The organism is Curtobacterium sp. MCLR17_043, assembly GCF_003224215.1.
Classification (GTDB): Bacteria; Actinomycetota; Actinomycetes; order Actinomycetales; family Microbacteriaceae; genus Curtobacterium; species Curtobacterium flaccumfaciens.
The window spans coordinates 56,611-114,281 of the sequence record NZ_QKLH01000005.1 but is presented as its reverse complement, the minus strand read 5'-3'; the positions used below and the strand labels follow the sequence as shown (position 1 = coordinate 114,281).

Genomic DNA, 57,671 nt, shown 5'->3' with positions numbered 1-57,671 from the left:
GGGGACGACGAGCACGACCTACCGCTTCAGCTACGACCTCGACGCGGACGCGCCGAACACCGTGCAGTCCTCCGAGTCGGGCACCACCTTCGTGTGGGAAGCGCAGACCGACTGACCTCGTCCACCCGACCGACCCGACCGAACCGAGGAGCAGCCGATGTCCACCGCCACCCACCGACACGTCCGGTGCACCGGCGACGTGCCACGGCTGCTCCTCGCGGTCGCGTCCCGCACGGTCCTGTGGTCCGTGCTGCTGCTCGCCGTCTGGGCCGCACTGCCGGCGAGCCTCGGCTGGCACGTCACGACGGTGGTCTCGGATTCGATGGCCCCGGGCATCCGGACCGGTGACGTCGTCGCCGCCATGCCCGCCGGTCCCGATGCCGTCGATCCCGGCCGCGTGCTGCTCGTCGACGACCCCGATCACGCCGAGCGGCTCCGGCTCCACCGGCTGGAGCGCATCGAGCAGGACGGCCGCCTGCGGCTCCGGGGTGACGCGAACCCGACCGCGGACCGGACGGCGGTCATGCCCGAGGCCGTCCTCGGCGTCGGCGTGCTGCGCTTCCCCGGCATCGGGCTCCCGACCGTGTGGTCACGGCAGCAGTCCTGGGGGCCGATCGGCGTCGCCGTCGTGGCGGCGCTCGCGCTCGTGCGGGCGGCACGGGCCGATCGCGACATCACCGCTGGCCGACCCTGTCGACGGTGTGGGACGCCGCGTTGGGACCTCGGCACGGCAGCCCTGACGCCCGGCACCGGAGCACCCGTGTCCGGAGCAGGGGGTACCGGCGCTCCGGACGTCGCGGCGGGCCTGTCGCTGTCCGTCGTCGCCGCGGTCACCGTCCTGACCATCGCACTCGCCGCCGGCTCTGCAGGGGCGGGGTTCAGCGGCACCACGGCGACCGCCACGACCCTCGGCACCGGTACGTTCCCGTGCTTCCACGAACCCGCTCCCGCCGGCAGCCAGCTGGCGTGGGACTTCGCCGAGAAACAGGGCGACATCGTGCGGGACAGCAGCGGACACGGCGCGGACGGACGCTTCGTCGGCGACGCGTCACGTGTCGACGGAAGCTGCGCGGCGAACCCGTGGAGCACCTACCCGGGCGCGGGCACCGACGACTACGCCGTCACCGACCGGCCCACCACCGGACCGCAGGTCTTCTCACTCGAGGTGTGGTTCCGGTCCGCCGATCCCGCGGGCGGCCGCGTGTTCGGCTTCACGTCCGACACCGCCCCCGCGTCGACCTACCGCGACCGGCACCTGTACATCGACGCCGGCGGCGGCCTGCGCTTCGGCGTGCAGGGCGCCGGCAACCTCTTCAACTTCACGGTCGGCGGCGGTGACGTCGCGGACGGCGAGTGGCACCACGCCGTGGCGACGTTCGAGTCACGATCGATGACCCTCTACGTCGACGGCCAGCGCAAGGAGCGACGAACCGATGCCGTCGCCGCTCGGCAGTACGACGGACACTGGCGCACCGGCCGCGGAACCCTGGTCGGCTGGCCCGACTCGGGGAACTTCGGGTTCACGGGCGACATCGACTCGGCAACCGTCTACGACCGTGTCCTCGACGCCGAGACCGTCGCAGCCCGGTTCACCGCCGGCCGCTGACACCGGTCAGTGCGTGGCCTGCTCCACCCGGATGCGCGCCAGGATCTCGCTGCGCAGCTGATCGGGAGCGGTCTCCTTGCAGGCGCGGCGCACGGTCTCCATGAGCACCACGCCGACGCGGTGCTCGGTCTGGCAGTCCTCGCAGCCGTCCATGTGCTCGCGGATGTCCGCGGCGTCCTCGTGGCGGAGCTCGTCGTGCAGGAACTCCTCGAGCTCGGCCTTCGCCTTCGAGCAGTCGCAGCCGCTCATCGCGCGTCCTTCCGTCCGGTGCGACCCGTGGCCGCAGTTGCCTTCGTCGTCTGTGCCGCGCCTCGTCCCCGTCCACGCATCGTCGCCGTCGACGCTGCGTCCGGGACGATGCCGGTCTCACGGGCGTGGTCCGCCAGGAGCCCACGGAGGAGCCGCCGGCCACGGTGGAGGCGGCTCATGACCGTCCCCACGGGGGTCTTCATGATGTCCGCGATCTCCTGGTACGAGAATCCTTCGACATCGGCGAAGTACACGGCCATCCGGAAGTCCTCCGGGATGGCCTGCAGTGCGTCCTTCACGGCGGAGGACGGCAGGTGGTCGATCGCGTCGGCCTCGGCGGACCGGGCGGAGATCGACTGGGTGACGCTCTCCGCGCCGCCGAGCTGCCAGTCCTCGAGCTCGTCGATGGTGCCCTGGTACGGGTTCCGCTGGTTCTTGCGGTACGTGTTGATGAACGTGTTCGTGAGGATCCGGTACAGCCAGGCCTTCAGGTTCGTGCCCTGCTTGAACTGGCGGAACGCGGCGAAGGCCTTGACGAACGTCTCCTGCACCAGGTCCGACGCGTCGGCCGGGTTGCGGGTCATCCGCATCGCCGCACCGTAGAGCTGGTCCATGAAGGGCAGCGCCTGGTCCTCGAACAGGGACCGCAGCTCACCCTCGGAGACGGTCTTCGCGTCCACCGGCTCGTCTGCGGCGTCGTCGAGGGCTTCGTGCTCCTCCTCGACGGCGTCGAGCTGCACCTCGGTCTCGTCGACCAGGTGGTGCGGAGCTGCCTGCGGTTCGTCGGTCGTCATCGCCGCCAAGTCTAGGCCGAGCGTGCCGAGCGTCGTCGGCACCGCGGTCAGCACGGTTGCCGTGCCGGTCCGCTCTCGTGCGAGTGTTGCTGTCGCCACTGATCCTCCCGGTGCGTTCAGTACCCTGGTGAACCGATGGCAGACACGACGCATTCCCACAGCGGGGCCCAGCCCGCCGACCCCTGGATCGCCCCGGTCGCAGGGGGTCCGCTTCGCGGTGACGTCGCGCTGCCCGGGTCGAAGTCGCTGACGAACCGGGAGCTCGTGCTCGCGTCCCTCGCGGACGGCCCCTCGACGATCCGGCTCCCGCTGCACTCCCGCGACTCGGCGCTGATGATCGCGGGGCTCCGTGCGCTCGGCGTCGGCATCGAGGAGCTCGAGCCGGCGGCCGGCACCGCCCCGAACCCTTACGGTCCGGACCTCCGGATCACGCCAGCCCCGATGCACGGCGACGTCCGCCTGGACTGCGGGCTGGCCGGCACCGTGATGCGCTTCCTGCCGCCGCTCGCCGCCCTGGCCGTCGGGCCCGTCACGGTCGACGGCGACCCCTACGCCCGCAAGCGGCCGATGCACGCCATCGTGCAGGGACTCGTGGACCTCGGTGTCGACGTCACGGACGACGGCGGCGGGTCGATGCCGTTCTCGTTCACCGGCACCGGCTCGGTCCGCGGTGGGGCCCTGACGATCGACGCGTCGGCGTCCTCGCAGTTCGTCTCCGGGCTGCTGCTGTCGGCGCCCCGCTTCGACGAGGGCCTGCACCTCACCCACGTGGGCGAACGCCTGCCGAGCATGCCGCACATCGAGATGACCGTCGCGGCGCTCCGAGCCCGCGGCGTCCGCGTCGACGAGCCGTCGGTCGGCGAGTGGGTCGTGCACCCGGGCCCGATCGGCGCGCGTGACGTCACGATCGAGCCCGACCTGTCGAACGCGGCGCCGTTCGCCGTCGCCGCGCTCGTCGCCGGCGGCATGGTCCGCATCCGCACCTGGCCCACCGAGACGACGCAGGTCGGTGCCGACCTCGAGACGCTCCTGCCCCTGTGGGGGGCGAGCGTGGTCCGTGACGGTGACGACCTGGTCGTCGACGGCGGCGTCGGGATCCGGGGTGGGGCCTCCTTGCCGGGTCTCGAACTCGACCTGAGCCGCGGCGGCGAACTCGCCCCGGCGCTCGTCGCGCTGGCCGCGCTGGCGGACGGCCCGAGCGAGATCACCGGCATCGGTCACCTGCGGGGGCACGAGACGGACCGCCTGGCCGCGCTGGCGGCGGACCTCAACCGGTCTGGAGGCGCGGTGCACGAACTCGACGACGGCCTGCGGATCGAGCCGGCGCCGCTCCACGGCAGCGCCTGGGGCGCGTACGACGACCACCGGATGGCGACCGCGGGGGCGATCGTGGGCCTCGTCGTCGAGGGCGTCGCCGTCGACGACATCGGGTCGACCGCGAAGACGCTGCCGCAGTTCCCGGAGCTGTGGGCCGCGCTCGTGGCGTCCTCGGTGACCGCTGCACCGGTGAGTGGGGACTGACGCATGAGCTGGTGGGACGACGCCGACGGTGACGACTCCGACGCGGACGAGCCGTACGGGCAGTACGACGAGTCGAGCGTCCGGGTGCGCCCGAACCCGAAGGGCAACCGACCGCGCACGAAGACCCGTCCGACGTACGACGACGCCCCCGTCGGGTGGGTGACGAACGTCGACCGCGGGCGGTTCGGCGTGCTGATCGACGACCACGTCATCACCGCGACGAAGGCCCGCGAGCTCGGCAAGAAGTCCGTCGTCACGGGCGACCACGTGTCACTCGTCGGGGACGTCTCGGGCGACCCCGGCTCGCTCGCGCGCATCGTGAAGGTCGCCGAGCGCACCACACTGCTGCGACGGAGTGCCGACGACTCCGACGAGGTCGAGCGCGTCATCGTGGCGAACGCCGACCAGATGCTCATCGTGGTGGCCGCCGCCGACCCCGAGCCACGCACCCGCCTGATCGACCGGTACCTGGTGGCCGCGTTCGACGCCGGCCTCGACCCGATCCTCTGCATCACGAAGACCGACCTCGCCGACCCGGCTGCGTTCCTGGCGCACTTCGCGTGCCTCGACCTACGCATCGTGACGAGCCGATCGGACGACGTCCCGTTCGAGGCGCTGCACGAACTGCTCGACGACAAGGTGACCGTGACCGTCGGGCACTCTGGTGTGGGCAAGTCGACCCTGGTGAACGCCCTGACCGGATCGACGCGCGCGATCGGCGTCGTGAACTCCGTGACCGGTCGCGGGCGGCACACGTCGTCGTCGTCGATCGCACTGCGGGTCCGCGACGGCGGGTGGATCATCGACACGCCGGGTGTGCGGTCGTTCGGCCTGGGGCACGTCGACCCCGCGAACGTGTTCCGGGCGTTCGCGTCGCACGCCGTGCCGGTGCTGCCCGCGCGGGACGGCATCCCGCTGGCGCAGGCGCACGACTGGGAGATCGTCGACCGGGTGCAGGACGGGGAGCTCGGGCCGACCGGCGTCGAGCGGCTCGACTCGTTCCGGGCGCTGCTGACCGGGATGGGTGCGTCCGACCCCGGTTCCGAGTAACGCGGCGGGGTGGTGCCGGTCGGCTGGTCGGCGGCTGGTCACGACACCCCGCGGTGTGTGCGTCGAGCGGTCACGAACTGTCGACTGGCGACGCGGCACCCGACAGTTCGTGACCACTCGAGCGCCGGCGCGCGGTGAGTCGTGACCACTCCGGTTCCCGCGCCCCCTCCGCACCGTGCAGACCTCGCACCGTGCGAGGGGCGCACGAACGGTGCGAGGTTGCGCACTCCGTGCGGGCTCGCGCGCCTCGCACGGAGTGGGCAACCTCGCACCGGACGACGCCTCGACACCGGGCCGGCATCGACAAGCGCGCATCGGGGTTGTACAGTTGCGGACGTGTCTGAAGTTGCAAAGTACAACTTTGCGCCGACCCCCGCTGTCGACGCCCCGTCCCCGAGCACGACGACGACGTCGCACGCGCACCACTCCCCCACCCACAATTCCCCACGAGCCCCGAAGCCGCAGCGGTCCGACAGCGTCCTGCGCCCCGCCGACCTCGGTCGCGTGCTGCGGACGTTCGCCTCGCACATCCTCGTGCCGCTGTTCCTGGCCGCCGGCATGGGCCTGGCCTACCTCGGCGCCTTCCACGCCCCGGCCCCGCAGGAACTGCCCGTCGGCATCGTCGGCCAGGGCGCGGCCACCCAGGTGTTCGCCCAGACCGTGACCGACCAGTCCGACGGCGCCCTCGTGGCCCACGTCGTCGCATCGACGAAGGCGGCCGAGCAGCAGGTGCGCGACCGCGACCTCGCCGCCGTGTACGCGCCGACGGCGACGGGTGCCACGCTCTACGTCTCGACCGCCGCGTCGGAGACCACCGCGAGCGCCGCGCAGAAGGTGTTCCTGCCGATCGCCTACGACCAGCACGTGCCGTTCCGGGTCGTCGACGTCGTGCCCACGGGCGACCAGGACACCACCGGCCAGGGGCTGTTCTTCCTGCTCGTGGCCCTGAGCGTCGGCGGGTACGCGTCCGCGATCGCCGTGGCGTCGGTCGCGACGAAGCTCCGTGCCGTGTGGACCGCGGTCATCGGGCTCGCCACCGCGGGGGTCGTCGCCGGCATCGGCGTGATCGTCGCCGGACCGATCTACGGCGTCATCACCACCCACCACTGGCAGGTGTTCCTGTTCGCCTGGCTCTACGACGCGATCATCGTCGCACTCGGCGTCGGGCTGCACCCCGTCCTCGGACGGTGGACCACCCCGATCCTCACGATGCTGTTCGTGATGCTGAACTTCACGTCGTCCGGCGGGATCTTCCAGCCGGCGTTCCAGCCCGGGTTCTTCGCCGCCCTGCACACCTTCTGGAGCGGTGCCGCATGGCTGCAGGCCGCTCAGGACCTGCAGTACTTCCCGGACGCCTCGCTCGGCCGGTCGTCGCTCGTGCTCGCCCTCTGGCTGGCCGCCGCGCTCCTGCTCTGCGTCGTGGTGCACGGGCTCGTCGCCCGCCGGACCCGCATCGCCCGCGAGCGCGAGGTCACCCGGCTCGAGGAGGAAGAGGTCGTCGCCGCGTAGCGACGGTAGGTTGGGCGACGTGGACCTCAGCGCCGACCTGGACTTCGCCCGCTCCCTCGCCGACACCGCCGACGCGATCAGCCTCGAGCGCTTCCGTGCCGCTGACCTGCACGTGACGAAGAAGGCCGACAGCACGCACGTCACCGACGCGGACCAGGCCGTCGAACGGGCCCTGCGCGAGCGACTCGCCGCCGAGCGACCGGACGACGCGTTCCTCGGCGAGGAGACGACGGCGGACACCGGGGCCGAGGCCGTCAGCGAAGGACACCGCCAGTGGGTGGTCGACCCGATCGACGGCACCGCCAACTACCTGCGCGGCGTGCCGGTGTGGGCGACCCTCATCGCGCTCGCGGTCGACGGCCGCCCGGTGCTCGGCGTCGTGAGCGCTCCCGCCCTCGGCAAGCGCTGGTGGGCGGCCGAGGGCTCCGGCGCGTTCTCGCTGGACGGACCGCTCCGGGTCTCCGGGGTGTCCGAGCTCGCCGATGTGAGCCTGAGCTACAACAGCATCCAGCAGTGGGACGACGACGACCGCCTCGAGCCGCTCGTCGACCTGTCGCGCCGGGTCTGGCGCACCCGAGCCTACGGCGACATGTGGTCGTACATGATGGTGGCCGAGGGCGTCCTCGACGTCGCCGGCGAACCGGACCTGAAGCCGTGGGACATCGCAGCCCTCGTCCCCATCGTCGAAGAGGCCGGCGGCCGCTTCACCTCGCTCGACGGCGATCCCGGGCCGTGGCACGGCAGCGCCCTCGCCTCGAACGGCCTGGTGCACGACGCCGTCGTCGAGGTCATCCGCCGCGACTCCTAGGCACGGTCGGCGGGCAGGTCAGCCCCGCTCGGTGGACCCCGGTGCCTCGGTCCGCTCGGCGGATCCGTTCGCCCCGGTGCGCTCGGACCCCGCGGCCGCGCCAGCGTGCTCGGAGTCCCCGTCCGACCGCCGCGCCGCCCGCCGACGCGTCACCAGGTCCGCACCGGCCAGCACGAGCGCCAGCGCCATCAGCGACACCGTGAACGTCGTGCCGCTGCGGAACGCGTCGTGGTACGCATCAAGACGGCTTCCGGACCCGCCAGATCCCGACCCCGCCGCCTCGCTCCGCACGATCCCGTAGAAGATGCTCGTCGCGACCGCGGTGCCGATCGCGGTACCGACACGCTGCCCGAGCTGCTGCATCGACCCCGCCACCCCGGACTGCTCGACGGGGATCTCGGCCAGGGTCAGGGTCTGGTTCGGCGACACCACGAACCCGCCACCGAGTCCGCCGACCAGGAACGCGCCCGCCATCGCCCACGGGGTGACCTCCGGCGGGGTGGCGACGGCGGCGACCATGAGCAGCAGGAAGCCGACGACGACCATCCCGAGCCCGGCGACGACCAGCGCCCGCCCGACCCGGTCGACGATCCGTCCGCCGATGTACGAGCCGACGGCACTCGTCGCGGCGAAGGGGATGCTCACCATGCCCGCGAACAGGGGCGAGAGCCCGAGGCCCTCCTGCAGGTACAGCGTCACCATGAGGAACGACGCCGGCAGCGCCGCGAAGTAGACCGCCACGATCGACAGACCGTTGCGGTACGACGACAGCCGGAAGAGCTCGAAGTGCACCACGGGCGACTTGCCCTGCCGCTTGAACCGCTGCTCCCAGAGCACGAACAGCACGAGGAACACCGCGAAGCCGACGAGCCAGAACCAGCGGGTGGCGGAACCACCGCCGCCGCTGGTCAGCACGAACGGCAGCATCAGGGTGATGATCGCCGCACCGAGCAGCAGGATGCCGACGACGTCCAGTTCACGGTCCTGCGCTTTCCCCTGGGCACCCTTCGGCAGCAGGCGGACGGCGAAGAGCAGTGCGGCGATCCCGAGGGGCACGTTCATCCAGAACAGCAGCCGCCAGCCGGACTCCTCGCCGCCGATCGCGATGAGGCCACCGCCGATGGTCGGCCCGAGGGCGGTGGAGATGCCGATCATCGCCCCGAACAGCCCGAACGCGCGACCCCGCTCCGGTCCGCGGAACAGCTGCTGCACCAGTCCGATGACCTGGGGCATCTGGATCCCGGCGGCGAAGCCCTGCAGGATCCGCGTGACGATCAGGACCTCGATGTTCGGTGCGACGGCGCACAGCAGGCTCGATCCGGTGAACGCACTGAGCCCCACGATGAACATGACGCGCCGGCTCTTCAGGTCCCCGAGCCGACCCGCGGGCACCAGGGCGAGGCCGAACGCCAGCGCGTACCCCGCCACGATGAGCTGGAGCGACGAGCTGGTGGCTCCGAGGGACTGCTCGATCGAGGGCAGCCCGACGTTCACCTTGGACAGGTCGAGGATCGTCAGGGCCGCCACCGCGACGCACACGGCGAAGGCGCGCCACCGGGTGCGGTCATCGAGGCGGGCGTCGGTCGGTTCAGCGTTGGACATCCCGTCCTGGCTACACCTGCGACGACGAACGAGGTCCGGACAGAGCTGTACCCCGGTTCCGTCAGACGGACCCTGATCGGGGTGCAGAGGGCGGGTGCCACACCCCCCTCGTGGCCCCCCGTACTGGGGGCACCGTTCTGGACATCTGCGAGCCGGAGTCCGCTCGGCGGGCCGGTACCTGAGTTATCGTGCTCCAGACGGCAGGTCACGTGACGCTCTCGGATTCCCTAGATCCGGACGGCGGAACAGACCGGTCGTGTTCGTCCGAAGACCCTAACCCGAGGGGTGATACAGACGATGACATCATCGTTCCCGAGCGGAACCGAGTGCACCCACACTCGTCGACCGCATCCAATCCACGACAGTTCCGGCGCGCGCTCAGTCGCCGCCGCTCGTCCGCACTCCGCCACGGTCACCCGCCGTGCAGCAGTCCGGTCCGCCTCCGTGCGCCCCGTCGCAGCGACCCCCGTGTTCGCCGACGCCCTCCTCGCAGCATCCGCCTCCGGACCCGGAGGCCGGTGAGTCATGGCACTCACCGGTCGACGTCTCGAGGTCGACCGGATCGCGACCCTCGCAGTGCTCCCACGGGAGTCCGCGATGGTCGTGGTCGGCGACCCTGGTTCCGGACGCAGCAGCGTCCTCGACGCGGTCTCGAACCGCGTTTCCCTCCCCGTCGTCCGGGTCGGTGTCAACGGGAGTGAATCCCGCTGGCCTCTGGCCGGGGTGACCTCCCTGTTCACCGCGCTCGACGACCCTCGAGCGACCGCACACATCGCCCACCTGCTGCAGGCAGGCGGGACCGCGGCCGCCGTGACGGCCGGGCTGGCGGCGGCGCACGACTTCCTCGACGCCGTGCACGCCCTGACCCTCCCGCCGACGCTCGTCCTGATCGACGACCTCGACCGGATGGACTCGGAGAGCCAGGAACTCATCGCGTTCCTCGCCGGACGACTCGCGGGCACCGCCCTGCGTGTCGTGGCGACGGTCCGCTCGGTGCCGTCGGACGGGCCGCTCGCGGCCCTGCCGACCCTGCGCATCGAACCACTGCCCTCGGACGAGGCCCTGGTCCTCGCCCGGGCCATGGCACCCGCCGAGGCGAACGACGGCGTCCTCGCCGTCCTCGCCGAGGAGACCGGTGGCAACCCCGGCGCGCTCCGCGAACAGCTCGCGGTGCTCACCCGGGAGCAGCTCACCGGCGCGGAGCCGATCGTGCTCCCGCTCCGACCCACTCCGACGACCGAGGCCATCGCGGCACTCGCACTCGGGCCCGCCGCGGGACGCGATCTGGACGTCCTCGCGAAGCTCGCCCTGGTGCCCGTCGCGAAGACCACGGCGTGGGACCGGGACGAGCTGGACGACCTGGTCGGGGCCGGTCTCGCGACCGTCCGCGGGCAGAGCGTCACCGTCCGGCACCCGCTCGTGCGTTCCGCGCTCTACTGGCGGATGCCCGCCCGTGACCGTCGCGCGGCACACGCCGAGCTGGCCACGGCGAGCGCGGAGAACGACCCGCGGTCGGCCGCGTGGCACCGGAGCTTCGTCGACGACGTCCCCGACGTGGTCGCGCTGCTCCGGGCCGCACGGTCGTACGTCGTGGACGGCAACGTGCACGCCGCGATCGCACTGACCGAACGTGCCCTGCACATCGGTGGCGGGACCGAGGACGAGCACGTCGCGCTCCTCGGGGTCGCGGAGGCCATGCTCGGCAAGCGCCTGCTCGGCTTCGCCGCGCGGTACCTCGCGGCGCTCCGTCCGTTCCGGACGACGCCGAACGAGGTCCGCCGGCTCCGGCTGCAGTACTCGGCCGAGTACCTCAGCGGTGACGCCGTGCACGCGGACGAGCTGCTCGTCCCCGTCGACGCGACCGACCCGGCCGAGGTGGACGCCGTCGCCGGGCTGATGGCCATGGTGGCCTGCTTCCGTGCCGAGGCGTGGGAGCTCGACCAGGCCAAGGACCTGCTGCACCGGATCGAACCGCTCGAGGGGTCGGCGTCCGCGCACACCCTCGAGATCGCGACGACCGCGCGGGAGCTCATCGCCGCCGTGGACGGCGTGCTGCCGCCCGACACCGAGCTGCACGACGGGCTCGCGACGTCGGAGCTCGTGGCGATGTCCGACCCGGCCCTGCTGCTCCTCGCCCACGCGCTGAGCATCGGCGAGCGCTACCGGAGCGCGCGACGGGTGTTCGCACTCGTGCTCGCCCGGGGGCAGGAGACCGCGGCGGTGTGGACCGAGGCGGCCCGCTACCTGACGTCCGAGAACGAGGTGCGCTCCGGCAACTTCCGGCAGGCGCTCCGCGCGATCGACGTGTGGGAGTCCGGTTCGTCCGTCGCCGAGCGGTTGCGTGAGCCCTCCCGGGCGATCGCCGTCGCGTGGCGGCACTTCGCCGAGGGCCGTTCCGCCGAGGCGCTCGACGTCGTGGACCGGTGCCTCGAGCACCGTTCGACGAGTCGGCTCTGGGGTGCGACGGCGAAGCTGCACGCGCTCCGCGGCAAGGTCCTGCTGCTCGACGGTCGACTCGACGAGGCAGCCACCGCGCTCGAGGCCGCCGACGCCATCGGTCGGTCGCTCCGGAACCCCGCGGTGCTCCGGCACCTCGGCGACCTGGTCGAGGCGTACGTGCGCCTCGGACGGATCGACGACGCGCGGACGATCACGGCCCGCCTGGCGGCGGACCACCACGCCCGTCCGGGGCGCTGGGGTGCCCTGGTGCTGGCGCGGAGCCTCGCGCTCGTCGCCGACGACACCACCCGCGAGCCGGCCCGGCGCCGTGCGCTGGAACTGTTCCAGCCGCACGACTCGCAGTACGAGCGGGCTCGCACGTTCGCGGCGCTGGCCGCCGTCGGCAACCCGGCGGAACGGCCGCGTCTCGGAGCGGCGGCCGCAGCGGCGTACGAGGCGGCCGGCCTGCGTCGACCGCTCGTGACCCCGGCGCCGGCTGCGGCGATGCCGCAGTTCGGCACGGGCTCGTCGTCGATCCGGTCCGCACCGGTGCTCTCGCCGGCGTTCCCCGGGACGCCGCGCAGCGCCCCCGACGCATCGGCGGTGCTCACGTCGCTGACCGCCGAGGAGCGCGCGGTGGTGCAGAAGGTCACCGAGGGCTACCGCAACCGCGAGATCGCGTCATCGCTGTTCATGTCGCAGCGCACGGTGGAGCTGCGGCTCACGCAGATCTACCGCAAGGTCGGCGCGCGGTCGCGGTCACACCTGGTCGCGCTCCTCACGTAGGAGACGCACCACAGGACGGACGGGAGGCCCGGTACCAGCTGGTGCCGGGCCTCCCGTCCGTCGTCCCTCGCTTGGTGCGACGGCGATTGCGGGAGTCCGCACGCGACCGCAGCACGGTGTGCCCCCGCACGCGGGGAACCGCAAGAGCGTCCGACGGGTGTTGCCGTGTGGTCGGCGGCGGGTGAGGCTTCTCCTGCACCGACCGCCGTGCCCCTCCCCCGGGGGCCAGCCCGCGGTACCTGAGTCCGGTACCCGAACCCCTCGGCCCAACGACACCGACGTCCGTCCTCGCCTGATCCGAGGACGGGCGTCGGTTCCCGGGCCGGGAGGCCCCGGACGCGCGGCAGACCCGACGGCGGTCGGTGCCGCACCAGTCCCACCTCCCCGTTCCACCCACTCTCGTTCCCCCGAAGGGACAGCCGATGTGCGGCATCATCGCGGCCCGCGTGTCTGACGACGCGACCCCCTACCTGCTCGACGGACTCGAACGACTCGAGTACCGCGGGTACGACTCCGCTGGCATCGCCGTCCGGACGGCCGTCGGCCGCACCGAGACGATCCGCTCGGTCTCCCGCGTCGGCGACCTGCGCACCCTCGTCGCTGCACGCTCCGGTGACGCGTTCACCGGCGTCGGCATCGGCCACACCCGCTGGGCCACGCACGGTGCCGTGCGCGAGGCGAACGCGCACCCGCACGCCGACTGCACCGGCCGGATCTCGATCGTGCACAACGGCATCATCGAGAACGTGGACCGGCTGCGGCAGACGCTCGAGGCGCAGGGCCACCGCTTCCGGTCGGACGTCGACTCCGAGGTCATCGCGCACCTGGTCGAGCGGGCCCTGGCGGTCGACCCGGACCTGATGCTCGCGGTGCAGATCGCGACGGCGCAGCTCGAGGGCTCGTGGGCGATCGTGGTCCTGGACGCCCGGGACGGCCGGATGGTCGTGGCGGCCGACCGTTCGCCGCTCGTCGTCGCCCGCTCCGGCCGCGGTGACTTCGTGGCGAGCGACATCGGCGCGATCGCCGAGTGGTGCGAGACGTTCGTGGCGCTGCGCGACGGCGACGTCGTCGAGCTCGGTGAGGCATGGACCTGGTCGTCCGACGGCATCACGGTGCCCGTGCCGTTCCCCACGCCGTCCCCGTTCGCCGCCGCAGCACTCGACCTCGGCGACCACACCGACCACATGGCGAAGGAGATCGACGAGCAGGCCGACGTCGTCGCGACGATCCTGGACCGGGTGACCCGCCGCACCGCCGACGGCAGCATGTGGGTGGGCCTCGGCCTGGCCGGCTTCCACCGGCTGGCGATCGTCGCCTGCGGCACGTCGCTGAACGCGGGCCAGGTGATCGCGACCGCACTGCGCGGGATCGGTGGTGTGCCGACCGACATCGTCGTCGCGAGCGAGGCCGACCAGGCCGTGCTCGGTCCGGGCACCCTGGTCGTCGCGATCAGCCAGTCCGGTGAGACCGCGGACGTGCTCCGCGCCCTGGACCGGTTCGAGGACCGCCACCCGGTGCTCGCGCTGACGAACAACATGCACTCCTCGCTCGCTCGACGGGCCGACGCCGTGCTCGACTGCCACGCCGGCCCGGAGATCGGGGTCGCCGCCACCAAGACGTTCACGGCGCAGGTCGTCGTCGGGGTCGCGGCGATGATCTCCGCGATGGTGGCCTCCGGCCGCATCGAACCGTCCCGCGCGCAGGTGCTCGTCGACGAACTGCTCGACCTGCCGGCACGGATCGAGCACGCCGCGCGGGTGTCCGCCGAGCGGATGCCGCTGCTGGTGTCGAGCGTCAAGGAGGCGACCGGCTTCCTGTTCCTCGGCCGCGGTGCCGGACTGCCGTACGCCGCCGAGGGCGCCCTGAAGCTCAAGGAGCTCAGCTACCGCTGGGCCGAGGCCTACCCCGCCGGCGAACTCAAGCACGGGCCGCTCGCGCTGGTGGACGACGGCACCCCGGTGGTTGTCATCGACCACGGTGAGCCGAAGATCCAGTCGGCGATCGCCGAGGTCCGGGCACGCGGTGGCTTCGTCATCACGATCGGCGGCGAGTCAGCGGACATCCCCGCGCTCGGCCGCCGTGGCACCGGGGACCTGGCCTGGGGTGCGATGACCGCGCCGTGGGGTCCGCTCGAGGCCGTCGTGCCGCTGCAGATGCTCGCGCGGGAACTGGCCCTGCAGCTCGGGTGCGACGTCGACAAACCCCGGAACCTGGCGAAGTCGGTGACGGTCGAATAGCCGGGCGCCGACGCGTGAACCGCCTGACGGTGTTCCTCGCCGTCCTCACCGCCCTGGCGATCGCCGGCACCGTGGTCCTGGTCACGGTGGTGCTGACGACGCCCGGGCTCTCCTGACGCCGATCCCGCAGGGTCTTCCTGGGCGGGGCTGCGATGCTGGTCACTTGACCACCGCAGCCCCGCCCCTCGTCTTCGTCGCGCTCCTCGTCGGCGCCGTCCTGCCGTTCGTGCCGTTCGTCGGCCGCGTGGCCCGCATCGCCGCGACCATCGCGCACGAGGTCGGGCACGCGATCGTCGTCGTGCCGTTCGGCGGGCGGATCCAGCGGATCGAGCTGCACCCGGACGGGTCCGGCGAGGCCTGGGTCCAGCTCGGCCGGGTGCCCGGCGGCATCCGGTGGCTCGTCCGGATCCTGAACCTGTACGCCGGGTACAGCGCACCCCTCTGGGCGGGGGTGCTCCTGGTGACCGGGGTGCTGCACGGCTCCCGCTGGCTGCCCGTGGTGGTGCTCGCGGTCATCGGGCTCGTGGCGCTGGCGTTCGTCCGGAACTGGTTCGGCCTGCTCGTCGTGCTCGGCTTCGACGCGCTCGCCCTGTGGGTGGCCGTCCGCCCGTCCGAGGCGACCGTCCTCGTCGTCGCCGCCGTCGGGGCGTTCTTCGTCGTCGACGGCCTACGCTCGGTGGTGCAGGTCGGTCGCTGGCTGGTCACCGGCGCGCGGGTGCAGACCGACTTCCACATCGCCGCGGCCGAGATCCGGGTGCCGGCGTCCCTGTGGTTCGTGCTGTTCGTCGCCGTGAACGCCGTCGCCGTGTGGCTGGCGCGCGAGCCGCTGCTCCAGGTCTGGGACACCGTCGTCGCCGGGGTCCGCGCGCTCGTCTGAGGCTGCGCTCGCGTAACCGGGGGCCGCAATCGCCTGTCCGCGCCGAGCGGCTGCGAGGCTACCGCCAGACGACCCCCGGAGGTGTCCCATGGCGACCGACGACCACGGCTTCGCGACCGAGCAGGTACACGGCGGCTTCGTGCCCGACGCCGGGCACGGCGCCCGGGTCCCCGCGATCCACATGTCCTCCGGGTTCCTGTTCGACGACTTCGACCAGGCCCGCGACCGCTTCGCCGACACCGACGACGGCTACACCTACACGCGCCTCGGCAACCCCACGAACGCCGACGTCGAGCGTCGCGTGGCGCTGCTCGAACGCGGTGTCCAGGCGATCCTGGTCGGCAGCGGTCAGGCGGCGGCGACCGTGGCGTTCCTCGGCCTGCTGCAGGCCGGCGACCACGTCGTCAGCGCCCGGAGCATCTACGAGGGCACGCGCGGGCTGCTGCTGCAGAACCTCGGCCGGCTCGGCATCGAGGTCGACTTCGTCACCGATGCCCGCGACCTCGACGCCTGGGCCGCCGCGGTCCGACCGAACACGAAGGCGTTCTTCGCCGAGACGATCCCGAACCCGAAGAACGACGTCCTCGACATCACCGGCGTCGCCGAGACCGCACACCGCGCCGGCGTCCCGCTGATCGTCGACAACACCCTCGCCACGCCGTACCTGGTGCGCCCGGTCGAGCACGGTGCGGACATCATCGTGCACTCGGCGTCGAAGTTCCTGTCCGGGCACGGTGCCGGACTCGGCGGCGTGGTCGTCGACGGCGGCCGGTTCGACTGGTCCGCGGCCCCCGAGCGCTGGACCCACCTGACCAGCCCCGAGCGGTCCCTCGGCGGCGAGAGCTACGTCGACCGGTACGGCAACCGGGCCTTCGCCGTGTTCGCCCGCGACGTCGTCGCCGCACGCATCGGCCCGGCGCCGTCGCCGTTCAACGCGTTCCTGCTCCGCCAGGGCATCGAGACGCTGTCACTGCGGGTGGAACGCCACTGCGCGAACGCGCTGGCCGTCGCGTCCTGGCTGGACCAGCAGCCGGAGGTGACGAGCGTCGACCACGCGGGCCTGGCCTCCAGTCCGTTCCACGACCTCGCCCAGCGCTACCTGCCCCGCGGGGCCGGGTCCGTCTTCGCCTTCACGCTCGCCGGTGGCGAAGCAACCGCGCGGGCGTTCATCGACGCCGTGCAGCTGTTCAGCCGGATGACCCACCTGGGCGACGTCCGCTCGCTGATCCTGCACCCGGCGACCACCACGCACGCCGGCCGCACGCCGGAGGAGCGAGCCGAGCAGGGCATCGACGACGGCCTGATCCGGCTGTCGGTCGGCATCGAGGACGTCGCGGACCTGCTCCGCGACCTGGAACGCGGGCTCGTCGCGGTGCGGTCCGCAGACGCCGCCGCCGGCCTGGAGGCACGTGGAGCGTCCGACGCGCAACGCACGGCAGTCGGTCGGCCGGCCCTCGACCGGCAGGAGCGCTGAATGGCCGAGCTGCAGCACTTCGGGTACTTCTTCTCGCGCGGCTTCGGCCCGCAGGCGTGGGGACGGTCCGACTGGGACTGGGGCCACGACTGGACGAAGCCGGAGCTGTACCAGCAGTCCGTCCGGACGCTCGAGCAGGCCGGCATGGACCTGGTCATCGCCGAGGACGCCGTCTCGCTCGGCTCCCCCGCCACCCTCGACCTGCGCATCCGGCAGGCGTACGGCGGCCCGAAGCACGACCCGCTGCTGCTCGCCCCGTACCTGTTCGCCGCGACCTCGCACATCGGCATCGCGCCGACCGTCAACGCGGGCATCACCCCGCCGTACCTGGCGGCACGGCAGTTCGCGACCCTGGCGCACCTGTCCTCGGACCGTCTCGGCATCAACGTCGTCACCGACGTCGGCAGCGCACGCCACGCCGGCCTGCCGCCGCTGCCGCACGACCAGGCGTACGACCGCGCCGAGGAGTGGATCACGCTGCTCCGCCGGCTCTGGCACTCGTGGGGCGACGCGTACGTCGGCGCACCGGACTCGTGGCACTTCGCGGACGGCGACGCGCTCGACGCGTTCCACCACGAGGGCGCCCACTTCACCGCCGACGGTCCGCTCAACGCGCTGCCGCTGGCGTCGGACCCCGTGGTCGTCTCACCCGGTGGCTCGGGCCGAGGGCTCGCGTTCGCCGGCACCCACTCGGACGTGCAGCTCGCACTCGCGCCGCTGTCCGCCGTCGCGGTGACGGAGTACCGAGCCCGGGTGATCGCGGCAGCCGAGGCCGCAGGGCGGTCCACCGCGGACCTGCGGATCCTGTTCGTGCTGAAGCCCGTGATCGTGTCCTCACCGGAAGAGGCCGACCGCATCGTCGCGGCGTCCGAGCACCCCTCCGACGACGCGCTGCGTGCGGCGGCGATCGCGTGGTCGAGCGACTCCGAGACCGACCTGCTCGCGCTCGACCTGGGTGCCCCGGTGCCCGACGGGACCTTCGGTGAGCACGTCTCGGCCGGCACGATCCGCGGGCTGCTCGGGGACACCCCGGACGCACCGTTGCGGGAGCTGCTCACCCGCAAGGCGCGGCAGGGGCGGATCGCGTCACGCTCGGGGTTCGTGGGGACCGCCGACGAGTTCGCGGACTTCATCGAGGAGCTCGGCAGCGACGCCGACAACGACGGGATCATCTTCTCGGGCGACCTGCACCCGGCGCAGATCCACCGGATGTTCGGCGACCTGGTGCCGGTGCTCCGGCGCCGAGGGCTCCTGCGACGGGAGTACGGCGCCGGAGGGATCCGGGCGAACCTGTTCGACTTCTAGCGGGGGCGGCTGCGAGCTACTTCTTCTTCTTGGACTTCTTCTTCGCGTCGTCGTCCTTCTTCGACTTCTTCTTGCCGTCGTCGTCCTTCTTCGACTTCTTCTTGCCGTCGTCGTCCTTCTTCGACTTCTTCTTCGCGTCGTCGTCCTTCTTCGACTTCTTCTTGCCGTCGTCGTCCTTCTTGGACTTCTTCTTGCCGTCGTCCTTCTTCGACTTCGCCTTGCTCGCACCCGTCGGCAGCGGCAGGACGGCCGACACGGCCCCCGGCTCCGCCTGCGAGGCGTCGGCGTCGTCGGACGCAGCCTCGGTCTCCGGCGACTCCACCCCGTCGATCGGCTCGACGACCACGGCCGAGCCGGTGTCCAGCTCGACGTCGACCGCGTGCTCCTCGAGCACCGGTGCCAGGGCGTCGGCGACCCGCTCCACCGTCAGGACCGCGTCCGCCTCGGCGAGTCGGAGCAGCGCCTGCGCGGTCCGGACCCGGGTGGTCGTCTTGCGCTCGAGGACGTCGGACCGTGCCCCCTCGAGGAACGTGCGCAGGGCGCGTTCCACGGCGGAGCGTCCGCGCGGGGCAGCGCGGTCGAGCCGATCGAGTTCCCCGGCGACCCCGGAGACGTCGTCGGCGACGTGCTCGTGGCGGACCGACTCGATGAGCGCGGCGATGGCTGCGGCGGCACGTTCGACCCCGGCGGAGCGCTGGTCGAGCACGACGAGCATCTCGACCACCGAGCCGTAGGTGACGGTCTCGAGGCGAACCGGCTCCGCGCCGCGGCCGCGAACGACCAGACGGGTGTCGGGGTTCGGCAGCCATGCGGCGAGAGCGGCGACCGTGGCGACGGAGCCCACGATCCGCTCGTACTCGCTGAGCACCACTCGTTCTTGCTCCCGCAGACGGACACGGATCGCGATCTCCTGCACCACGTGCTGACCTCTCGTTCGGGTTCGACGCGAGCGTGTTCTGCGCGCCTGCTCCGGAGCGTAGTCCTCGGACGTGGCGGAACAGCGAACGCCCCGGCACTGTCCAGGGGACGGTGTCGGGGCGTTCAGGTGGCGCAGCGTGACAGCGGTCGTCGTTCGGCGAATGGTGGAGATGGGGGGAATCGAACCCCCGTCCATCGCTGCAATTCGACGTCTTCTACGGGCGTATCCGGATAGTTCGTTCTGCTCGGCCCCGTCCTTTGCTACCGGCTTCTAGGACGACGGGCCCAGTCTCAGTGCAAGTCCCGCACGGCCCTGAGGCGCAACCGTGCAGCAAGTCCTCTGGATGACGTCGGGATCAGGTTAGAAGACGGTCACCTGGCCGACGGACTTCATGTGCTGGGCTGCTTACGCAGCGAGAGCGAAGTCAGTGCGCTTGGAATTGGCACTTGTTGTTTTCCACGGATCGTTTACGAGATAACCGTGGGTCCTCGGCCCGCTTCCCGTCGGCACACAGGCAATGTCGAAACCGATCATCCCCATGCGGGCCGGACGTGCGAGCCGCTGTCACGCTGTTGAGTTGCCAATGCTCCTGTCGGAGCAGTCCCTCAGTCTAGCCGAGGAGGTGCGTCGGCGCTACTCGCCGACGCGGTTCCGGGTGCGCATGGCCCGCTCGGCCTCACGCTTGTCGGTCTTCTCGCGCAGGGCCTGGCGCTTGTCGAACTCGCGCTTGCCCTTCGCGACGGCGATCTCGATCTTGGCCCGACCGTCGTGGAAGTAGATCTGCAGCGGCACGAGGGTGTAGCCGCCCTGCGCCGTCTTGTGCGAGATCTTCACGATCTGCTGCTTGTGCAGGAGCAGCTTGCGCTTCCGCCGCGGCGAGTGGTTGTTCCAGGTGCCCTCGGTGTACTCCGGGATGTGCACGGCGTCGATCCACGCTTCGCCACCGTCGATGTAGGCGTACCCGTCGACCAGGGACGCGCGCCCCATCCGCAGGGACTTCACCTCGGTGCCGGACAGGACCATGCCCGCTTCGTACGTGTCCTCGATGAGGTAGTCGTGCCGTGCGCGACGGTTCGTCGCGACGATCTTCTCCCCGCGTTCCTTCGCCATGACGACTCCTCTCGATGGTGACCGGTGCAGTGCGCTGCGTGGGTGGTTCCGCGCAGCCCTACAGACTACTCAACACGAAGCGGGCGGCGCACCTTCCCGGCGCGCCGCCCGCTCGCGGATGCTGTGCTGCGTCAGACCTTGAGGTACCGGCGGATGGCGATCGACGCCGACGCCGCGGCGAGGAGCACCCCGATCACGATCACCGCGGGGACCACGATGGCCGCGTCCCCCATGCCGATGAACGCCGTGCCGGTGAAGCGCTCCGCCAGGAAGTTCCGGACGAAGAACCAGACCACGGCGGTGATGGCGCCACCGGCCAGGACGGCTCCGATGGCGGCGGCGATCACCCCCTCGAGCACGAACGGTGTCTGGATGAACCGGTTCGACGCACCGACGAGCCGCATGATGCCGAGCTCTCGCCGTCGACTGAACGCCGACAGGCGGATCGTCGTCGCGATGAGCAGCACCGCGGCCACGAGCATGAGCGCCGCGATGCCGATCGCCGTGTACGACGAGGCGTTGAGCAGGTTGAAGATCGGCTGCAGGTACCCGCGTTGATCGACGACGCTCTGCACGCCGGCGACCTTCGACAGGCTCTCGACCAGGACGTCTGCCTGCGACGGGTTCTTCAGGTTCACCCAGAAGGTCTCGTTCAGGTACTCCGGCTTGACGAACTCCGTCGCGGCCGAGTCCTTGAACTGCTCCTTGAACCGGGTGAAGGCCTGGTCCTGGTTCTCGTAGTAGGTCTTCTCGATGTACGGCTTGAGCGTCGACGAGTCGAGCTGCGCCTGGACCTGCTCGCGCTGGTCGGCGGTGGCCTTCGCGCCGGTGCAGTTGCCCGTGGTGTCGGTGTCGGTGCACAGGTAGACGGCGACCTGCGCCCGGTCGTACCAGTACCCCTTCATCTGGTTGATCTGCATCTGGAGCAGGATCGCCGTGCCGACGAAGGTCAGGGAGATGAAGGTCACGAGGACGACGGAGACGACCATCGACGCATTGCGCCGCAGGCCCGAGCCGACCTCGGACATGACGAGCCCGAGCCTCATCGGATGAGCCCCGGGATCGTCTGGATGCCGGTGGTGTTGGACACGGTGCCTCGCTGGATCGGGACGGCCTGGGTCTGGTAGCCGCCGGACTGTTCGTCGCGCAGGACGGTGCCGTTCGAGAGCTCGATGACCCGACGCTGCATCTGGTTCACGATGCTGGCGTCGTGCGTCGCCATCAGCACGGTGGTGCCTCCCTGGTTGATGCGTTCGAGGAGCGCCATGATGCCGGCGGACGTCGTGGGGTCCAGGTTTCCGGTGGGCTCGTCGGCCAGCAGGATCGCCGGCTTGTTCACGACGGCGCGGGCGATGGCCACACGCTGCTGCTCACCACCGGAGAGTTCGTGCGGCATGCGAGTGGCCTTGCCGGCGAGCCCGACGAGCTTCAGCACGTCGGTCACGGCCTCGCTGATGAAGCCCTTGCTCTTGCCGATGACCTGCAGCGAGAACGCGACGTTGTCGAACACGTTCTTGTTCGGGAGCAGACGGAAGTCCTGGAAGACCACGCCGAGGTTGCGGCGGAAGTACGGGACCTTCCGCGATGCCAGGGACCCGAGGCGCTGCCCGAGCACGTGGATCTGCCCGCTCGTGGGCTTCTCCTCCTTGAGCACGAGGCGCAGGAAGCTGGACTTGCCGGAACCGGACGCGCCCACGAGGAACACGAACTCGCCCTTGAGGATCTCGAGGGTGAGGTTGTCGAGCGCCGGACTCGGGTTGCCCGAGTAGACCTTGGTGACCTGGTCGAATTTGATCATGACCGGATCAGGGTAGGTCGCCCCGCTTGGAAAGCAAGCGAGGCGCGCGGCTCAGGAACCCCTACTCGGCAGCGGATTGCTTGCGCCAGCGGATGCCCGCGTTGATGAAGCCGTCCAGATCGCCGTCGAACACGGCTGAGGGGTTGTTCACCTCGTGCTCCGTCCGGAGGTCCTTGACCATCTGGTACGGCGCCAGGACGTAGGAGCGGATCTGGTCGCCCCAGCTCGCCGTGATGTTGCCGGCGAGTTCCTTCTTCTTCGCGTTCTCCTCTTCCTTCTTCAGGAGGAGCAGGCGCGACTGCAGCACGCGCATGGCGGCCGCACGGTTCTGGATCTGCGACTTCTCGTTCTGCATCGAGACGACGGTGCCGGTCGGGATGTGCGTCAGGCGCACCGCGGAGTCGGTCGTGTTGACGGACTGGCCGCCGGGGCCCGACGAGCGGAACACGTCGACGCGGATGTCGTTCTCGGGGATGTCGATGACGGCGGTCTCCGGCATGAGCGGGATGACCTCGACCGCGGCGAAGGAGGTCTGGCGCTTGCCGGCGGCACCGAACGGCGACATCCGCACCAGGCGGTGGGTGCCGGCCTCGACCGACAGTGTGCCGAACGCGTGCGGGGCGTCGATCTCGAACGTCGCGGACTTGATGCCCGCTTCTTCGGCGTACGAGGTGTCCATCACGGTGGTCTTGTAGTTGTGCTGCTCGGCGTACCGGAGGTACATGCGGAGGAGCATCTCGGCGAAGTCCGCCGCGTCGACGCCACCCGCACCGGCGCGGATCGTGATGACCGCCGGACGGTCGTCGTACTCGCCGTCGAGGAGCGTCTGCACCTCGAAGTCGCCGATCATCTTCTGGATCGCCTTGAGCTCGGCGAGGGCTTCGTCGGCGGACTCCTGGTCGTCGCCCTCGTTCGCCATCTCGACCAGCACCTCGAGGTCGTCGATGCGCTGCTCGGTGTCGGTGATCTTCTTCAGCTCCGACTGGCGGTGCGAGAGCGCGCTCGTCACCTGCTGCGCGTGGTCGACGTCGTCCCAGAGGTCCTGGGCCCCGGCCTGCTCGCTGAGGTCGGCGATCTCACGCTGCAGGCGGTCGACGTCGACCACCGAGCGGATGTTGCCGAAGGTCTCGCGAAGGGCGGAGAGCTGCTCGGTGAAGTCCAGTTCGACCATGGTCATCGATCCTACCGGCGCGAGTCCGACTCGGCCGACCGGGAGGCCCGGTGCGGGTCCGCCTCGCTGGTCGCGGTCTTCCTCCGAACGCCTCGCACCCCCGCCCCGGCCCCGTCATCCGGGCCTCCGGTGCGATCTGGCGATCGCGTACCGTCGCAGCCGCACGCCACCGCGGCGCTCGGTCGACAGCAGGACGGCGTCGTAGTGCTCCAGCACCCCGATGGAGCCGTCGTTGTCGTCATGGCAGACGGCGATCACCGGGTCGATCCCGACGCGCGACGCGTGCGCGAGCACCTGGCCCAGCGCCCAGGTCGCCACGCCTCGGCCCCTCGCCGACGGGCGGATCCCGTACCCGACGTGGCCGAACCGCTGCACGCCGGCCGCGTCTCCCGGCGCCCGGAGTGCGATCCCGCCCAGGACGCGGCCGTCCTCGACGATCCACCAGAGGGCCCCGGGTCTGGCGTGCAGTCGGCCGACCCAGGTGCGGAACCCGTCCTCGTCGCCGACGTCGTCGTGCGCGGTGATCCCGAATCCGTCCTCGTGCACACCCGGCCCCCACTCGGCATGCGCTTCGGCCCACGCCTCGTACAACGCCGTCTGCGGTCTCACCAACTCGAGCATGTCCAAGTATCACAACGAAGCGGGTCGGTGGCGATCCCCTCCTGCGGATCCGACGCCAGTCGCTTCCGGGGTCGCGCGCGCGACCCGCACCGACCGTGACCCGTAGAGTCGAGAGACTCTCGACGTCAGGACCCGAACGATGACCAGCCCCGCAACCGACCCAGCCGGAGCCGAGCGTTGGGCAGCCGCCGCCCGGCTCGCCGACGGCCAGAGCGACGACGGGCTCCACCGTCGCAGGACGCGCGTGTTCGTGTGGGTGGGGGCACTCGTCCTGGTCTCGTGGGCGGTCGGGGTGGTCCTGGCGCTGGTACTGGTGCCGGCCACCGGGAGCAACCACGCGAGTGGCGGCGGTGGCGTGCAGCTGCTCCTCCAGCTCCTGCTGTTGCTGCTCGGGCTGGTCGTCGGCATCGTCGGTTTCGTGTGGGCATACCGCTCCGGTCACTACGTCACTCGCTGGCGATCGGTGAGCAGCCCGCTCTCGCGCGCTGAGCAGCGGTCGGTGCGGCGTCAGATCGCCGGCAAGGAGCCGATCGACGACGAGCACGCGGACATCGTCACCGCGGTCGCCGTGCAGAACCGTCGAGCCACGCTCGGGATCCTGCCGATCGTCGGCGCTCTGATGCTGTTCGCCGCGTCGACAGCGGTGAGCACGGACAGTCTGCCCATCAAGCTGCTCGAGCTCGTCGCGTCGCTCGCGTTCGTGGTCGGGCTCGTGCAACTCGCCTTCCAGTACCGACGAGCCGGGCGGTTCCTCTCGGAGCGCCCCGTCAGCTGACGTCGTCCGGCTGGCCGTCCGCACCGCTCGACCGTTGGCGACGTCGGTTCCTCATGACCAGCAGGAGACCGACCAACGACGCGGCGCTCCCGAGGAACACCCCCGCTCCGACCCACGTCGTGACGGACGTGCTGTGTCCGAAGAGCGCGTTGATGGGCATGCCGAGTCCGACGGCAACGCCGGTGAGCAACACCGCGCAGGTCGGTTCGAGCCACGGAGGCGACAGGATCGACCGTCGGTCGACCGGGAGGCCGCGGTCCAGTCGAGCACGCGCAGCTCGCTCGCGGTCCTGGATCGTGATCCCGATCATCGGCCCCCAGAACGCCACCGTGGCCTGGCTGCCGCCGGGATCGACCACGATCAGGATCGCCATCGTCGCAACCGCACCGCCGAGGTACCACCAGGGGAAGACCCGACGGATCGGGACGGCCCAGCGGCTTTCCCGCCGGGTGCCGTTCCGCGGGTGGCGCTCGCCGCCACTCGTGACCACGGTCAGCGCTCCCGGCGCAGATCGGCGCTGACCTGCGGTTTCGGAGAGGTCACGAGCTCAGGCTACTGGCGGACGTCCGTCCACCTCGCCGCTCCCGGTGAGCACGTCCGAAGTACCGTCACCTGCTCGAGACCGCGCAACCGCCAGTGCCTGCTCAGCCGACGCGAGGAGCACCGGATCACTGGCCCGTCTGAGCGCGACGGCGAGTGTGAAGTCCTCGACGGCACGGTCGACGCTCCCGGCTGCGAGGAGCGCCTTGCCCCGGTGTTGCCGCATCACGGCCTCGCGAGTCGTCCCGATGCACTCGGCGACGAGGAGGTCGTACTCGCGCACAGCGGTGCGGGTGTCGCCGAGGTCAAGGTGGCAGTCGGCCCGCAGTGCTCGGACACGCTGCGTCGAGGCGACCCGTTCGAGACGACGAAGCGCATCGCCCGCCTTGCCGGTCCACAGCAACTCGATCTCCTCACGGAGTGGGTCGTCTGCCGATCCTGCGCGGAACGCAGCGAGGTCGGTGATGACCGGACGGAGATCGGCGGACCGGATCCGCCATCCGGGGCCGCCCTCGACGTCATGCGTGGCGCCCGTCCCCCGGGTGTGCGGCGTTCGAGGTTCCGGGATGCACGCCGTCACGGTCGTCCCTTGCGGAACGGAAACCGGAACGACCGTCGCCGAACCGCCACGGGCCGAAGCCCTTCTGCCAATCGCGTCAGCTCCACACGCAGATCCGCATCAACGGTCGGCACCCCGACACCCGGGTGCCGAGGGAACGGGTTGCCCTCGATCCCGAGCACGGTCAGTGCGGCGTGGGCGTGCCCGGATGCCGATTCCGGGTCTCCGAGCCGGCTCGCGACGCGGGCGCGCGCAGTCAGGTACCGGACGACGCGGTCGCGGAAGAACGCCGTCCTCCGGATCGAGTCCTCGGCGCCGGCGAGCAGTGCGTCCGCCTCGGCGAGCGACGAGGGATCGCCGAGCTGCAGGAGCACCTCGGCCAGGAGGACCTCCGACATGCCGGTGGTGAACGAGTCGGAGCCGCACTCGGCGATGCGCCGGAGGACGCTCCAGTACTCGTCAGCGGCGTCACGCAGACGTCCCGACAACGCCAGTGACATCGCGAGCACCTCCCCGCCGCCGTTCACGCGCGCCTGCGACCCGCCGACGGCCTCGATCTCCGCCATGAACCGGACGAGCAGCCCCCGACCGACCTCGCGGACGCCCTCGTCTGCGGCGCCCTGCAGGGCGAGGGTCACCCCCTGGATGCGGATGTACTCGAGCCTGGACGATCTCGCACGTGCGAGCTTCGCTTCGAACGCCGCAGCGATCTCGTCGTCCCACTCGGTCGAGCGGTACCAGTTGTCGTCCCGCGGCGGTCGGACTCGCGCTGGACGGCGGACGTCCCCTGCGTCGTGTACGTCGTCCGGCCTCGGCACCACGAGCAGCAGTATGCCCTGGAAGGGGACCGGCGTCAGCGTCGCAGCCGAGATCGCCGGTGTCCCACCCAGGCGCAAGCCGAATTGACTGCGCCGGAGTCAACCACTACCGCCCGAGCATCGGCTCCCGCGACGCCATCCCAGCTGCACCGGCCCGAGCGACCGCATCGGGCAGCGCCGTCAGGAACGCGTCGACGTCGGCATCGGTCGTCGTGTGGCCGAGCGTGATCCGGAGCGCACCACGGGCGTCCTGCTCCGACAGCCCCATCGCGAGCAGCACGTGCGACGCCTCGGGCACGCCGGCCTGGCACGCCGACCCGGTCGACACCGCGACCCCGGCGGCGTCGAGCAGGAACAGGAGCGAATCGCCCTCGCAGCCGGGGAACGTGAAGTGCGCGTTGCCCGGCAGCCGGTCGACCGGGTCCCCCATCAGCACCGCAGACGGCACGGCCGCACGGACCCCGGCGACCAGGCGGTCCCGCAGGGCGACGAGCGACGGGTGCGGCATCGGCTCGGCGACGACCGCGCTGGCCGCGACACCGAAGGCCGCAGCCGCCGGGGCGTCCTGCGTGCCGCTCCGCACCTGCCGCTGCTGCCCCCCGCCGTGGATGAGGGGTTCGACGGTGGCCTTCCGCCCGAGCACGAGTGCACCGATGCCGACGGGCCCGCCGATCTTGTGCGCGGAGACGCTGAGGGCGTCGAGGCCGGACCCGGCGAACGACACCGGCACCTGCCCGTAGGCGGCGACCGCGTCGCTGTGCACCGGGACGCCGGCGGCGTGCGCGAGCTCGACGATCCGTGACACGGGCTGGATGGTGCCCACCTCGTTGTTCGCCCACAGGAACGTGACCAGGGCGACGTCCGAGGCGTCGGCGAGTCGCGCCTCCAGTCCGGCGAGGTCGACGCGACCCTGCGCGTCCAACGGGACCACGTCGATGACGGCGCCCTCGTGCGTCTCCAGCCAGGTCAGGGTGTCGACGGTGGCGTGGTGCTCGCCGCCCGGGACGACGATGCGGGGCCGCTGGCGGTCGCGCTGGCGAGCCCAGAACAGGCCCTTCACGGCGAGGTTGATGCTCTCGGTGCCGCCGGAGGTGAACACGACCTCCACCGGGTCGGCGTCGAGCGAGCGGGCGACGGCGGCGCGGCCGTCCTCGAGCAGCATCTTGGCACGCTGACCGGCGCTGTGGATGGACGACGGGTTGCCGACGGTGCCCAGGGCATCGGTGAAGGCGGCGAGCGCCTCCGGCAGGATCGGCGTCGTCGCGGCGTGGTCGAGGTAGACCGACAAATGCACCCCCTGGATCGAGCAGTGTCCAGGATACGCGCCGGTCCTCGTACCCTTGTCGCGTGCACGAGACAGCGATCGACCTGACGCCGGGGTTCTCCCTGGGCGGGACCGTCCCCCGGTTCACCCTGCGGTCCGCGACGGCGACGGACGTCGTCCTGGTCGTGGCGAGCGCGGGGAGCGCCGACGGAGCCGACCCCTCCGACGTGCGGCCGACGCGGTACGCGCTCGAGCGGGTGCCGGACACGGACGTGTGGACCGGCGAGGTCCCCGGGGTCGTGCCCGGCGACCGCTACCACCTGCTCGTCGACGGGCCGGTCGGGCCGCGGCACGAGTTCGACCCGACGCGTCCGCTGCTCGACCCGTACGCGCGGGGCATCCTGCCGACCGGCGACGACGAGGCGGCCGGCCCCCGCTGGACCAGCGTGGTCGTCGACGACGCGTTCGACTGGGGCGGCGTCGTGAAGCCGCAGGTCCCGCTCGACCGTGCCGTCGTCTACGAGGCGAACGTCCGCACCCTGACGGCCGCGAACCCGCACCTGCCGGACCACCTGCGCGGCACGTACGCCGGGGTCGCCCACGAGAGCACGATCGCGCACCTGCACCGCATCGGCGTCACGACGCTCGAGCTGCTGCCCGTGCAGGCGTTCGACACCGAGCGGTGGCTCCGCGATGCCGGCCGGCAGAACGCCTGGGGCTACAACACGCTCGGGTTCTTCGCCCCGCACGCCGCGCACGCCTCGGCACCGGCGCAGCAGGAGGGCGCCGACGCCGTCCTGCGCGAGTTCAAGGGCATGGTCCGGCTGCTGCACGAGGCCGGCATCCAGGTCGTCCTGGACGTCGTCTACAACCACACCGCGGAAGAGGGCCTGGGCGGTCCGACGACGAGCCTGCGCGGCATCGACGGCGCGAACCGCTACCGCTGGGCGCAGACCGACCCGCCCCGCCGGGACACCTACTACGACACCACCGGGTGCGGGAACACGCTCGACACCTCGGTCGAGGCGACGGCGGACCTCATCCTCGACAGCCTGGTGTACTGGGCGCGCGAGGTGCAGGTCGACGGGTTCCGCTTCGACCTGATGGCTGCCCTGGCCCGCGACGGCGAGCACCGGTTCGACCCGTCGCACCCGCTGCTCGAGCGCATCCGGAACCACCCGGACCTGCAGGACACCCTGGTGATCGCCGAGCCGTGGGACGTCGGCCCGGACGGCTGGAAGACCGGGGAGTTCGGCGCAGCCGGGCACCGCACGAGCGAGTGGAACGACGGGTTCCGCAACACGGTCCGCCAGTTCTGGCTCACCGACATCGCCGAGGAGCGCCGCACCGGCCTGCCGCAGACCGGGATCGGTGCGCTCGCCGGAGCCCTGACCGGGTCGCGTCACGTCTTCGGCGCCGATCGCGGCCCGCTGGCGAGCGTCAACTTCGTCACCGCGCACGACGGCTTCACCCTGCTCGACCTGGTGTCGTACGACGGCAAGCACAACGAGGCCAACGGCGAGGACAACCGCGACGGCTCGAACGACAACCGCTCGTTCAACCACGGCATCGAGGGTGACACCGCCGAGCGCGGGGTCCGCGCCGCGCGCGGCCGGTCGATGCGCAACCTGGTGGCGACCCTGATGCTCTCCGCCGGGGTGCCGATGCTCACCGCCGGCGACGAGCGGAGCCGCACGCAGCACGGCAACAACAACGCCTACGTGGTGTCCGACGACCTGACCCCGGTGGACTGGTCCGACGACGAGGACGCCGAGACGATGACCGAGGCCGTCGCCGCGCTGGCCCGGTTCCGGCAGGCGCACCCGTCGCTCCGCCCCACCCGCTTCGGCGTCGAGGGGCAGGAGACCCCCGGAGCTTCGCGGATGTCCTGGTACGGGCCGGACGGGCACCCGATGACGATCGAGGGCTGGGACCAGCCCGTGCACCGCGCCCTGCAGTACTTCGTCGAGTCGACGCCGGAGCACGAGCCCTTCGACCGCGTCCTGGTGGTCGTGCACGGCAGCGGCCGCACCCGCGACCTGACCCTGCCGGTGCGCGAGGACGTCCTCGGGTACCGCCTGGCCTGGTCGAGCGAGAAGCACCGCGACCACGAGCGCCTCCGTCCCGCCGGGCAGGTCTTCACCGCCTACGGCCCCGGCATCCACCTGTTCGAGGTCGCGTAGCGCCGAGCAGGCGGTTGCGGCCCGGCGTCGTGACCGGGTGGCGGACGGGAGGCCCGTGGCGGCCCCGCCACGGGCCTCCCGTCCGGTCCTCAACAGGCTCCACGGCGCGCCCGGCCCTCCACAGCGGGCCGATTCCGGGGAACGCGGAGCCGCTCGCCGGGTAGCGTCGCTTCCGTGGCCACCGCAGACCGACCCCGCCGCCCGAAGATCGGGCGCATCCCGATCACCGAGCTCGCCCCGAGGACGCCGAACGGCTTCCCCGGCAAGGCATTCGACGGCGAGGTGATCACGTTCGGTGCAACCGTCTTCCGAGAAGGACACGGCATCATCGGCGCCGACCTCGTCCTCGAACGCCCAGACGGTGGAACCCGCACCGTCCCCATGACCCTCGGTGCCCCCGGCACCGACCGCTACGAAGCCACGGTGCAGGTCGACCACGTCGGCGTCTGGACGTGGCACGTCGAGTCGTACTCCGACGACTGGGCGAGCTGGCTGCACGGCGCACGCCTGAAGATCGCGGCCGGCGTCGACACCGAGGCGACCCTGCTCGACGGTGCCGTGCTGCTCGACCGGCTGGCCGAGGAGACCGACTCCCCCGCCGCCACCCGTGCCGCCGCACGCGTCCGCGACACCGACCTCGACCCGGCCGAACGCCTGGCCGCCGTCGACGACCCGCGGATCGTCGCCGAGGTCGAGGAAGCCCCGCTCACCGCGCTCCGGACCCACTCCGCCACCCAGCTGCTCGACGTCGAACGCACCCGCGCCGGCGTCGGTGCCTGGTACGAGTTCTTCCCCCGCTCGGAAGGCGCGAAGAAGAACCCCGACGGCTCCTGGAAGAGCGGCGACTTCCGCACCGCGGCCCGCCGGCTGCCCGCCGTCGCCCGGATGGGCTTCGACGTCATCTACCTGCCGCCGATCCACCCCATCGGAACCACCGCCCGCAAGGGGCCGAACAACACGCTCACGCCCGGGCCGAACGACCCCGGCAGCCCCTGGGCGATCGGCTCCCCCGAGGGCGGGCACGACGCGATCCACCCCGACCTCGGCACCGAGGACGACTTCCGCGACTTCGTCGAGACGGCGAAGAACACCGGCATGGAGGTCGCGCTCGACTTCGCGCTGCAGTGCTCCCCCGACCACCCCTGGGTCACCCAGCACCCGGAGTGGTTCACGCAGCGTGCCGATGGCTCCATCGCGACCGCCGAGAACCCGCCGAAGCGCTACCAGGACATCTACCCGATCCAGTTCGACACCGACCCCGAGGGCCTGGTCACCGAGGTCGAGCGCGTCCTGCGCCACTGGATCGACTTCGGCATCCGCATCTTCCGCGTCGACAACCCGCACACCAAGCCGCTCTGGTTCTGGGAACGCGTCATCCGTGAGATCCGCGACGAGCACCCCGACACCGTGTTCCTCGCCGAGGCGTTCACCCGCCCGGCGATGATGCGCGCGCTCGCCGAGGCCGGGTTCCAGCAGTCGTACTCGTACTTCACCTGGCGCAACACGAAGGACGAGATCGAGGACTACTTCACGGAGCTCTCGCACGAGACGAGCGACTACCTGCGCCCGAACCTCTTCGTGAACACGCCCGACATCCTCACCGAGTACCTGCAGTTCGGCGGCCGTGCCGGCTACAAGGTGCGCGCGGCACTCGCCGCCACCGGTGCGCCGACGTGGGGCATGTACGCCGGGTACGAGCTGTTCGAGGACGTCGCCCGACCGGGCTCGGAAGAGAACATCGACAACGAGAAGTACGAGTACAAGCCGCGCGACTTCGCCCTGGCTGAGGCCGAGGGCGCGTCCCTGGCGCCGTACGTGACGATGCTCAACCGCCTCCGTGCGGCGCACCCCGCGCTGCGACAGCTGCGGAACCTGCACGTGCACGCCGCCGACGACCCGGCGATCGTCGTCTACTCGAAGCACCTGTCGGGCGAGTACATCCGGTCAGGGCGCCCCGACACCGTGATCGTGGTCGCCAACGTCGACCCGCACTCCGCCCGTGAGACCACCGTGCACCTGGACCGCGCCGCACTCGGTCTGCCGACCGAGGGCCTGTTCGACGTCCGTGACGTCGTGACCGGTCAGCGCTGGACCTGGGGCGCGTCGAACTACGTCCGCCTGGACGCGTTCCAGGAGCCCGTGCACCTGCTCGTCGTGGAAGGACCCCACCGATGACCCCCGAACCGACCGACCCCACGAAGCGCGGACCGGCCGTCCCGCCGGTGCCGCCTCCGCCGCCGGCCGTGCCGCGGTACGAGCCGAAGGTGTCCGCGCCCGACGAGGACCTGCCCGGCGCTCCGCCGGCGCAGCGCGAGGCGCCCGACCGCGGCGTGGCGGAGTCCGCCACGCTCGCCGGGCACCCCGCCGACCCGACGCACCCGCGGCAGCCGACCGTGGCAGCCGCGGCATCGTCGGACGCCCCGACGGCCCCGACCGGCGGCGCTGCGCCCGTGGTCCGCCCGGCCTCCGTCGACGCGCCCGTCGCCCCCAGCGCCGCTGCTCCGGCGCCGACTGCTGCCTCGGCTCCGGCCGCCACCGGTGCGGCCACGGATCCGCGTCCGGCTCCGATCGAGGACTGGCTGCGTCTGCAGGTGGCCGAGGGCCGCTGGTCCCAGCCGCACGACGTGCTCGGCCCGCACCCGGTCGACGGCGGCACCAGCGTCCGCGTCGTCCGGCACCTGGCCCGCGCGGTGCGCCTCGTGCGCCCCGACGGCGACGACATCGAACTCGCGCACGAGGGCGACGGGCTCTGGGCCGGTGCCACTGCCGAGAACCTCGGTCGCTACCGCGTCGAGTCGGAGTACGACTACGACGAGTCCACGGACGAGGACGACGCCACCTGGACCACCGACGACGCGTACCGGTTCCCCCCGACGCTCGGCGAGCTCGACCTGCACCTGTTCGGCGAGGGCCGTGACGAGCAGCTCTGGCACCACCTCGGCGCACACGCCCGCACGGTCGACGGTGTCGACGGTGTCGCGTTCGCCGTCTGGGCACCCCGGGCCACCGCCGTCCGGGTGATCGGTGACTTCGAGGGCTGGGAAGGCCGCACCACCGCGATGCGCCGTCTGAGCGACCTCGGCGTCTGGGAGCTGTTCTGGCCCGGCGCCGTCGTCGGCCAGCGCTACAAGTTCCAGATCCTCACCGACTCCGGGTGGGTGGAGCGGGCCGACCCGTTCGCCCGCGAGGCCGAGATCGCGCCCGCCACGGCCTCCGTCGTCACCGAGTCCACGTACACGTGGTCCGAGGGCGACGCCGCATGGATGGAGCGCCGCGCACAGACCACCACGCACGACGCCCCGATGAGCGTCTACGAGGTGCACCTCGGCTCGTGGCGCCCCGGCCTGTCGTACCGCGAGGTCGCCGACCAGCTCATCGGGCACATGGAGTACACCGGCTTCACCCACGTGGAGTTCCTGCCGCTCGCCGAGCACCCGTTCGGCGGCTCGTGGGGCTACCAGGTCACCGGGTACTACGCACCGACCGCGCGCTTCGGTTCGCCGGACGACCTGCGCTACCTGATCGACCGCCTGCACTCTGCGGGCATCGGCGTGATCATGGACTGGGTCCCCGGGCACTTCCCGAAGGACGAATGGGCCCTCGGGCGCTTCGACGGCTACGCGCTGTTCGAGCATCCGGACCCCCGCCGCGGCGAGCAGCTCGACTGGGGCACCTACGTGTTCGACTTCGGACAGCCGCAGGTGCGCAACTTCCTGGTCGCGAACGCGCTGTACTGGTTCGAGGAGTTCCACATCGACGGCCTGCGGGTCGACGCGGTGGCCTCGATGCTGTACCTCGACTACTCCCGCACCGACTGGCTGCCGAACATCCACGGCGGCCGCGAGAACCTCGACGCGATCTCGTTCCTGCAGGAGACGAACGCGACGGCGTACAAGCGCTACCCCGGCATCGTGATGATCGCGGAGGAGAGCACCTCGTGGCCGGGCGTGACCCAGCCGACGAGCGCTGGCGGACTCGGCTTCGGGCAGAAGTGGAACATGGGGTGGATGCACGACTCGCTCGAGTACGTGCAGCGCGACCCCGCGTACCGCAGCTACCACCACGACGAGATCACGTTCTCGTTCGTCTACGCGTTCAGCGAGCAGTTCACCCTGCCGATCAGCCACGACGAGGTCGTGCACGGCAAGGGCTCCCTGTACGGCAAGATGCCCGGCGACGAGTGGCAGAAGCTCGCCAACGTGCGTGCGTACCTGGCGTTCATGTGGGCGCACCCCGGCAAGCAGCTGCTCTTCATGGGCCAGGAGTTCGCGCAGCCCGCCGAGTGGTCCGAGGCGAAGGGCCTCGACTGGTGGCTCCTCGACCAGCCCGGCCACCGCGGTGTGCAGGACCTCGTCGCGGAGCTCAACCGCGTGTACAAGGACTCCCCTGCGCTCTGGACGCACGACTCGACGGCCGACGGCTTCGAGTGGCTCGAGGGTGGCGACGCACCGCACTCGACCCTCGGGTTCCTGCGGAAGGACGGCGACGACCGGGTCGCGGTGTTCGTGAACTTCTCCGGCGTGCCGGTGGAGCGTCGCTTCGGGCTGCCGACCGCCGGCGAGTGGCACGAGGTGCTCAACACCGATGCTGCCGAGTACGGCGGCTCCGGAGTCGGCAACCTCGGCGTCGTCACCGCAGAGGACACCCCGTGGGCGGGCCGCCCCGCCTCAGCGCACCTCGTGGTGCCGCCGCTCGGTGCCGTCTGGCTGAAGCTGGCCCAGTAGCCCGGCCAGCGTCCGCGACGCGACCGACAGACAGACGGGAGGCCCGGTGCCAGCTGGCACCGGGCCTCCCGTCTGTCTCGTGCCGGGCGAGCGGTTGTGCTCGGGACGCCGTCGTGTCCTCGAGACGCCCCCGAGACGCCGAGACGCCGCCGGATTCGGCGGCGTCTCGGTGTGACGACGGCGTCTTCTTCGCCGTCCGGACCCCGCGGGTCTAGTACAGGGCGTTCGCCAGGCGGCGACGCGCTGCGACGACGCGCGGGTCCTCGCTGCCGATGAGCTCGAAGTACTCGACGAGCCGGACGCGCAGGGCCTCACGGTCCTCGCCGAACACCGTCGGCACCAGGTCGAGCAGTCGCCCGAAGGCGTCGTCGACGTGCCCGCCGGAGATGTCGAGGTCGGCGACCGCGAGCTGCGCCTGGACGTCCTGCGGGCCGGCGGCAGCGGCCGCACGGATCTCGTCGGCCGTCCGGCCGTTCAGCCGGTCGAGCAGCGACACCTGTGCGAGCCCGGCCACGGCCATCTGGTCGTGCGGGTCCTGCAGGATCGCGGTCTTGTACTCCTCGATCGCGGTGGCGTAGTCGCCCTGCTCGATCGCGTCGTACGCGGCCTGGTGGTGCGGCGGGAGCGGCTCCGGCTCCGGTTCGCCCTGCTCAGCGTCGACCTCGGTCGCAGCGCCGGCGACGGTCACGCGACCGGCCACGCCGTTCTGCTCGGCGGCCTGGAGCACCTGCTCGTAGACGTCGCGGACCTGCGCCTCGGGCAGTGCCCCGACGAAGAGCCCGAGCGGGCGTCCGCCGATCACGGCTGCGACGGTCGGGATCGACTGCGCCTGGAACGCCTGCACGAGCTGGGGGTTCGTGTCGGCGTCCACCTTGGCGAGCACCACGCGGCCGTCGTACTCCGCGGTGAGCTGCTCGAGGATCGGCGAGAGCTGCTTGCACGGCCCGCACCACTCGGCCCAGATGTCCACGATGACCGGGACGACGTTCGACAGCTCCAGGACGTCCTGGAAGGTCGCGTCGGTGACGTCGATCACGAGCGACGGGACGGTCAGGTCGGCACCGTTCACGGCGCCGGCCTCGGTGCCGGGAACGGCTCCGCCGGCGGAACCCGCCGGGGCCGGAGCACCGGACGGCTGGGGCGGCCGCTGTGCACGGTCGACGAGGGACGACAGGTCCACGGCTCCGCGGAGCCCGGACGGGGTCGGGGGGATGTTGCTCATTGCACCTCACTCGCTGCGGTCAGGCCCTGTGTGAACCCGAGCAGGACCACTTTGCCATCCGAGGCGACCGGCGGCACGTAGAAGAGCAGCTGGACGCTGTAGGTCGCGCTGATGCCCTTCTTGCTCGTGTCCACGCCGGACAGTGCCTTGACGGCACCCTCGGTGTTCACCTCGGCACCCGAGGCGGTCGGGGTCACCTTCTCGATCTCGTCCAGGTCCGCGGAGACCAGGGCGCCGGCGTCGTCGGTCGCGATCGCGACGGCGGAGTCGGCGGGCACCTCGGACGAGTACTCGATCTTCGCCGTGTCCGGCAGGGCCTTGGCCTTCTTGTCCTTGTACACCTTGCCGATGGTGGTGCGGAGCGCATCGCCCTCGGTCGCGAACAGGTCGGCGTACTCGCTGGCGGTGTCCTTCGACAGGATGTCGCCGTAGGCGGTCGCGACCTGGTCGGGCTGGATCGTCAGGAGCTTCGACTCCGGCGCGAGCAGAGCGGCACCGATCGTCGTCGGGGCGAGGCTCGGGATCTTCGCGTCGGCCTCGAGCGAGACGTCGTACGCCACCTTGTAGGGATCGCGGGCGGTGTCCTGCACCAGGGTCAGGGCCTGCGGCGCGGACTTGGCGTCACAGTCCTCGGCGACGATCGTGAAGACCGTTCGGGGCCAGGTGTCGGTCTGCTGCGGCAGCGCGACGCACACCTGCGCGGCCGAGATCGCCGGCGGTGCCTTGACGTCCGAGTCCTTGCCGCGGATCGAGTAGTTCGCCAGACGGAGGTCGAGCGCCGCTCCGGAGAACCGGGTCCGGACCAGGTCGCGGTCGCGCGCCCCGTCGGCCTGCTCGGCGACGGCGGCGGTGCGCTGCACGATGCGGGTGATCTGCTGCTTGGTCGCAGCCGTCGGCTCGGTGGTCTCAGCAGCCCCCGTGGCGGTGGCCGTCGGGGTCGGCGTGGCGAGCGACGGGTCGCCGCCCTGCGGCCAGTAGTCCGAGGAACAGCCGGCCAGGGTCAGGGCGCCGACGAGCAGCACCGGGACGCCGATGAGCGCGCGCGTGCCGCGACGACCGCGGCGCGGCACCTGCGCTCCGGCGGCGGCGGCTCGACGGGACGCACGCACCCGCGGCGGGCGGCTGCCACCACTGCGACGGCGGGGACCGCGGCCACGGCGCTGGTGCAGGAAGGCGAGGACGAGCAGCACGAGGCCTCCGAGGACGAACACGCCGCCGGCCACGAGCAGCGGACCGACCGCCGGCGTCGCGGTGTCCTGCGGCCAGGTGACGGACACGTCGCTCGGCGCTGCGGCCTTGCCGTCGCTCACGACGAGGACCGAGACGTCCTGCGGCAGGCGGACGGTGAACTGTCCGGCTCCGTCGTACTCCTGGTACCAGAGGTCACTGCCCTTCGGCGAGGGGACGCTGGTCTCGCTGCCCGAGGTCGACCCGACCAGCGACCCCTTCTCGGCGTCGAAGCGGAGCGTAGTGTGCTCGGCGTCACCGATCCAGGCGTCGACGTCGGCGGTCTTGCCGTAGGCCGCGAAGACCTTGCCGGAGCCGGACACGTTGATGCGCTGGTAGCCGGGGTTGGCGTTGAGCGTCGTCCCCGGGATCACGGTCACCGGGGCGGAACTGGTCGTCGAGCTCTCGGCCACGAGCGAGGACGGCGGCGCGAACACGGTCCGCTGTCCCACCGCCAGCGCCACGAGCAGCAGACCGATGACGAAACTGACGATCGCCAGGACGAATCGCACGAACTCTCTCCCTACCGCGCCGGGGTGGGGATGTCGGCGCGCGAATCAGCGACTCAGGATAGCGAGCAACGCTGGACAGCGCATCAATCCGCGCTGTCGCCGGACTCAGACGACCCGCTCCGGCCGCCACTACAATCGACCGCGGGCCGATCCGGGCCCTCCGCCGAGCACCCAGGAGCGACACGTGGCGAACGACGAGGCCGAGTTCGGGACCGAGCTGCGGGGGTACCGCCGCGACGAGGTGGAGCGTTCGCTGAACGACCTGCGCCGCGAGCTCATCAAGTCGAACAACGACCGCGCCGACGCCGCGAAGGAGATCCGTCTCCTGCAGGCCCGGGTCTCCGAACTGCAGGGCGAGCTCGACGAAGCCGGCACCCCCACGTACAGCGGACTGGGCACCCGCCTCGAGTCCACCCTGCGTGTGGCCGAGGAGCAGTCGACCCGCCTCATCAGCCAGGCGGACATCGACGCCCAGCGCCTCCGTGCCTCGAGCCGTTCCGAAGCCGAGCGCACCGTCCGCGAGGCCCAGGAGGAAGCGCGCGACACCCTCGAGGACGCCCGCACCCGCGCCACCAACGAACTGACCCGCGCCCGCGCCGAGGCAGCCGACACCGTCGAACGTGCCCGGGCCGAGGCCGGTCTGCTCACGCAGGACGCCCGCAACGAAGCCGCCGCGATCCGCGGGGCAGCCGTGACCGAGGCCGCCGAGGTCCGTTCCGTCGCCATCCGCGAGACGAACGCACTGCGCGCTCAGGTCGAGCACGAGGTCGCCGAGCTGCGCGAGATCGCCCAGCGCGAGTCCGCCGACGCCCGCACCGCTGCCGCCGAGCTCGACCGCGAGACCGAGCACCGCCGTTCGGTCTTCGAGGCCGACCACGCCCGCCGCACCGAGGACCTCGACCGCGAGGAGACGATCCGGCGCGAGGCCCTCGAGCGCGAGGTCACCGAGGGCCGCGCCGCCTGGCACCGCGAGCGTGACGAGGAGCAGCAGGCACACGCGCTGGCACTCGAGACCGGTCGCGCCGAACTCGAGTCCGAGGTCACCCGCCGCCGCGCCGAGCTCGACACCGAGGTCGCCGACCGCCGCCGCGAACTCGACGAGGAACTCGCCGCCGCCCGCGCCCAGTGGGACCGCGAACTGGCAGCAGCCCGCACCGCACTCGAGCAGGAGATCGAGGCGGCCCAGGCGCAGCTCCGCGTCGACGAGGAGCAGACCCGCGTCGAGAACGCGCGCCTGGTGCAGGAGACCGCCGACCGGATCGCCCGTGAGCTCGAGGAGCACGACGCCCGGATCGCGCAGGAGCGCGCCGAGGCCGATGCGGCAGCCGAGCGCGCCGTCCGGGAGCACGAGAACGCCATCGCCGCCCGACGCGAGCGCGAGCACGCCGAGGTCGACACCGAGATCGCCGACCGCCGCACCGCCGAGCTCGGGATGCTCGAGGCCGAGCGCACCGCCCTGCGGCAGGAGATCGACACCGCACGCGCCGCCCTGGTCAAGGAGCGCGACGAGGTCCGTGCCGAGATCGCCCGGGAGCGCGACGAGGCCCGCACGACGCTCGAGTCGGAACTCGCCTCCCGCCGCGACGACGCCGAGCAGGACTACCTGCGGAAGCACCACGAGACGGTCACCGAGACGCAGAAGTACCTGGACGAGGCCAACCTGCAGCTCGCCGAGGCCACGCGCCGCGCGACCGAGGCCCGCGAACGCGCGGAACGCCTGCAGCAGGAGGCCGACGACCTCGAGCGCACCAGCACGGCCGAGGCCCAGGAGCACGCCCGCACCATCGTCGCCGACGCGCAGGACCGGGTGCACCGGATGGTCGCCGACGCCGAGGAGCGCACCGCCGGCGTCATCGCCGAGGCCGAGGACCGCCTGGCGGCGATCCGCACCGAACGCGAAGCCGTCGCGGGCTACCTCGAGAACCTCCGCGGGGTCCTCACGAACGCCACGGGCCTGCTCGGCACGGCACCCGCCGCAGCGTCCGCTGCGGACGCTGCCGACGACGTGGACGCGACCGACCGCTGACGGTCCACGGCCTGGAGGCGCGACCCGCGCCTCCAGGCCGTCCCACCTGGTGCAGGTGGCGGGCCGCAGGGCGTCGTACGGACGTGCTCAGACGGGCCAGTGGGTCGGCAGCGGGGCGCTGCCCGGCACGACGAGGTCGGCGATCGCGTCGAGGACGATCCGCACGTACCGCTCCCCCACCCACAGGTGCTTCGCACCGTCGACGGGCACGACCCGGACGTTCGGGGCGAGCGCGAACCGTGCCGCCGCGGCCTCGGGCTGCAGGAAGTCGTCGTGCTCGGGGACGAGCGCCACGACCGGCACCTCGACGGCAGCCCAACGGGCGAGTTCCTCGTCCGAGGTGCGGTGCAGCGGCGGTGACAGCAGGACGACACCGGCGACCGTGCCGGCCTCGACGTGTTCGAGCGCGTGCTTGAGGATCACCTCGGTGCCGAAGGACCACCCCACCAGCCACGGGGTCGGCAGGCCGCGGTCGACGACCTCGGCGACGGCGGCGCGCAGGTCGAAGCCCTCGGACACGCCCTCGCCGAAGACACCCTCGGACGTGCCGCGCGGCGACGTGACGGACCGGAAGTTGAACCGCAGCACCGCGATGTCGGCGAGGGCGGGCAGCCGTGCCGCGGCCTTCTTGAGGACGTGCGAGTCCATGAACCCGTGCGCGGTCGGCAGGGGGTGGAGCGTGACGATGGTCCCGCGAGCCGGGGTGTCGGCCGGCTCGGCGAGTTCACCGACGAGCGTCAGGTGGTCGTCCGTGACGAGCTCGACATCGGTGCGACGGGCCGGCAGCACGGTGGCGGACCGGATCTCGGTGTCGTGCGGCACGTCGTGCTCGGTCATGCGATGCTCCAGCAGTGGTTGTGCCAGTGCCGGCGCGACGCCAGGTCGGCAGCATCGCCGAGCACGCCGTCCGCACGCCAGACCACCACGTGGGCCGTGCCGGGCAGGACGCTTCCGCCGCACCCCGGGCAGATGTACTCCTTCTGCGCCGACGCGGCCGAGATCGGCTGCACCTGGTACTCGCGACCGTGACGGACCTCGGTGCGCTTCCACGAGCTCATCAGCCGGTCGAGGGTGGTCTCCTCGTCAGGCTCGACGTCGCGACCACGGGGACGCCGCGGTCGGTTGCTGCGCGGCACCCGAGCAGCCGATCAGTACCAGTTGTTGGCCTGGCTGTGTCCCCAGGCACCGCAGGGGGTGCCGTAGACGCCGGCGATGTAGTTGAGACCCCAGGTGATCTGCGTCGCCGGGTTGGTCTGCCAGTCGGCGCCGGCCGTGGCCATCTTGCTGCCGGGGAGAGCCTGCGGGATGCCGTACGCACCGCTGGGGTTGTAGGCGTTCACCCGCCAGCCGGACTCCTTGTTCCACAGCGAGACCAGGCAGTTGTACTGGTCGGTGCCCCAGCCACGAGCCGTGACCTGCTGCAGGGCGATCGCCTGCGCGCTGCCCGGGTCGGGCGTCGCGGCGGTGGCGGCGAGCGTGTTGGCGGCCGAGACCGGCTGGGTCTCGGTGGCCGCGGCGTCAGCGCTGTCGTCGGTGGTCCCGGCGTCGGCGTCGGCTTCGTCCTCTTCGACGACGGGCTTGACGACCTTCGGGGCCGGGACGGTGACGTCGTAGCCGTCACGGTCGGCAGCGGCCACGGCGTAGGTGCCGTGCGCGGTGTACTGCTGCGGCGCCGGCGGCGTCTTCACGAGCACGGGGGTGTCGACGGCGGCCTGTGCCACGTCGGCCTGCAGCGGGTTGAACAGCGAGCCGCCGACGAACAGGAACACGCCGACGAAGGACATCATCGGGGCGACCGCGCGCTTACGTGCGACGGCGTTCACCGACGACGCGGTGGGCTTGACGAGCTTCGGCGTCGCACGGCGCTGCACCGTCGCGGTGCGCTGCTTCGCGGGACGCTGGTCGGCGTCGACCAGAGCATCGTGGGCGAAGGACGCCACACGCTCGTCGGAGACGCGGTTCGCCGCCACCGACTTCGGCGTGGCGACCGGACCCGTCGCCGCGGGCGCTGCCTGCGGGGTCACCCCGAACGCCGACGTCTCCGTCGTGCGGGTTCGCTGCATTGCCGCGCGGCGCTCACCGGAAGCCTGGAGGCTGAGGTGCTCGCGGGTATCGCGGTCGGAGCTTGAGTCTGCCGTGTGCCTGCCCATGAGTAGGACCAGGGTAACGGAACGATCACGGAAAGCGAAGCACCTGGGGACAGCGCGTCGTCACCGGACAGCGAGCATCACTTCGACGACGGCGTCGAGCAGGGCGTCGACCTGCGCCTCGCGGTACCCGCCGTGCTTCGGGCGGAAGACGATCGAGCGGACCTCGGTGAGGCTGAGCGGCTTGCCCTCGCGGAAGTACCCGGCCAGTCGGGCGGCGAACGCGTCGACGTCCTTCGGGTGGTAGCCGGTGCCGAGCACGCTGACCCGGCTGAACCGCTGCCCGTCGGGCCGCTCGAGCCGCGCCACGACGTCGGAGGCCTTCGTCCGTGCCTCGGCGTACCAGGCCTTCTTGCCGACCTCGCTCATCTCCCGCTCACGCTCGCGGGCCGCGAAGGCGTCCTCGAGTCGCTCGAGTGCGGCGTCGACGTGCGACGTGGAGTAACCGCCCTTGCGCATCGAGAACGCCGTGGCGCGGATCTTCGCGGCCTCGATGCCGGGGGCGCTGTCGTCGGCGGAGTACGCGCGCCGGGCGTCCTCGAGGAAACGCTCGACTTCGTCGACGTCGTAACCGAGGGCGGAACGGGCTGCGGTCGGGAAGGTGGTGGCCACGGCGTCATTCTGCCAGTCCCCGACCGTGGCACAACCTGGACGCGCTGAGTGCGGCGTTCAGCCCCGCCCGACAGCGGTCAGTGGTTGACGATCAGGTACAGCACGTAGGCGACGGCGGCGGACGGCAGGATGCTGTCGATGCGGTCGAGCAGGCCGCCGTGTCCGGGCAGGAACGACGAGATGTCCTTGATGCCGAGGTCGCGCTTGATCATCGACTCGGTCAGGTCGCCGAGCGTGGCCGAACCGGAGATGAGCACACCGAGCAGGACACCGGTCCACCAGGGCAGCCCGAGCATGAACACGGCCACCAGGATGCCGACGACGATGCTCGCTGCCACGGATCCGGCGAAGCCCTCCCACGTCTTCTTGGGGCTGATGCGGGGAGCCATCGGGTGCTTGCCGAGGTTCAGCCCGGTGGCGTACGCACCGGTGTCGACCGCCACGACGACGAGGATGAACCCGATCACCCAGAGGTTGCCGTCCGGCTGGGCGGAGAGCAACACGACGCACGCGCCGAGCAGCGAGATGTAGGCCTGCACGAACAACCCGTTCGTGAGGTCTCGGGCGACGTTGCCGGCCGGGGGCTTCTGCCGCACGACGGCGACCTCGAGCAGTCGCCAGACGCTGATCAGGACGATGCCGCCGAGCAGGGTGAACAGCGCCGCCACCTGGCCGAGCAGGAACGCCGCCGGCACGATCGCGATCGCGACGGCAACGCTCGGGATCCGCGGGACGTCGCGGCCGGCGAACCGCATCGCGCTCGTGAGTTCGTAGACGCCGACGCCCAGCAGGAACGCCGCGACGACCATGAAGGACGGCGGCCAGAGGAGCAGCGTGCCGAGCATCACGACCGCGAACGCGAGCGCGATGCCGATCGCCGCCGGCAGGTTGCGCCCGGTCCGCGCGGTCAGCGCTTCGTTGCGCGCGCCGAAGTCGGCCTTGCGCTGGCGGAGCTGCGCCTCGAAGTCGGTGCGCGCCGCTCGTGCGCGCGCATCGAAGTCTTGACGGAGCCCCTTCTTCACGGGCCCGCTCGACGCGGGCCCGTGCTCTGCTGTGGGGCGGTCATCGCCCTGGTCGGAGCGACGCATCAGACCTCGAGGAGTTCGGCTTCCTTCTTCTTCAGCGACTCGTCGATCTGGTCGACGTGCTTCTTCGTCAGGGCCTCGAGGTCCTTGTCGCCGCGCGAGATCTCGTCGTCGGAGATCTCACCCTTGAGTGCGTCGAGGTCGTCCTTGGCCTTGCGGCGGATGTTCCGGACGACGACCTTGTGGTCTTCGCCCTTCGTCCGCACGAGCTTGACGAATTCCTTGCGGCGGTCCTTGGTGAGCTCCGGGATCGTCACGCGGACGATGTCGCCGTCGTTCGTCGGGCTGGCGCCGAGGTTCGGGAAGGTCGCGATCGCGCGCTCGATCTCCTTGAGCGCCGTCTTGTCGTACGGCGTCACGATGAGCGTGCGGGCCTCGGGGGTCTGCAGCGACGCGAGCTGCGCGAGCGGCGTCGGCGTGCCGTAGTACTCGACCGGGATCTTCTGGAAGAGCGCCGCGTTGATGCGGCCGGTGCGGACGGTCGAGAAGTCGTCCTTGGCGACCTCGACCGCCTTCGCCATCTTCTCGGTGGCTTCGGTCAGGACATCACTGATCACGGTGTTACTCCTTCGGTACTGGCGTCGAGTCTAGTCAGCGCCGGGGGTCAGTTGCTGACGACGGTGCCGATGCGCTCGCCACGGATCGCGGCCTGGACGTTGCCGTCGCCCTCCATACCGAAGACGTGCATCGGCATGCCGTTGTCCATGCAGAGCGAGAACGCGGTGGCGTCGACGACCTTGAGGCCCTTGAGCAGCGCGTCCTGGTAGGTCACGTGGTGCAGCTTCTCGGCGGTGGCGTCCTTCTTCGGGTCGGCGGTGTACACGCCGTCGACGCCGTTCTTGGCGACGAGGACCTCGTCCGCCTTGATCTCGAGCGCACGCTGCGCCGCCACCGTGTCGGTGGAGAAGTACGGCAGTCCGGCACCGGCGCCGAAGATGACGACCCGGCCCTTCTCGAGGTGCCGCTCGGCGCGCCGCGGGATGTACGGCTCTGCGACCTGGGTCATCGCGATCGCGGACTGCACGCGGGTCGCAGCGCCCGCCTGCTCGAGGAAGTCCTGCAGCGCGAGTGCGTTCATCACCGTGCCGAGCATGCCCATGTAGTCGGCGCGCCCGCGGTCCATGCCGCGCTGCGAGAGCTCGGCTCCGCGGAAGAAGTTGCCCCCGCCGACGACGATCGCGATCTCGACCTCGCGCGCGGCGACGGCGATCTCCTTGGCGATGGTGCCGATCACGTCGGGGTTCACCCCGAGGGAGCCAGCGCCGAACGCCTCTCCCGACAGCTTCAGCAGAACGCGGCGTCGTCCGGTCTTCTCGTCGGTCATCTGGTCCGCACCCTTCGTCGTGGTCTCGTGGAAATGTACTCGCGGATGTGTCGCGCGCGTGTCGTGCCGGCGCGCGCGAAAAACGGGGCCAGGAACCTGGTTGGTTCCTGACCCCGTCACGGGTTCGTTACGCGCCGACCTTGACGCGGGCGAAGCCCTGGATCGTGATGCCGGCGTTCTCGGCGGCCTTCGCGACGGAGATCTTGTTGTCCTTCGCGTAGTCCTGGTCGAGGAGCGACACCTGCTTGATGTAGGCGTTCACCCGGCCCTCGACGATCTTCGGGAGCGCAGCCTCGGGCTTGCCCTCTTCGCGCGTGATCGCCTCGACGGTCGCACGCTCCTTCTCGATGGCCTCGGCCGGGACCTCGTCGCGGGTCAGGTACGTCGGGTTCGCGAACGCGACGTGCTGGGCGATCGAACGTGCCTCGGCGGCGTTGTCACCCTCGTACGCGATGACGACGGCGATCTGCGGCGGCAGGTCCTGGCTGGTCTTGTGCAGGTAGATCTCGAAGGCCGAGCCCTCGACACGGCGGACCGTGCGGACCTCGAGCTTCTCGCCCAGCGCGGCAGCCGACTCGTTGACGACCTCGAGGACGGTCTTGCCGTCCAGCGGTGCGGCGTTGGCGGCAGCGACGTCGGCGGCACCGGCAGCGGCGACCGCGCCCAGCACCTTGTCGGCGAGGGTCGTGAACTTCTCGTTCTTCGCGACGAAGTCGGTCTCGCTCGCGAGCTCGACGACCGTGGCGGCGCCGTTCTCGGAGGTCGCGACGACGACACCCTCGGAGGTGGCACGGTCGTCGCGCTTGGCGACGGCCTTGGCACCCTTGATGCGGAGCAGCTCGACGGCCTTGTCGTAGTCGCCGTCGGCCTCGACGAGCGCGTTCTTCGCGTCCATCATGCCGGCGCCGAGGTCCTCGCGGAGCTTCTTCACGTCAGCAGCGGTGAAGTTTGCCATTGACTGGAGTCCTTTCTGGACTGTACGTGTGTGGAGAGTGGAGTGCAGTCGGGGCGCCGGACCCGGTGGGGTCCGGCGCCCCGGCGACTCACTCGGCGGGGGTGGTCTCCGCGGCTGCCTCGGCCTCGGCCGTCGGCTCCGCGTTCTTCGCCTCGTCGGCGATCGGCTCGCCGATCTCCTTCGCGGCGACCTGCGCGTCAGCGTCGTTCTCCTCGACGGGGGCGGCGGGCGCCTCGGTCGTGGCGGCGGTCTCGCCACCGAGGAGCTCCTGCTCCCACTCGGCGAGGGGCTCGCTGGCCTCGTCCTCGTCGCCACCGTTGTGGCGGGTCTTCAGGCCCTCGGCCGCGGCGTCGGCGACGATGCGGGTCAGGAGGCCGACAGAGCGGATCGCGTCGTCGTTGCCCGGGATCGGGTACGTGATCTCGTCGGGGTCGCAGTTGGTGTCGAGGATGCCGATGATCGGGATACCGAGCTTCTGCGCCTCGTCGACGGCGAGGTGCTCCTTCTTGGTGTCGACGATCCAGAGCGCGCTCGGGGTCCGCGTGAGGTTGCGGATACCACCGAGGGTCTTGTGGAGCTTGTCCAGCTCGCGCTTCTTGATGAGGAGCTCCTTCTTGGTGAAGCCCTTCGTCGTGTCGTCGAAGTCGATCTCCTCGAGCTCCTTCATGCGCGCGAGGCGCTTGGAGACCGTCTGGAAGTTCGTGAGCAGACCGCCGAGCCAACGCTGGTTGACGTACGGCTGGCCGACGCGGGTCGCCTGCTCGGCGATGGAGCCCTGGGCCTGCTTCTTGGTGCCCACGAAGAGGATCGTGCCACCGTGCGCGACCGTCTCCTTGACGAAGTCGTACGCGCGGTCGATGAAGGCCAGCGACTGCTGCAGGTCGATGATGTGGATGCCCGAGCGCTCGGCGAGGATGAAGCGCTTCACCTTCGGGTTCCACCGACGGGTCTGGTGTCCGAAGTGGACGCCGCTGTCGAGCAGCTGGCGGATGGTGACGACGGCCATGTGCCGTCCTCCTTCTGTGTTCTCGGCGCGCAGCCGTGCTCTCGCACGTCGCTGCGGACCTGTTGCGGTTGTGTCGATCACGACCGTCGGTCGTGGTCCCTGGTGTCCTGGCACGCGACCGCCCGCTCGTGAGAGCGGGACCGGTGGTCGGGTACCGAGCCCGTGAGGGCTTGGTGGACACGCGAAGTCAGCGCGCATCAGCACGCTGCTGGATAGATGCTAACAGAAGGGAGGCCCGGATCACGCGCGCCTCGCGGCTGACGTGATCCGGGCCTCCTGGCCGGCGATCCGTGCGGAACGGACGCGGTGCGCGACCGACCGATCAGGCCTTGGCGTCCACCGTGTCGCCGTCGGCGGAGATGCCCATCTCCTCGAGCGAGCGGCCCCTGGTCTCCGGGATCTTGGCGATGACGAAGAACAGCGACAGCAGCGCGAACAGCGCGTAGATGCCGTAGGTGACCGTCAGGTTGAAGCCGGACAGCACCGGGAACGAGATCGTCACGATGAAGTTCGCGATCCAGTTGGCGGCCGAGCCGATCCCCAGCGCCGTGGCGCGGATGCGGTTCGGGAACATCTCGCCGAGCAGGACCCACATGAGCGGACCCCACGTGGCGCCGAAGGACACCACGAAGAGGTTCGCGAAGATCAGCGCGATGACGCCCCACGAGCCGGGGAGGCTCGGGCTGCCGTCGACGATCGTCGCCTGCGAGAACGCGATGGCGACCATGGTGAGCGAGACGAACATGCCCGCGGAACCGGCGACGAGCAGCGGCTTGCGGCCGACCTTGTCGACCAGGAAGATCGCCACGAAGGTGACGGCGACGTTGACCACCGAGGTGATCGTGGAGATGAGGAACGAGTCTTCCTCCTTGAAGCCGACGGCCTGCCAGAGCGTCGTCGAGTAGTAGAAGATCACGTTGATGCCGACGAACTGCTGCAGCACGGCCAGGATGATGCCCACCCAGACGATCGGCTGGAGCCCGAAGCGGTTGCCCCGGATGGAGCCCTTCTTCTCGTTGGCTTCCTTCTTGATGCCGTCCTGGATCTCCTCCAGGCTCGTGTTCACGGTGTCGCGCGGGACGATCTTGCCCATCACGACGCGCGCATCGTCAGCACGGCCCTTGGTGAGCAGGTAGCGCGGGGACTCCGGCAGCGTGATCGCCAGGACGCCGTAGACGACCGAGGGGATCACCCCGACCAGGAACATCCAGCGCCAGGCGGCCAGGCCCCAGACCTCGGCCGAGGCGCTGCCCGCGGTGACGGCGAACAGCTGGTCGGACAGGAGCGCGGCGAAGATACCGAGCGTGATCGCCAGCTGCTGGAACGAGGCCAGCCGCCCGCGGATCGCCTTCGGGGAGACCTCGGAGATGTACGCCGGTGCGATGACCGAGGCGGTACCGATGCCGAGACCGCCGACGAGACGCCAGATCACGAGGTCCCACGTCGCGAACGCGAACGCCGAACCGATCGACGAGACGAAGAACAGCACGGCGGCCCAGAACATGATCCGGGTGCGGCCGTAACGGTCGGCGAGGCGGCCGGCGAAGTAGGCGCCGAACGCGCAACCGATCAGGGCCGATGCGACCGCGAAGCCGCTGGCCGCGTCGGAGAGGTTGAACTCGCCCTTGATCGCGTCGACGGCGCCGTTGATGACGGACGAGTCGAAGCCGAACAGGAAGCCACCGACCGCCGCCGCGATGGCGAACAGGGTGACCTTCCCCTTGAACGCACGGTCTTCGCCGTGCCCGGTGGTCGTGGTGGACACGATGCTCCTGGGTTCTGCCGCCGTGCAGTTGTGCAGCACGGTGCCCCGGCGGTCGGCTGGTTCGCCGTCCGAGCGGCGTTGCGTGTTCCGGAGCGGCCCCGACTGTACTCCTCGCTCGGGATCTGGTCATAACCGGGGCGTGATCGGGACGGCGCGGGGCTTGCGCGCCGACGCGGAACGACACTGTCGCCGTCGTACGACGTCGGTTCTGTCGTTTCCGTCCTCGGCACGTTCCTCCCCAAGCCTGGAGGCGCGACTCCCCCTCCACGGATCGCCCACGCCCGCCCCGGGGCCGGGTTCCACCGCCCAGGCTGGGGACATGCGATCGAACGCACGTCCCGTCCTGCTGTCCGTGGTGTGCGCGGCGGTGCTGAGCGTGACCGTGCTGAGCGGGACGGTGCTGGGCGGGACGGCGGTGTTCGGAGCCGGGGCGTCGGTGGGCTCCGAGGCGTCGGTGGGCTCCGGGGTGTCGGTGGGCTCCGGGGCGTCGGTGGGCACTGCCACCGATTCGGGCCGGGTCGAGGCTCGCTGGGTCTGGCCCACCGGATCGCGGGTGGTCGAGCGCGCCTGGGAAGCGCCGTCCTCGGACTACGCCGCCGGCCACCGGGGCCTCGACGTCTCGGCAGCCCTCGGCAGCACTGCCTCGGCGGTGGACGACGGCACCGTGGCGTTCGCCGGCCCTGTCGGCGGCCGCACCGTCGTGACGATCGACCACGGCGACGGGCTGGTCAGCACGCTCGACTCGGTGACACCCCTGGTCGCCGCCGGGGACGAGGTCGTGCAGGGCGCGCCGGTCGGCCGTGTCTCGGTCGGGCACTGTCCGGCGTCGGCGCCGTGCCTGCACCTCGGTGCTCGCGTCGACGGTCGTTACGTCGACCCGATGGCGTACCTGCCACCGGCCGAGTGGCCGGTGCTCCTGCCCGAGTCGGCATGGCCCGGTTGAGCGGAGCCGCCCGGGACCGACCGGGAACCGACTGGAACCGGACGGGACGCACGTCGGCGCAGCGTCAGGCGCGCGGGTGCGCCGTCCGGTAGACCTCGCGCAGCCGGGCCGACGACACGTGCGTGTAGATCTGCGTCGTGCCGAGGCTGGCGTGACCGAGGAGCTCCTGCACCGCGCGCAGGTCCGCTCCCCCGTCGAGCAGGTGCGTCGCCGCGGTGTGCCGGAAGGTGTGCGGCCCGCTCGGGCCCTCGCCCGGCAGGTCACCGAGCAACCGCGCCACCACGCGGTAGGCACTGCGGACGCCGAGTCGGGCGCCACGGTCGCCGAGGAACAGCGCCGTGCCTGCCGGTCCCTCCGCCCGTGCTGCGAGGGCGGGCCGTCCGCGCTCGAGCCACGCCTCGAGTGCGTCCCGTGCCGGCACCCCGAACGGCACCACGCGTTCCTTGCCGCCCTTGCCGAGCACCCGCACGGTCAGGCGTCCGCGATCGACGTCGGTCACGTCGATCCCGACGAGTTCGCTGACCCGGATGGCCGCGGCGTACAGGAGCTCGACCAGGGCCAGGTCCCGCAGCGCCGCCGGGTCGTCCGTCGCCGCTCGGGCACCGAGCCCGTCGAGCAGGGCGCGCACCTGGTCGGCCGACACGACGCGGGGAAGGTGCGCCCCGCCCTTCGGTGCACGGAGCCGGACCCCGGCGTCGGTCGTCGTCACCCCGGTCTCGCTCGCCCAACGCGTGAACGCCCGCACGGACGAGGACCGCCGAGCGATCGTCGACCGGGCGAGCCCCCGGTGGTCGGCGTCCCACAGCCAGTCACGGAGGAGCTCGAGCTCGACGTCGGCGACGCGGTCGACCCCTCGGGTGTCCGCGAAGGCCACGAGCTGCTCGAGGTCGTTGGCGTACGCGCGCAGGGTCTGCTCGCTGAGGCCCCGCGCGTGCCGGGCATGCCCGAGGAAGGCGTCCACCGCCATCACCAGTCGACCGTCCGTCCGCGCAACCACGACGTCAGCGTACGGCTGTCGACCGTCATGCCCGCCCCCACCCGCCGCCGCTCGCGACGACGAGTCCCTGCAGCTGCGCCAGGGCGAGCGCGTCGGCGACGTCGGCCGTCGACATGCCTGCCCGACGGGCGATCTCGGCTTCGGGCAGAGCGCGACGACCGAGCGCGTCGAGCACCCGGAGCACCTCGGGGTCCTGCCGACCGGACAGGAGCGGTTCGTCCGGCACCGCTCCCCCGCTCGTCCCGGTCGCCGGTCTCGCCGCCGCGACCGGATCGCCGGGGTGCACGACGATCTGCGCCCGCCCCTGCGCGATGAGCCGGTGGCACCCGACCGATGCCGAGGACGCGAACGCTCCCGGGACCGCGAACACCGGCCGGCCGAGCTGCGCTGCGTGGTGGGCCGTGTTGAGCGCCCCGGACCGGGCGCCCGCTTCGACCACGACCGTGACGTCGGCCAGCGCGGCGATCAGCCGGTTCCGGGCGAGGAAACGCCACCGCGTCGGTCGCGTCCCCGGTGCCGACTCAGCGAGCAGCGCCCCCTGCCGCGCCACGTTGTGGAGCAGCTGCGCGTTGCCCACCGGGTAGAGCTGGTCGATGCCACCCGCCAGGACGGCGACCGTGGGCGTCCCGGCGGCGACGGCGACACGGTGCGCCACCGCGTCGATGCCGTAGGCACCCCCGCTCACGATGAGGAATCCCGCGTCCGCAGACGTCGAGGTGATCTCCGCCGCGGCCTCGGCACCGGCCACCGTGTTCGCCCGGGACCCCACGACGCCCAGCGCCGGCGTCCCGTCGCCGAGGCGCGCACCCGTGCTGCGCGTCCAGAGGACCACCGGGGCGTGCGGCCCGAGGTCGTCCATCGCGGGCGGCCACCCGTCGCTCTCGGGGACCAGCAGTCCGGCTCCGACCGCACCGGCCGCCGCGAGCACGTCGCCCACCTCGACAGCGGCCAATCGGGGCCGCCAGCGTTCCACCGCGGTCTGCAGCACGCCGAGCAGCACCGCTGGGTCCTCCGCACCCGGCACCTCGGCGTCGACGCAACATCCCAGCAGCGAATCGAAGTCTCCGTCCGCGGCGAGCAGCACCGCACCGAGCGCACGTTCCGGTCCGAGGCCGGTGAGGAGCTCTCCGGCGACGGAGTCCCCCGGTTCGACGATGGCCGACCAGGCGACCCGTGCCGCGGCCTGCACCGGATCCACCGCGGCACCGCTCCGTCCCAGCAGGCGCGCCACCGTGTCGAGGAGCTCCCTGCCCGCCAGCATCACAGCGCGCTCCGCAGGGCCAAGGCGCCGCGGACGTGCGCGCCCGTGGGCCGCTCCACCGCGTCGAGGTCGGCGAGCGTCCACGCCAGGCGCATGACACGGTCCCACCCGCGCATCGTCAGGGTCCCGAGGTCGAGTGCGCGGTCGAGGTCCGCCGTCGACCCGGGTTCGATACGTCCCTCGGCTCGGAGCCACGTCCCGGTGACCTCGGCATTGCGCTTCCATCCTGTGCCGTGCAGTCGCTCCGCCATGCGGGCTCGTGCTGCCGCGACCGCCGCACGCGCGACCGCCGTCGTCGGGGTGCTGCCGTCCGCGTCCCGCATCCGACCCGTCGTCACCCGGGGCACCAGCACCCGGATGTCCATCCGGTCGAGCAGCGGCCCGGACATGCGGCCGAGGTACCGGCGGACGGTGCTCGGCGAGCACTCGCACGGCTGCCCGTGCGCACCACCGGCGTTGCCGCACGGGCAGGGGTTCGCCGCCAGGACGACCTGGCAGCGTGCGGGGAACTCGGCCGCTCCAGCCGCACGGTGGATCGTGATCCGCCCGGACTCGAGCGGTTGCCGGAGCGCGTCGAGCACGGCCCGCGGGAACTCCGGCGCCTCGTCGAGGAACAGGATGCCCCCGGTGGCGCGCGACACCGCTCCGGGGCGCAGGACCCCGGACCCACCGCCGATGAGCGACACCGCCGACGCGGAGTGGTGCGGGGCTTCCCACGGTGGCTTCGTGCTCCACGACGCGGGGCCCAGCCCAGCGACGGACCGGACTGCGGCGACCTCGAGCGCGGTCTCGTCGTCGAGGTCGGGCAGCAACCCGGGCAGCCGTTCGGCGAGCATGGTCTTGCCGGCGCCCGGCGGCCCGAGCAGCAGGGCATGGTGTCCACCGGCCGCCGCGGCGATGAGTGCTCGGACGCCGACCGGGTTCCCCACGACGTCCGACAGCTCGGCTACGGGACGCGGCACAGCCGTGACCGGGACCGGCAGCACCGGGTCGACCTCGACCGTCGGTAGGAGCGCCCCGGCGTCGATCGCCGCCGCCCGCAACGAGTCCACGCCCCGGATCCGGACCCCGCCGACCACACGGGCCTCGGTCAGGTTGCCGACGGGCAGCACGACGCGGTCCACACCGGCGTCGCGCGCGGCGATCAACATCGGGATCACGCCGGGGACCGGACGCACCCGCCCGTCGAGGCCGAGCTCGCCGATGTAGACGATGCGCTCCGAGACGTCCGGCGCGAGACCGGCACCGGCGAGCACGGCCATCGCGATGGCGAGGTCGAACCCCGAACCGCGTTTCGGGATCGCCGCCGGGGTCAGGTTCACGGTGATCCGGCGGGCGGGCAGCGGGCACCCCGCGTTCGCCGCCGCGGATCGCACACGTTCCCGTGCCTCACCCAACGAGGTGTCGGGCAGACCGATGATGCTGAACGCCGGGAGCTGACTGGTCAGGTGCGCTTCGACCTCGATCCGCCGACCGGTGACCCCGAGCAGCGCGACCGCGGCAGCGCGCCCGATGCCCGTCACAGGACACCAGCCAGGTGCTCGACGACCGTGCGGGGCCCGTCGACGTGGACCGCGACGACGTCCACCCGGACCGCGCGCGGCGAGACCCCGGGATGCGCGTCGAACCACTCGGGCACGAGTCGCCGCATCCGGGTGAGCTTCGCCGCCGTGATCGCCTCGAACGGGTGACCGGTGGCGGCACCGGAACGGGTCTTCACCTCGACGAAGGCGAGCGTGCAGGAATCCCACGCGACGATGTCGATCTCACCGCGCGCACATCGCCAGTTCCGCTCGAGCACGCGGAATCCCCGGGCTTCGAGCCAGGCCACCGCTCGCTCTTCACCGAATCGTCCGAGTCGGCCGTTCCGGAGCGACCGCCCCGGTGCTCGTTGCACGTCTTGTTCCATGTCGTTGCCTCCACGACAACGATCTCCGGAACGCACACACCGATCGGCGAACTCGGAGAGTCTGTGGAATCAGTGCGGACGAATTGCCCCTGTGGAGGAAAGAAGAAGGACCCGGGCGATCGAGATCACCCGGGTCCCGCTGCGACGAGCGTCAGTGCGCTGCTGCGTAGGCTTCCTGCACCTGCGTCGAGATGCGCCCGCGGGAGGAGACCTCGTACCCGTTCTCCTTGGCCCACTCGCGGATCTTGCCGAGTTCTTCGGAGTTGCCGCGCTTCGGGGCGGACTTCGGCGCGGACCCGCCGCCGGTGCGACGACCGGAGACCTTGCGCGCTGCGGCGATGTAGTCGGAGATCGCCTCGCGGAACTTGTCGACGTTGTCGTTCGACAGGTCGATCTCGTACGACGAGCCGTCGAACGCGAATTCGACCGTCCGGCCTTCACCGGTGGTGATGGGGGAATCGTCGAGGTCGTCGACGAGCTGGACGGTGACCTTCTGTGCCATGGGGTGCTCCTGTTCGTGGGGCGGTTATTTCCCCATCAGAATAGCGCGCACATTTCCCTGGCGGTCCGGATCAGCGGCGATTCACCGAGAAAGAAGCAGGAGAAAGGAAATTGACGATCACTCGTCGAGTGCGAGTTCCTTCGGCAGTTCGAGTTCCCGCGTCGTGAGTTCCTCGACATTCACGTCCTTGAACGTGAGTACCCGGACACCCTTGACGAACCGGTCGGAACGGTAGACGTCCCAGACCCAGACGTCGTTCATCGTCAGTTCGAAGTAGAAGTCGTGCTCCGTGTCACGGCGCACGAGTTCGACCTCGTTCGCCAGGTAGAAACGGCGCTCCGTCTCGACCACGTAACGGAACTGCGACACCACGTCGCGGTACTCGCGGTACAGGGCCAGCTCGACCTCGCGGTCGTAGTCGTCGAATTCGTCCTCATCCATTGCGCCCACAGTCTACGGCGACGGAGGCCCGTGCGGACGACGGGCTCAACCGGCGAGGGCGTCGAGTTCGTCGAACCCGTCCAGCGCGACGCTCGAGGCCTGGTGCAGCCACGACTTCCGGTGCAGCGCGTGCGCCCCGATCGCCCGGATCGCGTCGTAGTGCGCCGTCGACCCGTAGCCCTTGTTCGACACCCACCCGTAGTGCGGAGCCTCGTCGTGCGCGGAGATCATGAGCGCGTCACGAGCGACCTTGGCCACCACGGACGCCGCGGCCACCGAGGCGCAGTCGCGGTCGGCCTTGACCCGGACGACGACCTCGAGCGGGTCGGCGGCCGGACGGAGCGACGCGGGCAGCGCACGGCTCAACCAGTCGAACGAGCCGTCGAGCACCACCACCGCGCCGTCGAGGGACACCCCGTCGGCGACCAGGGAGCCGAGCGCCTGCGCACCGGCTGCACCGAGAGCGGGCACGATGCCCTGCTGGTCGACGAAGTCCGCCGAGGCCATGCCGACCGCCGTGCGCGCCCAGCGCTGCACGACGGGCACGAGGTCGGTGCGGCGCGCTTCGGACAACAGCTTCGAGTCCGCGAGCCCCTGGGGCACACGACCGATGTCGAGCGTCACCGCGGCCACACCGACGCCGACCGGACCGGCGATGGCGCCACGGCCGACCTCGTCCATGCCGATGACCGTCACGCGGCCCTCGGCGAGCAGACGTTTCTCGAGCCGGAGCGACGGACGGACGGCGGTCACTCGTCGCGCTCCTCCACGCCGGCGAACACCTCGGGGTGGTCGTCGAGCCACGTCCAGCGGCTCGCCGGCCACGAGATGACGAACGCGCGACCCGTGACGTCGGACATCGGGACGAAGCCCTTCGACGGGGTGTCGCCGTTGTACCGGGAGTCCTTCGAGTCGTTCCGGTTGTCGCCCATCACCCAGATGGTGCCCTTCGGCACGGTGACCGAGAAGTCGGTCGCCGAGGCCGGGGCGCCGGCGGGGAGCTTCAGGTACGGCTCCTTGATCGGCACACCGTTCACCGACATCTGCCCGAGGTCGTTGCAGCAGGACACCTTGTCACCGGGCAGACCGATGACGCGCTTGATCAGGTGGTCGTCGCTGTCACCGGTGCCGAGACCGACCTGGGTCAGTGCCCAGTCGATGGCCTTCGCGGGCTGGGTGTCCGGCGTGACGCTCGGCACCTCGGAGCCGGTGAGCCAACCGCCTGGGTCCTTGAAGACGACGACGTCTCCCCGCTTCAGTGCCACGGCGCCGGGGACGAGCTCGTTCACGATGACGCGGTCGTTGATCTGGAGCGTGTTCTCCATCGACGCCGACGGGATGTAGAACGACCGGATCAGGAACGTCTTCACCAGGAACGACACGAGCAGTGCCGCGATGAAGATGATGACGAGGTCGCGGAGGAATGTGAGGACACCGTTCCGTTGCTTCTCGGCACGTGGCCTGCGCCCGGAATCCTCTGTCGTGTCCGTCATTTCCGCTCTCGTTCGAACCACTGACTCCCCGCAAATGGGAAGAGCCCCCCGTCGATGCACAACCGTACATGGACGAGGGGCTCGCAGCGGCGTCCGGCTCGCGGACGTTCACTGTGAAGGCGATCAGGCGTCGCGCTTCTCCTTGATCTTGCGGCGGGCCGCCTTGCCGCGGAGCTCGCGCAGGTAGTAGAGCTTCGCACGACGGACGTCACCCTTGGTGACGATCTCGATGTGGTCGATGATCGGCGAGTGCACCGGGAACCAGCGCTCGACGCCGACCTGGAAGCTCACCTTGCGGACCTTGAAGGTCTCGCCGATGCCGTGGCCCTGACGGCCGATGACGACTCCCTGGAAGACCTGGATACGCGAGCGCGTGCCTTCGATGATGTTGACGTGCACCTTGATGGTGTCGCCGGGACGGAAGTCCGGGACGTCGGTACGCAGCGATGCTGCGTCGACGTTGTCGAGGAGCTGGCTCATGGTGGGTTTCACTCTCTGCGGACGCGCACGGGTCGCCGCGGATCGAAGGTTCGGAAAGTGGTGGTGCGTGCCCGGTGTCGGCGACTCCCCCGTGGCAGAGTCCAGCCAGGGCACAGCGTTCAATACTGCCACAGAGAGCGCTGGAGACAAAACGACGAGGATGGACCCATGATCGAACTCCGCACCCCCGCCGAGCTGGACGGACTGCGCGTCGCCGGCCGGTTCGTGGCCGACGTCCTGGACGAGCTGCTCGAGACCGTCGACGTCGGCGTCAACCTGCTCGACCTCGACCGCGTCGCGGCCCGGATGATCGCCGAACGCGGGGCGGAGAGCTGCTACGTCGACTACCACCCGTCGTTCGGCATGTCGCCGTTCGGCAAGAACCTCTGCACCTCGGTCAACGACGCCGCCCTGCACGGCCTGCCGCACGACCGTACCCTGCAGGACGGCGACCTGGTGAGCCTGGACTTCGCCGCGAGCGTGGACGGCTGGGTCGCGGACTCCGCCGTCAGCGTCCAGGTCGGCACCCCGCGCGACGAGGACCAGGCACTGATCGCCACGGTCGAACGGGCACTGGCCGCCGGCATCGCCCAGGCGGCTCCCGGCAACAAGCTCGGCGACGTCTCGCACGCCATCGGTCACGTGGCGCACCAGGCCGGTCACGACGTGAACCTGCAGTTCGGCGGGCACGGCGTCGGTCGCACGATGCACGGGGACCCGCACGTGCCGAACGACGGCCGTCCGGGTCGCGGCCTGAAGCTCCGGCCGGGTCTGGTCGTCGCGATCGAGCCGTGGCTCATGCAGACCACCGACGAGCTCTACCAGGACGACGACGGCTGGACGCTGCGCAGTGTCGACGGATCGCGTGCCGCGCACGTCGAGCACACGGTCGCGGTCACCGAGGCCGGCCCCGAGGTCCTGACCCTGCGTCGCGCCCAGCGCGACCAGTAGCGAGCCTGGAGGCTTGACCCTGCGTCGCGCCCAGCGCGACCAGTAGCGAGCCTGGAGGCGCGGCACCAGCTGGC

52 protein-coding genes and 1 other RNA gene (1 of these 53 running past the window's edge) are annotated in these 57,671 nt (G+C 71.2%); 18 read left to right on the top strand and 35 right to left on the bottom strand.

Going from position 1 to position 57,671, the window contains the following annotated elements; translation table 11 throughout:
* Together DEJ03_RS06780 and DEJ03_RS06775 are read left to right on the top strand one after the other, a co-directional pair.
* Positions 1–115 carry the 3' end of a hypothetical protein gene (locus DEJ03_RS06780; RefSeq protein ID WP_110864008.1) on the top strand. Its footprint begins 491 nt before the window's first position, so the window shows 115 of its 606 coding nt (coding positions 492–606); the start codon falls outside the window, past its left edge; it ends in the stop codon at positions 113–115.
* Between the two features lie 42 nt (positions 116–157).
* Positions 158–1,606, top strand: coding sequence for a LamG-like jellyroll fold domain-containing protein (locus DEJ03_RS06775; protein WP_110864007.1), 1,449 nt, complete (start codon positions 158–160; stop codon positions 1,604–1,606).
* 6 nt (positions 1,607–1,612) lie between these two features.
* Here the strand turns inward: DEJ03_RS06775 and DEJ03_RS06770 are convergent, their stop codons facing one another.
* Positions 1,613–1,855 (bottom strand): zf-HC2 domain-containing protein, encoded by a 243-nt coding sequence (locus tag DEJ03_RS06770; RefSeq protein ID WP_027465838.1) that lies wholly within the window; start codon positions 1,853–1,855, stop codon positions 1,613–1,615.
* Positions 1,852–2,703 (bottom strand): sigma-70 family RNA polymerase sigma factor, encoded by an 852-nt coding sequence (locus DEJ03_RS06765; RefSeq protein WP_110864006.1) that lies wholly within the window; start codon positions 2,701–2,703, stop codon positions 1,852–1,854. The genes DEJ03_RS06770 and DEJ03_RS06765 overlap by 4 nt, the downstream gene beginning before the upstream one ends.
* Positions 2,704–2,784: 81 nt before the next feature.
* Here DEJ03_RS06765 and aroA point away from each other — a divergent pair, with 81 nt between their 5' ends.
* The 4 genes from aroA (at position 2,785) to DEJ03_RS06745 (ending at position 7,537) form a co-directional block, all read left to right on the top strand.
* The gene (aroA, locus tag DEJ03_RS06760) at positions 2,785–4,170 is read left to right on the top strand and encodes a 3-phosphoshikimate 1-carboxyvinyltransferase (RefSeq protein WP_110864005.1); all 1,386 of its coding nucleotides are present in this window, start codon (positions 2,785–2,787) and stop codon (positions 4,168–4,170) included.
* Between the two features lie 3 nt (positions 4,171–4,173).
* Entirely contained in the window at positions 4,174–5,220 is a 1,047-nt protein-coding gene (gene rsgA / locus DEJ03_RS06755; RefSeq protein WP_110864004.1) for a ribosome small subunit-dependent GTPase A, read from the top strand.
* A gap of 336 nt (positions 5,221–5,556) precedes the next feature.
* Positions 5,557–6,729 carry a hypothetical protein gene (locus DEJ03_RS06750; RefSeq protein ID WP_146237665.1) on the top strand — a complete coding sequence of 391 codons (1,173 nt, stop codon included), beginning with the start codon at positions 5,557–5,559 and terminating at the stop codon, positions 6,727–6,729.
* Between the two features lie 19 nt (positions 6,730–6,748).
* Complete coding sequence (locus DEJ03_RS06745; RefSeq protein WP_084741405.1) at positions 6,749–7,537, top strand: inositol monophosphatase family protein; 789 nt, start codon at positions 6,749–6,751, stop codon at positions 7,535–7,537.
* An 18-nt stretch (positions 7,538–7,555) separates the two neighbouring features.
* Here DEJ03_RS06745 and DEJ03_RS06740 read toward each other — a convergent pair whose 3' ends face one another.
* Positions 7,556–9,139 carry an MFS transporter gene (locus DEJ03_RS06740; protein WP_258370628.1) on the bottom strand — a complete coding sequence of 528 codons (1,584 nt, stop codon included), beginning with the start codon at positions 9,137–9,139 and terminating at the stop codon, positions 7,556–7,558.
* 525 nt (positions 9,140–9,664) lie between these two features.
* Here DEJ03_RS06740 and DEJ03_RS06735 point away from each other — a divergent pair.
* The 5 genes from DEJ03_RS06735 to DEJ03_RS06715 all read left to right on the top strand — a co-directional run bounded on the left by DEJ03_RS06735 (position 9,665) and on the right by DEJ03_RS06715 (position 18,257).
* Positions 9,665–12,364, top strand: coding sequence for a LuxR family transcriptional regulator (locus DEJ03_RS06735; RefSeq protein WP_110864002.1), 2,700 nt, complete (start codon positions 9,665–9,667; stop codon positions 12,362–12,364).
* A gap of 422 nt (positions 12,365–12,786) precedes the next feature.
* Positions 12,787–14,601, top strand: coding sequence for a glutamine--fructose-6-phosphate transaminase (isomerizing) (glmS, locus tag DEJ03_RS06730; protein WP_110864001.1), 1,815 nt, complete (start codon positions 12,787–12,789; stop codon positions 14,599–14,601).
* A gap of 163 nt (positions 14,602–14,764) precedes the next feature.
* Positions 14,765–15,478 (top strand): M50 family metallopeptidase, encoded by a 714-nt coding sequence (locus tag DEJ03_RS06725; RefSeq protein WP_181422629.1) that lies wholly within the window; start codon positions 14,765–14,767, stop codon positions 15,476–15,478.
* 88 nt (positions 15,479–15,566) lie between these two features.
* Positions 15,567–16,952, top strand: coding sequence for an O-acetylhomoserine aminocarboxypropyltransferase/cysteine synthase family protein (locus DEJ03_RS06720; RefSeq protein WP_110863999.1), 1,386 nt, complete (start codon positions 15,567–15,569; stop codon positions 16,950–16,952).
* Positions 16,953–18,257 carry an LLM class flavin-dependent oxidoreductase gene (locus tag DEJ03_RS06715; protein WP_110863998.1) on the top strand — a complete coding sequence of 435 codons (1,305 nt, stop codon included), beginning with the start codon at positions 16,953–16,955 and terminating at the stop codon, positions 18,255–18,257. It abuts the gene before it with no gap.
* A gap of 16 nt (positions 18,258–18,273) precedes the next feature.
* On the opposite strand, the gene DEJ03_RS06710 is transcribed toward DEJ03_RS06715, so the two are convergent.
* From DEJ03_RS06710 to DEJ03_RS06680, 7 genes are all read right to left on the bottom strand, one after another.
* Positions 18,274–19,176, bottom strand: coding sequence for a hypothetical protein (locus DEJ03_RS06710; protein WP_110863997.1), 903 nt, complete (start codon positions 19,174–19,176; stop codon positions 18,274–18,276).
* A gap of 161 nt (positions 19,177–19,337) precedes the next feature.
* Positions 19,338–19,714: a transfer-messenger RNA gene (ssrA, locus tag DEJ03_RS06705) on the bottom strand.
* A 95-nt stretch (positions 19,715–19,809) separates the two neighbouring features.
* Entirely contained in the window at positions 19,810–20,286 is a 477-nt protein-coding gene (smpB, locus tag DEJ03_RS06700) for an SsrA-binding protein SmpB (RefSeq protein ID WP_027465851.1), read from the bottom strand.
* Between the two features lie 131 nt (positions 20,287–20,417).
* A complete protein-coding gene (gene ftsX, locus DEJ03_RS06695; RefSeq protein ID WP_027465852.1) occupies positions 20,418–21,332 on the bottom strand; it encodes a permease-like cell division protein FtsX in 915 nt (304 codons plus the stop codon).
* On the bottom strand, positions 21,329–22,084 hold the full coding sequence (gene ftsE / locus DEJ03_RS06690; protein ID WP_017888215.1) for a cell division ATP-binding protein FtsE: 756 nt from the start codon (positions 22,082–22,084) through the stop codon (positions 21,329–21,331). The genes ftsX and ftsE overlap by 4 nt, the downstream gene beginning before the upstream one ends.
* Before the next feature lie 61 nt (positions 22,085–22,145).
* Entirely contained in the window at positions 22,146–23,255 is a 1,110-nt protein-coding gene (prfB, locus tag DEJ03_RS06685; protein ID WP_110863996.1) for a peptide chain release factor 2, read from the bottom strand.
* Positions 23,256–23,369: 114 nt separating this feature from the next.
* On the bottom strand, positions 23,370–23,864 hold the full coding sequence (locus DEJ03_RS06680; protein WP_220034118.1) for a GNAT family N-acetyltransferase: 495 nt from the start codon (positions 23,862–23,864) through the stop codon (positions 23,370–23,372).
* A 151-nt stretch (positions 23,865–24,015) separates the two neighbouring features.
* On the opposite strand from DEJ03_RS06680, the gene DEJ03_RS06675 reads away from it, so the two are divergent.
* Positions 24,016–24,651, top strand: a complete 636-nt coding sequence (locus tag DEJ03_RS06675; protein WP_110863994.1) for a hypothetical protein — start codon at positions 24,016–24,018, stop codon at positions 24,649–24,651.
* Here the strand turns inward: DEJ03_RS06675 and DEJ03_RS06670 are convergent.
* The 4 genes from DEJ03_RS06670 to DEJ03_RS06655 all read right to left on the bottom strand — a co-directional run bounded on the left by DEJ03_RS06670 (position 24,644) and on the right by DEJ03_RS06655 (position 27,856).
* Complete coding sequence (locus DEJ03_RS06670; RefSeq protein ID WP_146237664.1) at positions 24,644–25,024, bottom strand: hypothetical protein; 381 nt, start codon at positions 25,022–25,024, stop codon at positions 24,644–24,646. The genes DEJ03_RS06675 and DEJ03_RS06670 overlap by 8 nt on opposite strands.
* 174 nt (positions 25,025–25,198) lie before the next feature.
* Positions 25,199–25,771: a hypothetical protein gene (locus tag DEJ03_RS06665; RefSeq protein WP_258370627.1), complete on the bottom strand. Its 573-nt coding sequence runs from the start codon at positions 25,769–25,771 to the stop codon at positions 25,199–25,201.
* A complete protein-coding gene (locus tag DEJ03_RS06660; RefSeq protein WP_146237663.1) occupies positions 25,768–26,571 on the bottom strand; it encodes a hypothetical protein in 804 nt (267 codons plus the stop codon). The genes DEJ03_RS06665 and DEJ03_RS06660 overlap by 4 nt, the downstream gene beginning before the upstream one ends.
* 103 nt (positions 26,572–26,674) lie before the next feature.
* A complete protein-coding gene (locus tag DEJ03_RS06655; RefSeq protein WP_110863991.1) occupies positions 26,675–27,856 on the bottom strand; it encodes a cysteine desulfurase family protein in 1,182 nt (393 codons plus the stop codon).
* A gap of 59 nt (positions 27,857–27,915) precedes the next feature.
* Here DEJ03_RS06655 and DEJ03_RS06650 point away from each other — a divergent pair, with 59 nt between their 5' ends.
* From DEJ03_RS06650 to glgB, 3 genes are all read left to right on the top strand, one after another.
* The gene (locus DEJ03_RS06650) at positions 27,916–30,015 is read left to right on the top strand and encodes a glycogen-debranching protein (RefSeq protein WP_110863990.1); all 2,100 of its coding nucleotides are present in this window, start codon (positions 27,916–27,918) and stop codon (positions 30,013–30,015) included.
* Positions 30,016–30,189: 174 nt separating this feature from the next.
* On the top strand, positions 30,190–32,190 hold the full coding sequence (locus tag DEJ03_RS06645) for an alpha-1,4-glucan--maltose-1-phosphate maltosyltransferase (RefSeq protein ID WP_181422628.1): 2,001 nt from the start codon (positions 30,190–30,192) through the stop codon (positions 32,188–32,190).
* Complete coding sequence (gene glgB, locus DEJ03_RS06640; protein ID WP_110863989.1) at positions 32,187–34,739, top strand: 1,4-alpha-glucan branching protein GlgB; 2,553 nt, start codon at positions 32,187–32,189, stop codon at positions 34,737–34,739. The genes DEJ03_RS06645 and glgB overlap by 4 nt, the downstream gene beginning before the upstream one ends.
* A 211-nt stretch (positions 34,740–34,950) precedes the next feature.
* Here the strand turns inward: glgB and DEJ03_RS06635 are convergent, their stop codons facing one another.
* Together DEJ03_RS06635 and DEJ03_RS06630 are read right to left on the bottom strand one after the other, a co-directional pair.
* Positions 34,951–35,961 carry a tetratricopeptide repeat protein gene (locus tag DEJ03_RS06635; RefSeq protein WP_110863988.1) on the bottom strand — a complete coding sequence of 337 codons (1,011 nt, stop codon included), beginning with the start codon at positions 35,959–35,961 and terminating at the stop codon, positions 34,951–34,953.
* Positions 35,958–37,700 (bottom strand): hypothetical protein, encoded by a 1,743-nt coding sequence (locus DEJ03_RS06630; RefSeq protein WP_110863987.1) that lies wholly within the window; start codon positions 37,698–37,700, stop codon positions 35,958–35,960. Before DEJ03_RS06630 ends, DEJ03_RS06635 begins: the two co-directional genes overlap by 4 nt.
* A gap of 184 nt (positions 37,701–37,884) precedes the next feature.
* On the opposite strand from DEJ03_RS06630, the gene DEJ03_RS06625 reads away from it, so the two are divergent.
* Positions 37,885–39,726, top strand: a complete 1,842-nt coding sequence (locus tag DEJ03_RS06625) for a hypothetical protein (RefSeq protein ID WP_181422627.1) — start codon at positions 37,885–37,887, stop codon at positions 39,724–39,726.
* A gap of 87 nt (positions 39,727–39,813) precedes the next feature.
* Here the strand turns inward: DEJ03_RS06625 and DEJ03_RS06620 are convergent, their stop codons facing one another.
* The 10 genes from DEJ03_RS06620 to DEJ03_RS06575 form a co-directional block, all read right to left on the bottom strand.
* Positions 39,814–40,563 (bottom strand): alpha/beta hydrolase, encoded by a 750-nt coding sequence (locus DEJ03_RS06620; protein WP_110863986.1) that lies wholly within the window; start codon positions 40,561–40,563, stop codon positions 39,814–39,816.
* Positions 40,560–40,862, bottom strand: coding sequence for a hypothetical protein (locus tag DEJ03_RS06615; protein WP_110863985.1), 303 nt, complete (start codon positions 40,860–40,862; stop codon positions 40,560–40,562). The genes DEJ03_RS06620 and DEJ03_RS06615 overlap by 4 nt, the downstream gene beginning before the upstream one ends.
* Positions 40,863–40,874: 12 nt before the next feature.
* The gene (locus DEJ03_RS18215) at positions 40,875–41,789 is read right to left on the bottom strand and encodes a transglycosylase SLT domain-containing protein (RefSeq protein ID WP_258370622.1); all 915 of its coding nucleotides are present in this window, start codon (positions 41,787–41,789) and stop codon (positions 40,875–40,877) included.
* 147 nt (positions 41,790–41,936) lie between these two features.
* Positions 41,937–42,485 carry a DivIVA domain-containing protein gene (locus DEJ03_RS06605; RefSeq protein WP_071406375.1) on the bottom strand — a complete coding sequence of 183 codons (549 nt, stop codon included), beginning with the start codon at positions 42,483–42,485 and terminating at the stop codon, positions 41,937–41,939.
* Between the two features lie 77 nt (positions 42,486–42,562).
* Positions 42,563–43,507, bottom strand: a complete 945-nt coding sequence (locus DEJ03_RS06600) for a phosphatidate cytidylyltransferase (RefSeq protein WP_110864057.1) — start codon at positions 43,505–43,507, stop codon at positions 42,563–42,565.
* Positions 43,508–43,572: 65 nt separating this feature from the next.
* Positions 43,573–44,127, bottom strand: coding sequence for a ribosome recycling factor (frr, locus tag DEJ03_RS06595; RefSeq protein WP_027465871.1), 555 nt, complete (start codon positions 44,125–44,127; stop codon positions 43,573–43,575).
* 47 nt (positions 44,128–44,174) lie between these two features.
* Positions 44,175–44,894 (bottom strand): UMP kinase, encoded by a 720-nt coding sequence (gene pyrH, locus DEJ03_RS06590; protein WP_071406376.1) that lies wholly within the window; start codon positions 44,892–44,894, stop codon positions 44,175–44,177.
* Between the two features lie 127 nt (positions 44,895–45,021).
* Positions 45,022–45,849, bottom strand: a complete 828-nt coding sequence (gene tsf, locus DEJ03_RS06585; protein ID WP_027465873.1) for a translation elongation factor Ts — start codon at positions 45,847–45,849, stop codon at positions 45,022–45,024.
* 88 nt (positions 45,850–45,937) lie between these two features.
* Entirely contained in the window at positions 45,938–46,855 is a 918-nt protein-coding gene (gene rpsB, locus DEJ03_RS06580) for a 30S ribosomal protein S2 (RefSeq protein ID WP_027465874.1), read from the bottom strand.
* 322 nt (positions 46,856–47,177) lie between these two features.
* On the bottom strand, positions 47,178–48,620 hold the full coding sequence (locus DEJ03_RS06575) for a sugar porter family MFS transporter (RefSeq protein ID WP_258370619.1): 1,443 nt from the start codon (positions 48,618–48,620) through the stop codon (positions 47,178–47,180).
* A 319-nt stretch (positions 48,621–48,939) separates the two neighbouring features.
* On the opposite strand from DEJ03_RS06575, the gene DEJ03_RS06565 reads away from it, so the two are divergent.
* On the top strand, positions 48,940–49,563 hold the full coding sequence (locus DEJ03_RS06565) for a murein hydrolase activator EnvC (protein WP_181422626.1): 624 nt from the start codon (positions 48,940–48,942) through the stop codon (positions 49,561–49,563).
* Between the two features lie 64 nt (positions 49,564–49,627).
* On the opposite strand, the gene DEJ03_RS06560 is transcribed toward DEJ03_RS06565, so the two are convergent.
* The 9 genes from DEJ03_RS06560 to rplS form a co-directional block, all read right to left on the bottom strand.
* Complete coding sequence (locus tag DEJ03_RS06560) at positions 49,628–50,560, bottom strand: tyrosine recombinase XerC (RefSeq protein WP_375342291.1); 933 nt, start codon at positions 50,558–50,560, stop codon at positions 49,628–49,630.
* Positions 50,561–50,585: 25 nt separating this feature from the next.
* Positions 50,586–51,821 (bottom strand): DNA-processing protein DprA, encoded by a 1,236-nt coding sequence (gene dprA / locus DEJ03_RS06555; RefSeq protein ID WP_110863980.1) that lies wholly within the window; start codon positions 51,819–51,821, stop codon positions 50,586–50,588.
* Positions 51,821–53,344, bottom strand: a complete 1,524-nt coding sequence (locus DEJ03_RS06550) for a YifB family Mg chelatase-like AAA ATPase (protein WP_110863979.1) — start codon at positions 53,342–53,344, stop codon at positions 51,821–51,823. The genes dprA and DEJ03_RS06550 overlap by 1 nt, the downstream gene beginning before the upstream one ends.
* The gene (locus DEJ03_RS06545) at positions 53,341–53,718 is read right to left on the bottom strand and encodes a YraN family protein (protein ID WP_258370616.1); all 378 of its coding nucleotides are present in this window, start codon (positions 53,716–53,718) and stop codon (positions 53,341–53,343) included. The genes DEJ03_RS06550 and DEJ03_RS06545 overlap by 4 nt, the downstream gene beginning before the upstream one ends.
* A 163-nt stretch (positions 53,719–53,881) precedes the next feature.
* Positions 53,882–54,232 (bottom strand): Lsr2 family protein, encoded by a 351-nt coding sequence (locus DEJ03_RS06540; RefSeq protein ID WP_017888250.1) that lies wholly within the window; start codon positions 54,230–54,232, stop codon positions 53,882–53,884.
* A gap of 117 nt (positions 54,233–54,349) precedes the next feature.
* Positions 54,350–54,673: a DUF2469 family protein gene (locus DEJ03_RS06535; protein WP_017888251.1), complete on the bottom strand. Its 324-nt coding sequence runs from the start codon at positions 54,671–54,673 to the stop codon at positions 54,350–54,352.
* 45 nt (positions 54,674–54,718) lie between these two features.
* Positions 54,719–55,426 (bottom strand): ribonuclease HII, encoded by a 708-nt coding sequence (locus tag DEJ03_RS06530; RefSeq protein WP_110863977.1) that lies wholly within the window; start codon positions 55,424–55,426, stop codon positions 54,719–54,721.
* The gene (gene lepB / locus DEJ03_RS06525; protein ID WP_027465880.1) at positions 55,423–56,166 is read right to left on the bottom strand and encodes a signal peptidase I; all 744 of its coding nucleotides are present in this window, start codon (positions 56,164–56,166) and stop codon (positions 55,423–55,425) included. The genes DEJ03_RS06530 and lepB overlap by 4 nt, the downstream gene beginning before the upstream one ends.
* Positions 56,167–56,289: 123 nt before the next feature.
* Positions 56,290–56,646, bottom strand: coding sequence for a 50S ribosomal protein L19 (rplS, locus tag DEJ03_RS06520; protein ID WP_017888254.1), 357 nt, complete (start codon positions 56,644–56,646; stop codon positions 56,290–56,292).
* Positions 56,647–56,814: 168 nt separating this feature from the next.
* Here rplS and map point away from each other — a divergent pair, with 168 nt between their 5' ends.
* Positions 56,815–57,597, top strand: a complete 783-nt coding sequence (gene map / locus DEJ03_RS06515) for a type I methionyl aminopeptidase (protein ID WP_110863976.1) — start codon at positions 56,815–56,817, stop codon at positions 57,595–57,597.
* Positions 57,598–57,671 lie beyond the last annotated feature (74 nt).

Excerpts from the sequence above, each read along its gene's own strand:
- DEJ03_RS06775 (WP_110864007.1), top strand. The coding sequence starts at position 158 with ATGTCCACCGCCACCCACCGACACGTCCGGTGCACCGGCGACGTGCCA.
- DEJ03_RS06770 (WP_027465838.1), bottom strand. The coding sequence starts at position 1,855 with ATGAGCGGCTGCGACTGCTCGAAGGCGAAGGCCGAGCTCGAGGAGTTC.
- aroA (WP_110864005.1), top strand. The coding sequence starts at position 2,785 with ATGGCAGACACGACGCATTCCCACAGCGGGGCCCAGCCCGCCGACCCC.
- rsgA (WP_110864004.1), top strand. The coding sequence starts at position 4,174 with ATGAGCTGGTGGGACGACGCCGACGGTGACGACTCCGACGCGGACGAG.
- DEJ03_RS06740 (WP_258370628.1), bottom strand. The coding sequence starts at position 9,139 with ATGTCCAACGCTGAACCGACCGACGCCCGCCTCGATGACCGCACCCGG.
- DEJ03_RS06735 (WP_110864002.1), top strand. The coding sequence starts at position 9,665 with ATGGCACTCACCGGTCGACGTCTCGAGGTCGACCGGATCGCGACCCTC.
- glmS (WP_110864001.1), top strand. The coding sequence starts at position 12,787 with ATGTGCGGCATCATCGCGGCCCGCGTGTCTGACGACGCGACCCCCTAC.
- DEJ03_RS06720 (WP_110863999.1), top strand. The coding sequence starts at position 15,567 with ATGGCGACCGACGACCACGGCTTCGCGACCGAGCAGGTACACGGCGGC.
- DEJ03_RS06715 (WP_110863998.1), top strand. The coding sequence starts at position 16,953 with ATGGCCGAGCTGCAGCACTTCGGGTACTTCTTCTCGCGCGGCTTCGGC.
- smpB (WP_027465851.1), bottom strand. The coding sequence starts at position 20,286 with ATGGCGAAGGAACGCGGGGAGAAGATCGTCGCGACGAACCGTCGCGCA.
- ftsX (WP_027465852.1), bottom strand. The coding sequence starts at position 21,332 with ATGAGGCTCGGGCTCGTCATGTCCGAGGTCGGCTCGGGCCTGCGGCGC.
- ftsE (WP_017888215.1), bottom strand. The coding sequence starts at position 22,084 with ATGATCAAATTCGACCAGGTCACCAAGGTCTACTCGGGCAACCCGAGT.
- prfB (WP_110863996.1), bottom strand. The coding sequence starts at position 23,255 with ATGGTCGAACTGGACTTCACCGAGCAGCTCTCCGCCCTTCGCGAGACC.
- DEJ03_RS06675 (WP_110863994.1), top strand. The coding sequence starts at position 24,016 with ATGACCAGCCCCGCAACCGACCCAGCCGGAGCCGAGCGTTGGGCAGCC.
- DEJ03_RS06670 (WP_146237664.1), bottom strand. The coding sequence starts at position 25,024 with ATGGCGATCCTGATCGTGGTCGATCCCGGCGGCAGCCAGGCCACGGTG.
- glgB (WP_110863989.1), top strand. The coding sequence starts at position 32,187 with ATGACCCCCGAACCGACCGACCCCACGAAGCGCGGACCGGCCGTCCCG.
- DEJ03_RS06635 (WP_110863988.1), bottom strand. The coding sequence starts at position 35,961 with ATGAGCAACATCCCCCCGACCCCGTCCGGGCTCCGCGGAGCCGTGGAC.
- DEJ03_RS06620 (WP_110863986.1), bottom strand. The coding sequence starts at position 40,563 with ATGACCGAGCACGACGTGCCGCACGACACCGAGATCCGGTCCGCCACC.
- DEJ03_RS18215 (WP_258370622.1), bottom strand. The coding sequence starts at position 41,789 with ATGCAGCGAACCCGCACGACGGAGACGTCGGCGTTCGGGGTGACCCCG.
- pyrH (WP_071406376.1), bottom strand. The coding sequence starts at position 44,894 with ATGACCGACGAGAAGACCGGACGACGCCGCGTTCTGCTGAAGCTGTCG.
- tsf (WP_027465873.1), bottom strand. The coding sequence starts at position 45,849 with ATGGCAAACTTCACCGCTGCTGACGTGAAGAAGCTCCGCGAGGACCTC.
- rpsB (WP_027465874.1), bottom strand. The coding sequence starts at position 46,855 with ATGGCCGTCGTCACCATCCGCCAGCTGCTCGACAGCGGCGTCCACTTC.
- DEJ03_RS06565 (WP_181422626.1), top strand. The coding sequence starts at position 48,940 with ATGCGATCGAACGCACGTCCCGTCCTGCTGTCCGTGGTGTGCGCGGCG.
- dprA (WP_110863980.1), bottom strand. The coding sequence starts at position 51,821 with ATGCTGGCGGGCAGGGAGCTCCTCGACACGGTGGCGCGCCTGCTGGGA.
- DEJ03_RS06540 (WP_017888250.1), bottom strand. The coding sequence starts at position 54,232 with ATGGCACAGAAGGTCACCGTCCAGCTCGTCGACGACCTCGACGATTCC.
- DEJ03_RS06535 (WP_017888251.1), bottom strand. The coding sequence starts at position 54,673 with ATGGATGAGGACGAATTCGACGACTACGACCGCGAGGTCGAGCTGGCC.
- lepB (WP_027465880.1), bottom strand. The coding sequence starts at position 56,166 with ATGACGGACACGACAGAGGATTCCGGGCGCAGGCCACGTGCCGAGAAG.
- rplS (WP_017888254.1), bottom strand. The coding sequence starts at position 56,646 with ATGAGCCAGCTCCTCGACAACGTCGACGCAGCATCGCTGCGTACCGAC.
- map (WP_110863976.1), top strand. The coding sequence starts at position 56,815 with ATGATCGAACTCCGCACCCCCGCCGAGCTGGACGGACTGCGCGTCGCC.